Raw genomic sequence first — 56,394 nt, 5'->3', positions numbered from 1 at the left:
TCTTCGGGGGAAACCCCGTTGTCCTCAAAAAATTTAAGCATTTTCAAAAGTGTTATGGAGTGAGAGGTTGACATTTGACTGTACCCCAATGGTGCATATTTGCACCATAAATTCGCATGTTTAAATAAAAATTTCTTGAAACTGACTATCCCCGAGGCAAGACAGAGGCGTAAGCACCATTTCGGCTGCGCTTCAACAATCTGGTGTTCTCTTTACGCTTACCGTTGCCGGTATTGATTTAGGTAACAACATTTCCCAAGGTGATGCTTTAGCTGTAATACTGGTAGGAACAGATTTTGACGAAGTAAACAGCGGACTCACCATTACAAATCCTGTTTCAAATCCGCTCGCCCTACAATTTGCTGGTAATTATGGTCTATTTCAATCAGGTAGTGGGAATTTTGAGGATTTCGATTTTGATGCAAGTACAGGATTTATGAGGATAACAGCAATTGATAAAGAAAACCAAATCGTTTCTGGCGAGTTTGAATACAACGTTACTGAAAGAAATACAGGACAAGTCTTTCAAATAAGGCAAGGTGTTTTTACTGACATCCGGTATGAACTACAGTAATAATTTGCACTTTTAATAAGCTTGGTTAAGCATTTACATTGCAAATTAACTATTTTTAAACCTCGAAACACATTGGCGATATGAAGAACAAAATAATAACAATACTGTTGGTTTGTTTTAGTCTTACTGGATACACTCAGAGCTGCGATGCTGTTTCTGAATGGTTTGATGTTTTTAAAAAAGAATACCCGGAATTGAAGACTGTTAGATACTTGCCAAGAACAGCAATCGAACATTTTGCGGTGAATTTGTATTCTGATGCGCATTACGTGCCTATGAAAGGAAAATCCCTCATTTCTGTTTCCCAAAAATCGAGAACGCAGGATTTTCAAAAAATTCAGACCTGCTTTTACAAAGGTGGCTATGCGAATGACCCCCATAAAAACTGGGTGTTTCAAAACATTGTTTATAATTATCAACTCAATTTTGACAAGGCATTTACCACGAAAATATCGAATGTAAATGCATTGCGAAACGAGTTGAACGCTTCTGTTGCAAAATTAAAAAAAGGAAGTCTTACCCCAAATGAAGTTCAGAAGCTACAAATGCGGTTGAATTCTGATTTTGCATTACTGTTGCCCTCGGAAGTCCAACGAGCAAAAGAACTATTTACTGATGCAGAACTGGAAACAAAGCTTTCAGCAATCATCGCCCTGCCTAACGATAAAGAGGCTCTTAAAAAACTCACCAAATTTCAAAATGACTATCAGCATCTTTTCAACAAGACTTCAACAACTAAAAAACAAGAATTACAGACCCAAATCAATAACAAGGCAGCTGCTATCTTAAAAATTTTGATGCCTGCCGAAGCTGCCAAAATTCAACAATTAGCACCTACGCTTGATGGTATCAACCAACTGAACACACTATTAAGAGAGTTTAAGTTCGACTATCAAGGGTTCGATAACTATAAAGATGTTCAACAAATTTTGCAAGCCTTTAGAACCAAAAAAACTGAAATCGTAAAAGCCAATCTGCCGTCGGTGACTGCTGAAATATCCAATGCCAAAGATAATATGGCACTCGCAAGTCTCCAATTTCTTTATCTTTCAGATGTATTAGAAGAAAGCAACACCTACCGTGAATTGACTGCTAAGTTTAAGGCAAGAGAAGTAGCAATAGCAGAAGAACAAAAGCGTGCTGTAGAACTAGCAAAACGCAAAGATAATGAAGACCGGATCCGTTTTTTAAATGAAAATGGAAATGCCGAAGGCAGTATGGTCTTCAATACAAAGGGGTTGAATTATGCCGAGTTTTTTGATTACGTATATCGTGGACACTTTGAGAACATTGAAATGAAACCAGAAAGCTCTGAATTTTTTATGATTTTTAGTGCCTATTTAAATCTTTTTGGAAGTAAATGTTCAGCACTATTACCACCTGATAAGGTTGAAATAATGACGGAAAGATGCTCGCGAGAACGCGTGACCACTAATGGCTGGGGTGTTGAAACCAGTCGTATCTGTATAGAATGGGAAACCGTGGGCACAGGTATTTTTGCCAGACCAGAGCTATATGCTACCAAGATGAAACTACAAAATGCTCAAAATACCGATGCGCTACGAACGGTCATTGATATGTACACAAACCCCAATGCTATGGGAAATTCGGTTGACCAAATACACCAGGCCAAGGCTTTAAGAAGCGATATGGGCGCTTTTTTTAGATTGAATGTATGTTCAAACCCGTCCATACGCCATTTTGAAAAAAATTTAAGAGCCTTTGCATTGGGTCAAAAACCGTTGCGTTTAAAAGGTATGAGCCCATACGAGGAATTACGAATCAATGGTGGTCCAAGCGGCGAGCAGAATTTCACAAAACTTATAGATGATATTTTAATAAACCAATCCAAAACCTGGGGCTTTAACCAATACGTAAACAGATCAATTACAAACGTGAGGGATTTCAAAGATGCAGATGGCAAAATAATAGCATTAAAAGCCAATTACAAATTTAAAGGATTAATGGGAACGGACACAGGTGCCGTAACCGTAAGATTCAAAAAAGGTCTGCCTGATTGTATTGTTTTTTATGACTTTCCGGATAACTGTAAAAAACCTAAAGCCGCTTTACTATCCGCTTATGCCAATGGCGCATATTCTAAATAAAATAGTCGTATTAACTATTTCATTTATTGATATATAGTAAAATATATTAAAAAAAACAATCTCTTTTTGTTTACCAAGATTGCAAGAAAATAACACAATTTCTCCTATCGATGCAAAACTGGCTAAACATAACATCGATATATCCAATCAAATTGCAGAATAAACAGGCATAAATCAACGCTAATCTTAAGTGCGTGTTTCAAAACAATTGATCAGAGACGCCTATAATCTCAAACGAGTAAAAAAAACCAAAAAGGCAGTAATAAACGTCTAACAATTTCAACTCAGCAAGCTATAACTCACTCTAATTTCCCCACAATCCAACCACTTTAGCCAAGCACTGCCAATGGTTTTAAAATCATTGTCCAACAAAGCTACTTCCATCCACTCACCTTTTATTTTTTGAGGTCGAAGATAAGTGTATTTACCCTGATATTCAGAGGCGTGGTCAAAGGGTGTTGCTTTTAGAGTTTGGCTAGCGTCAATCAGTTCAACACTGTTTACACTTAACAAAAACTCGGGCCAAAAAACCAATTGACCTGCATAACGCGACACCCAAAATGTTTGTCCGGTTTGCGCGTTGACTTCAATTTCTATAAACTCATTGGTTAAGGTCAACGCGCTAAAATACACAAACCCATAATCGGGTTTAAAGTGTTCGGCCATTAACCAAGGTGGCGCGCTTTTTACACTCAGTCCATACAATTCGGGCTTCTTAAAAAAAACCAAACTATCTATAGGCGAATGCTCTTGAACGGATTTACCAAAAGTAACACCACCATAAAAATACAAGGGTGTGTTTTCTTTAATATCTAGTGAAAACATTCCCAATGTCAAAGCTTTTTCAATTGTTATTTCGTTTGTTGTTGTGAGGTTAAATTTTGGTAGAAAAAATCCGGCTTGGCTTACTTCTTTACTACTTGTTTCTGGCAAAACAACTGTTTTTTTAGGAGTTATAATCAGCAAAATCACACTTAAAACAGCTAGTAATAATAAAATGATATTAGCTTTTACTATAGAAATTCCATTGAATTTTATTTTCATAAATATAGACAACAGAGTTCCCACAAAACCTCCAATCAATGCGTAAAATACGGCTATAGCACCAGCCGCCAATCCTTGTCCTACCGTAACGCCATTTACTTTTACCAACCAACCGGCAAGTAAAAATCCTACCATAAAACTCAAAAGATAATAACAAAACAAACCAAAAAAACGTAATACGCTCATCTCAAAATGTTAACGATTTATCATTCAAATTTAAAGCTAAATAATAAGAGAATAACTACCCGTTTGGGTAATATAATCCTAAGGATAAGTGTCTTAGATTTGAATGTTAAATTTCTGAAACACTAACATTATGAAAACAAGCCGACTAAATTTTATATTAACAGCTGCAATTGTTTTATTCTTTGTAAGCATTCCACAAGCAGAAGCACAAATTCTTAATAAGTTAAAGAAAAAAGCCGAAAATGCCGCCACCCGAAAACTGGAGAAAAAAACAGAAGAAGAAACCAACAAAGCGATGGATACCATTTTAGGAAATGGCAAGCAAAATCCTAAAACCGATTCGACAAACTCTGGCAATACTGGAAATGACCAAAATCCATCAAACAACCAAACCCCACAAAACGCCGAAGACCAAGAGGTGGTTGAAATGTATTCAAAAAGCGATTGGGTAGCAGGAGAAAATGTTATTTTGTTTGAAGATTTTTCCAAAGACCCCATAGGCGATTTTCCACAATTGTGGGATGGCAATGCCAGTGCTGAAGTCATAACGCTTTCCAACAACGAAAACCAACGCTGGATGAAACTTTTCAATAAAGGTTTTTTCGAAGCCGATATGCCCGAACTTTGGGGCAAAGACTACACCATAGAATTTGACTTAATTGGCTTTGGAATTTCCGATAACACTTCGCAAGTGGCTCGATTGATGGTTTATCTTACCGATGGCTCGCGACGTTTAAATCCCGGCACCACCAATGCAGTAGCCGAAATTTACGCCCATCAAAAATGGGACAATGGCATAAACTTTAGAAGTATTGAAAATAATTCTGAAAAAGCAAGCAACAGCGTCAAAAACGATTACCGACAAAACATCAAAAAAGGAACTCACATCGCCATATCGGTCAAAGGAAACCGCTATCGCTTTTATATCGATGGCGAAAAAGTAGTCGATTTTCCGCGCGGCGTGCCCAATGGCGAAAAGTTCAAAAAAATAGTGTTTCAAACCTATGGAATGCAAGATGGTAAAGAACATTTTCTTATTTCCAACCTGCGCATCGCAAAAGGATTGCCCGAGCCACGTGCTAAACTTTTTGCCACCGGTAAGTTTGTAACCAACGCCATTCATTTTGATGTAAATTCGGCTACCATAAAACCCGAATCTTATGGCATTCTTCGTGAAATAGCCGAAGCCCTAAAAACCGAACCGGACAAAAACATCCGCATTGTGGGACATACCGATTCCGATGGCACGGAGCAATACAATATAGGACTCTCCAAAGACCGCGCTCTATCGGTAAAAAATGCCTTAGTCAACCAATTTGGTATCGATGCCAATCGTTTGGAAACCGATGGTAAAGGTGAGGCCGAACCGGTTGCTACCAACGATTCAGCCCTTAACAAAGCCAAAAACAGACGCACCGAGTTTATTGTGCAGTAATTTTTATGATGAACAGAAAAGCCGGTTTCTTAGCACTGATTTTGTGTGCCTTACCATTAGCACTTTTTGCGCAAGAAGAAGCATCTTGCGACATTCCCAATGGCGATTTTGAACTTTGGCAAGGCGATACACCCGTTAATTGGGGCAGCACCAACGTTACTCAAAACAATCCGCAAATACCTGCCGATTTTAAAAGTATTTTTAAATCGACCGACAGCCGTAGCGGAACCTATGCCATTCACCTTAAAAATCCTTCTACGGTTGACTATCTAAATAAAAATGCTGAATATGTTAAAGCGATGCAGCAATACCCGCAGTACAAAAAAATGGCCGAGGAAATGATGAAAAAACAATCGATGAGTGCCTCCATTTTTTGGTGTCAGGGCGATTGTAACAATGTGATGGTTGCCAATCCGAAAGCGATTCTCGATAACATACAAATGCCCGTAACAGAAAAGCCCAAAGCAATTTGCGGTTACTACAAAACCAACTTAAAAAACGGCGATAAACTTTGGATCAATTCATTTCTAATAGCAAGCGATGGTACTGGTGGCGGTCCGGTGCCTGATGAAACCAATGCCATCATTACAAAAAACACCAACGAGTGGACAGCTTTTAAAATTCCACTTCACTTACCAGAAGACAAAAAAGCGAGTGCTGCCGGCGTTCAGTTTTATATTGTGGGAAGCGGTTTTCCTAACAAACCACCTTATGGCACTAACGGAATGCAATTGGCAATGACCATTCCCGGCACCGAAAAAAGCGAGGTTTGGCTGGACGATATTTGTTTTTGCGATGCGCCCGAACTGGAAATTTTTAATGCCGAAGCCCTTGACGGAAAAAAAATAAATCCGGCGCTAATGCTAGAAATGGGTGCCCAAACTTTTGTGAACCTCGATAACGACGACCAAGGCGAAACGTTTGACTACGACCCCGAAACCCAAACCTCTAAAACCAATTTAATAAAACCTGATAACGACTTGGTGAAACTGCGCATCAAAGTGCCGTATTCCGGAGAGCCCAATCCGCCGGAAGAAATAGTTTTTGAACAAACCAAAGGTGCTAAAAACGTCTTGCTTTGGAAAGACAACAAAAAAACCGAAGCTTTTGACCCTGCAAAACCCTTGTTTATTCCCACCGATTTTGAAAAAATTGGCAATTTCTGGATTAAGGAAATTTGGGTAGAAGGCATAGAAGCCCATACCGAGCAACGCGGCACCATTTTTAAAATGTACCCGAAAAACGATCCCGAAAATTTTCAGGAAGCTGCTTTGACTATTATTGGTATCGAAAAATTGGAGTGGGAAGGTAGAAACAACAGCATCAATCACGACAATAACCTGGATTATGATGTGAATTTTAGAAATCCATCCGATCCTATTATCGAACCCACAGGGACCATAAAATGCGATTGCGATGTGATTTCCGAAAGCAGCAGTTACTTGCGTCCAACAGGTGTGAGGGTTTTTCCAGGAAAGCGCATAGCTGGCGTTGGCAAAGCAGAAGCTAAAGCCAGAAACAAAGTAAATCTGAATGTTACGCTAAGTGTAAAGCCCATTTATCCCATAAAAGTATATTTTAAAGCTTTTGATGTAGATGACCCTACGCTTGAAACCTCATCTGTAGCCGAGATGGACAATGAAAGCCAAGCCGAAGACAACATCGGGTTTTTGGAAAAAAACGGAGGCAAACTCAAATCAGGTTATTTGGAAGGTCAAGATAAAGACGGTATTTTAAAAGTAGATTTCATTGAAAACACTGAACAAATCACTTTTGAAGTAAGCCTACAACCCGGCGATAATTTTAGAGTGGTGAGTGCTTTTGACAAGGAGTTTTTAAAAACGCTCGAAAACGACGATTCCAAACTGAATGCCAGCCCCAGCGAAGTAAAACGCAACAACGATAAACAACACCTAGTTGACCCGGCGGTATTTGACGCCAATCCTGATGATGCCGAAAAAGCAGAAGTGCGTTTAGCCGAAAACTTTGCCAGTAAAACCCTTACCGTTTGGCGATTTGCGTATGCCGAAGTAGATAAAATGGGACCTATTGGAAAAGATGTGATGTTCAGCAAAATTGTTTCTTATGAGCTTAACAATCCTAAAGTGGGGCAAACCAAGATTTTTATTGAAGATAATATCATCAAAAAACTGGAAGAAGATGGTGTTACCAAACCCACAATGGAAGCAGCATCGGGTCATACAAGCGTGGGCATTAAAGATGCTTTTAAAGAAGGAGCATTTAAAGTGTTGGGACAAACTTTTAAAATATTGGAAAACTCTGCCAACGAAGCCGGATATATTTTTAACGGTGCCGCCGATTATGTGGTGATTGAAGGATTGCTTACCGGAATTGATGGCTACGAAGGCAAAGTATGCGGACTTAAATTTGACGACGAGCAAAAGTGGGGCTTTAAAGCCGGCGTTGCGATGCCGGACCTCAACCCAGATATGTGTGTATTAGAGCGCATTTTTAGACCCACTTATACCATACTCGACTTTGAAACTCTAAAAAAATATAACCCCAGAAAAGAAACCAAGTTTATAAGAAACACCAATGCCGATGATTTTGATGAAATCAAGTCCAATTATTTATTCGACAATATAAATCTGGCCGAAGACCCCGAGTTTTGGTGTTTTTATGTGAACACCTGTTTTGCCGGCGCCACAGCAGAAGACGGTGATCCCGATGATGGCAATATTCCCGGCGCTTGGGAAAATGCCATAACCGGTATAGCCGATGATGAAAAACTGGGTATCAATATTTTTATGGAAGGATTGTTGGAGTTTAACAAACTTGGCTGGACCAACCGCAATAAATATTTATGCACACGTTCTGGTGTGGGCAGTGGTAAAGGCGATGTGATTGCGCACGAATTTGCCCATTTATTTGGTGCCATACACGAAATAGACCAAGCTATAATGAATATTACCGCCAATCATTTTTCAGATTTGACCATTTCGCGCATACGAAAAGGGAAGCATCCTTAGCGGTTATTTTATAGCTTTTTTGGGGTTAAGTTTGTAGTTTAAAATCGAAATGGTTTTATTGGATCGGTGTAGTTTTTTCATTTCGCAAATTTGCAAAATTGACATAGTATGTATTTTTTTTTGTAAAGCATTTGTATATTATAATGATATACAATATTTTTGTTAGTATAAATCATTTAAAAAGAAATGAGCTATGGGAAGCAAAGCGATGAGTTTTAGGTTTGACGAAGACATCATTGAGCTAATCAAAGAAAAAGCCAAAGCCCAAAAAAGAAGCTTAAACAATTATATCGAGATGCTAATGGTTAAGGATGTAGGGTACATTCCTAATGACGAAACCAAAAAAGCACTTAAGGAAGCAAGCGAAGGCATAGGGCTTGAATCTATGGAGGATATAGACGGGTTTTTTGAATCGATTCGCAATGAATTGAATGAAAAATAGGATGTACGAAATCTTGTACACTGGGGCTTTTAAAAAAGACCTTAAACGGATAAGCCGGAGAAACCATCAAAATCTTGATTTGGTCAAAGAGTTTGTTCTACTTTTAAGACAGAAGGGTGTTTTGGGAGTACCTGTTTCGATGAAACCCCACAAACTAAAAGGGAATTATGCTGACAATTGGGAATGCCACATAAAACCGGATTTGCTTGTCATTTGGTTTCAAATAGAGCGTCCAAAGTCTATCCGTTTGGTTAGATTGGGAAGTCATTCGGATCTTTTCAAGTAAAATTTAGGCTTTTTTTGGCATCCGTAAACCCGCGTTAACGATGGAAGCGGCATCCTTTTGGTTGCCCTAAGGCAGCCAAAAGATATAGTGGACAGCGTGTTAAAACGCCCAAAAAACAATTTAAACTATTTTGTTCTTTATTGCTTGAGCAACCACCTCGGCGCGTGAATGAACGTGCATTTTTTCGTAAATATTTTTGATGTGTGCTTTAACGGTATTGACCGAAACAAATAATTCTTCGGCAATTTTACTATTGTTACTGCCGTTACAGAGTTTTTGAAGCACTTGTTTTTCGCGGTCTGATAGTTTGTAAGGATCTTGATTTTGAAAGGAGCCAATTACTTTTCGGGCAATGGAGGGACTCATTGGTGAACCGCCTTCAAAAACGTCTTTGATGCTTTCAAGCAATTTTGATGGGGTGTTGCCTTTAAGCAAATAACCCACAGCACCGTTTTGCAACGATTGAAAAACCAAGTCTGAACTGTCGTTTACGGTGAGCATTAAAATATTGGTTTTTGGAAGCAGTTTATTGAGCTTGGGAAGTGCTTCTACACCGGAAGTTCCGGGTAAATCTATATCTAAAAGAAGCACATCGGGCAGTGGTTTTGGAAAACCATTTAAGGCATCGTCTGCGGTTTTAAAACTGCTTACCACCTTGAATCCCATAGCTTTGTCAATCAATTGTGTGAGTGAAGTTAATATCAACGAGTCGTCTTCAATAATGGAAACATAGATATGTGAATGGGCTTTTTCCATAGTTAAAGATACAGAAACTATTGCATCGATAGATTACCTTTTTGGGTAATCTTTTGCGCTAAAGCTATAAATGTGAAGCGTTCTTTAGTGTAATCGCGACTTCAGTTCCTTTGTTTTTTGCGGATTGTATTTTTAAGTCTGCATTGAGTTGCTTTGCTCTTTCTTTGATATTTTGGAGTCCGTTTTGCCGTTTTAAAGTATTTAACTCAAATCCTTTTCCATCGTCTGAAAGCGAAATGATGGCTTCTTCTTTTTGAGATGCAATTTTGAGATGTATGTTTTTGGGTGCTGCGTGTTTGATGCTGTTGTGCAAGGTTTCTTTAAGAATCAACAACAAATGTCTGCGTTGGTTCATATTTAGTGGAAAGTGGTTTAATTGTTCATCAATGCCTTCACTTTTAAAATGGACTTGCGCATCTTCACAAAATCCCGACGCAAAATCTTCAAAGCGATGCAAGGTTTCAAACAGGGTGTCTTTTCCCGGGTCTAAGGCCCAGATAAAATCGCGCATTCCGGTATTCAGTTCTTGCACGTTTTCTTCAATTTTATTGAGGTAGTTTTTTAGTTGGTCGTTTGTGTCTGCTTCTTGTTTGGCAAGTGCCGTTACGAGACTAATTCGGGTAATTTTATTTCCGGCTTCGTCGTGAAAGTCTTGTGAGCTTCGTTTTCTAAAAGCTTCCCGTTCTTCATTTCTGACACGCTCAATTTCAGCTTTTCGTAAGAGTGCTTGAGTTGCTTTGTTAACGCGGTATTTAATAAAGGCATAGATAGCCGCCAGAAAAAGCAATAAATACGTGAGGTAAGCATACCAACTGCGCCACGGCGGCGGATTTACGTGAACGGTAATGGCTGTGCCGGTTTCATTCCATACGCCACTGTTATTTGCAGCGTTTACACGAAAGGTGTAGGTTCCCGGGTCGAGATTGGTGTAAGTGGTTTGGTTGGTGTTTCCGGCAAAAACCCAGTCTTTATCAAAATCTTCCATTTTGTATTGGTAGCTGTTTTTTTCGGGGCTGATATAACTGAGTGCCGCAAAATGAAAACTTACTACTTTTTGTTTCCACGAAAGTGCGATAGATTCCTTAAAATAAGGTTCTTTATCGAGTACCGGTTTTTTGTTTTTTCCGGCTTGACCCACAACAACCGGCTGATTTAAAATGGACAAGCCGGTAATGCGTACTTCGGGAATATAGGTATTGCCTTTGATGGTTTCGGGGTTAAAAATATTAAAGCCATCGATGCCGCCAAAATACATCAAACCAGAATTGCCTTTGTGATAGCTGTTTTGATTGAATTCATTGCTTTGCAAACCGTGACTAGCGTCATAGATATTGGCAATGCTTTCGGTTTGGGTATCAAATTGTACCAAACCTTGATTGGTGGACATCCAGAGGTTTTGTTGATGGTCTTCAAGAATGCCGTAAATCACTTCATTGGGAAAGCCTTCGGGTCGGCCAAAATTCACAAATAGAGAGTCTGCTACTTGGTTTTGCAACTCCTTTAATTTAGAAAAAAGATTTTTTTGAAGCGGAATGGTTAGTTTACTCAATCCGCCGGTAGTGCCAATCCAGAGTTGGTTGTTGCTGTCTTCTGCCAAGCTTAAAACTAAATCATTTGCTAGACTATTTGTGTTATCAGGATGGTTTTGGAAATAGATAAATGCTTCGTTTTCGCGGTCAAAAAGATTGAGTCCGCCGGTGGGCGTTCCTAGCCAGAGATTTTGAAAACTATCTTCTAAAATAGCAAAAATATAAGGATGGCTTGGACCTTTTCCATCTTTAGAAATCGGATACATTTTCACCCGATTGGTATGTGGGTTATATTGCCAAAGTCCTTCACCTCCGGTACCAACCCATATAAAACCTTGGTGGTCTTCAGTAATAAAATGCACGCGGGCATTGGAAGCGTCTTTATTTTCCGGCGCAATTTTTTTGATATGGAGTTGTGGGTCTATTTGATAAAACCCTCCGGTGCGGGTGCCAATCCAGATGTTTTCTTTGTTGTCTTTGGAGATGTGCAATAAATAATTTGATGTCATTTGGCTTCTTATGGCTGAAATATCAACAAACACATCCTTGTTTTTATCATATAAATTCAGTCCTGAAGTAGAGCCAATCCATAACAGATTGTTTTTTGTTTCGATAATAGAATTGATGTTTTTTACATTGAGCGCGTTGGGTAAGGAGAAGTTTCTAAAATGAATAAAATCCGGTTCTGGAGCTTCAATTTTATCAATACCATTGCGTGTGCCAATCCACACCACACCGTCTTTAGATTGTGTAAGGCTCAAAACGTGATTGTGCACTAGACTCTTTTCGTCTTCTTTATTGTTTTCGTAGTGGAAATGTGAATTGTTTTTTGCATCAATAAACACCAAACCGGAATGCGTGCCAATATAAAATTGATGCTCGTTGACCGGATGAATTTTCCGAAAAGTAACGGAGGAATTTTCAGAAGAAACATTAGAAGAAAGCAACAAAAAACGGTCTGTTTTATTGACCAAATCAATTTCAAGCAAACCGGTATCGCAGCCCACAAAGAGTTTGTTGTTGTGCCATTTGATGTCATAAATATCACCCAAAATGTGTTCCTTTGAAAAAGGACTCTGTGTAAAATAGGAGGCTTTTAAAGTTTGGGTGTTAAACAGCGTGAGTCCTTGATCGGTTCTTAGCCAAAGATTCCCATTTTTGTCTGCGGTAACGATGCCTGTGTAGTTGTCCTGTAAAACGCCTTGTGGCGAAGTGGTGGAAAGAAAAAGCTCTGAAGTTTTTGTTTTTTTATCAAAACGGATAAGGCCTTCGTTGGCACCAATCCAAAGGATACCATTTTCACCTTCTTGAATGGAAAAAATTCGATTGCTGGGAAAGGAGTTTGGTTCATTGGGTTGATAGGAAAAGCGTTCAATAGTACCGGATTTTAGGTCGAGGCTATTGAGACCACCGCCAAAGGTGGCAATCCACAAAAGGCCGTCGGCATCTTCATACAAATCCCAAATATAATTGTTACTAATGCTATTAGGGTTGTTGCGCTCCTGTCTGTACGATTTAAAGCTAGTGCCATCATATTTATTGAGACCATCGTGCGTGCCAAACCACATAAAACCCTTGCTGTCTTGAAGTATAGCAGTAACAGAATTTTGCGACAGCCCATCTTTCACACTCAAATGTGAGAAAACTACATTCGGGCTTTGGGCAATTGCGAAATTGCTTATTATAAATGAAAAGAGAAAGGTGATTAAAATAGTTCTCATTTTCTTAGGATTCCATAGAAAATGTTAAAGTACTATTTTTTTTGTAGCCACTAAAAAACTCCACTTTGTTATTCTTTCCCTAACCATACAATACTATTTTGCAAGATCTTTTTGTAGTCCTCATGGTTATGCGCTCTTTCATCGTGGCCTAAGGTATTGCCCACAATTTTCGCCGTTGAATGCTTCACCACCCAAATCAGTGGAAATTCTTCTCCCGATTTTAAACCTTTACCTACAGCCAAAACCTCGATGTCGGCAGATGGATCTTTTTCCCAGCGGTACAACTCATCTACGATCCGAAATTTGCGTGTAACCCCCTTCATGATGGGGTGATCGGCTTTTAATACCGTTACCTCAAATTCCTGTAAATCTTCATGTGATCGGGAACCACCGCCTACAATTTCTTTGTTGTACACCGGCCAATCTTCCCAATTATACCAATGACTGGCATGGTAAATAAGGGTATGCATTTTGCCTTCCCTTATTCGTGCCAAAAGAAGTGCCCTAGTGTCCACATCTAAGGGTTTGTTATTGCTTAGTAAAAGTATATCGGTTTGCGGTAAAAGTGCACCTAGTTCTTTGGTGTTCTCTGTATACAACACCGTGTTTTTATCGTCTTGATGCAGTACGTTGCCATCCGCAACACCAAAATAGTTTAAGAAGTCGTGCGAGCTTCCTCCTCCCATTACCGTAATTTTTTGAGCATCTTTGTTCTCCGAAATATAAGAACCGGGTGCCGTAACGATAATTACGCCCTGCATTAAGCACCAATGACCCGGAAAGGTGCAGACATAAGGATATATGCCGGGGGTATCGGGCAACTTAAATACAATTGATCCTTTAGCACCCGGCGCTAGCATTGTCGTTGCGCCCAACACGTAACGTGAATTGGGCACATAACCCATTTTTTCGGCATCAGGATTTTTTAAAAACCCATCTACCATGTCACCAAAATCGGCTAAACTATTCGGTTGCAGTACCACAAGGTTATGTGGCATTTGATCTTTATTATGTAAAACAATTTCTATGGTTTGACCGGCAGTGGCGCGCAAAATCTTTTTATCGAATGCCATTTCCTGATCTACCGTATTCAACACAAAAATAGCATCCGTTTTTAGCTTTCCAATCTTCCCGATACCCATATCGATATACTGTTCGCCACCTGTATTAACGCAATGTACCGCGATCACATTCTTTCCCTTTTGAAATAATTCTCCTTTTTCTGCATCTAATTTGATGAATTTGTAAGTACCACTCGCACCGGTTTCAGAAATCAGCAATTGTCCATTTACATACACTTCGTAATCGTCATCATGCGCTATTTTTAATACGGGCTCTGCGATGATTTCATTGAGGTCTATTTCCTGACGCAACCAAATAGCTGATGTAGTCCAAGACGACTTTACGTTATCTCCCAAAACACTGCCAAACATGCCTTCACCCTTTTTCCAAGAGGTATCATTAAACTGAAGTTGCGTCCAATCGTTACCCGGGTTTTCTTCTGTATAGCTCCATGTTGTTCTTTTTTCTTCTGCTGACGGAATAATCATCTGTACCGAAGCGGGATCTACTTCTTCAAAATTCAGCTCTCGGAAATATATTTTAAGCGCTGCATTGAGCCATTTATCTGAAGTAATGGCCTTATTTTGAGCTAATTTATCGATCTCGGCAAATAAATGGGTCGATTCCGGTAGTTCTCCGGCTCTAAGAATGGCGGCCAAAAGTAATTGAGGATCGGAACTTGACAAAAGTCCGGAGGCAGCCAATGCCTCACTACCTTCTCTAGAATTGGGTAATAATGCCAGTGCCGCCCGCTGTACGGCATACGATTTATGGCTTAGGGCATTGGTAACCACTTCCTGATTTTCTGTTAGCGCATTGAGGCCTTGCAGACTCCACAAAGCGTGTAATGCTCCGGCGTTGAGTCCTGTTTTGTCTATCTTATCTCTTGTGGCAAGTTGCACTAAATCGGGTATTAATTCTATTTTTTTCTCTTCTACAATGATGCGTTGCGCTGTGGTTCTCCAAAACAAATTATCACTCTCTAGTGCCGTCAATAATGCCTTGTCATTTTTTCTGTCCAAGGATTTTATCTTTTTATCGCTTTTACCTTTGTAGGTAACAATATAAATTCTTCCGTGCCCATAGTCTCTTAACGTGTTTATATGCGCATTTCCCTCGCCCTTATCGGCATTCCAGATTTGGTTGTCCATTCCTCGTTTATCAGGATTGTGCTGTATTACCGGATTGTACCAATCGGCCACCCATAAATTCCCATCCGGACCTGTTTCTGCAAACACGGGTGCCGTCCAAGCATCGGTACTGGCAAAGATATTTCCACCATCTACTTCTTTATACCCTGCGCCATCTTTTACGATTTTGGCGATGTGTACTAAATGTCCTGTTGGCTCACTTACATACATTTGATTTTGATATGCCTCTGGATAATTTCTTGCAGTATAAAAATTAGCTCCGGATGCGGCTGTATAGCCTCCTCTTACATCTACCTGTTGCAATGGAATGGTATCTACAGGAGAAATTTCATAATGTCCCTGAATAAAATCGGCATTTACCGCCCAGGAAGGTAATTTGTTCAGGTAATCGTAGTGTTTTAACGGAATCCCCACATAACAGCAGTGGTTGTTATTGGCAGTGGAACCGAAAATCTCAAAATGCTCATTAAAACCCATGCCCCAAGTATTGTTGTTAAATTGACCTACCGGTTCAAAATAAGAACCGTCTTTGGAAAATTTAAAAACTCCCATTTTAAAATCGATAGGTTTTCCCTGAAATTGATTTTCAAAACCGGAATAGCCTACTGCACCCCAAATTAAATTGTCTATACCATACCGAAGACTTGAGGGTCCGGCATGAGTATCAAAAGTTCCAAAACCATCAAAAAGCACTGTGCTCTTATCCATTTTATCATCTCCATTGGTATCTTCTAACAACACCATATTTGGTGCTTGTGCTACAATCGCTCCACCTTTTACAAGCGTAATACCCGTAGTTAGACTTTGATCCGTAGCAAAATCCGTAAATTTATCTGCTTTGCCATCGCCATTAGTATCTTCACAAATCGTAATCCGATCTCCGCCTACGTCATTGACTAACCCATGAGGGTAGTCTTTGGACTGTACCACCCATAAACGCCCGCGTTCATCCCAGGTAAAGGCTATAGGGTTAATGATATTGGGCTCCGCAGCAAACAGCTCGGCACTAAAACCCTCAGGCAGTTGAATATGCTTTTGCGAATCCTCAGGACTTAGTGGATTTTGCACTCTTGGATTTTCTCCTGTATAGGTTAACTGGGGCGGTGCTTCCTTTTTGGTAGTGCAGGAAGCCAGTAGCACCATAACACAGCTTAGCGTTGATATATAAACTTGTAATTTTTTCATTCCTTAATCTTTAAATTACCCTATTCGTATCCCGCTTCCGCAAGACTTCTTTTATTTTGATGCTATTTAAATGCGTTGGCGGTATTCCGAATACGGCAAGTTACCACTTACATCAACCGTTCCTGCTTCCCAACCTTGAGGAGGAGACAGAATGGCTAAAAACTCCAGTTCTTCTTCTCCGGCATTATAAGTAGCATGTGCCACATCGGCATCGATATACACAGATTCTCCTTCGTTTAGAAACTGCATTTCATCCTCTATCCATTGTTCTGCCTGTCCTTTTAGCACATACAAAATCTCATTCATTTCAGGATGCACATGAAAGTTATGTCCACCTCCTACAGGTACAACCACTTTTACCATATAGGAATCTGCTTCCTTTAATGTTTCGGGATGGTAGTGCCAGTAATGTACCCGACCACTAGCCTTTTCAAACAGTATATCCCCTTCCTTAACAAATTTCCAATTTTTAGATTTCATAGTTTACAAAGACAATTTAAGCGATGTAAATTCCTTTGTGAGATTGGTAAGCGATTGCTCTACGCCCATTCGCTCTAAGGATGACGCTCCTACAAAACCATGTAGTCCTGTTGTATGCTGCAATACATATTTTACATCTTCCGGGGTATTAATGGGACCTCCATGCGCAAGAAAAAAGGTGTTTGGGTTTGATTTTCTTACGGCATCAACAATCTTCTGTGTCCGTTCTATGGCATCGTGCATGGTAGCCGTTGCACTGGTAACACCTATAGAGCCGCCAACTGTTGTACCCACATGGGCGATGATAGCATCAGCACCGGCATCGGACATTTGTACAGCTTCTTCCGGTTTTCCCACATAAACCACGGAAAACAGATCCATTTTTGTGGCCAAACGCACCATGTCTACTTCTTTTTGAAAGCTCATTCCGGTTTCTTCCAATACCCTTCTAAAATGACCGTCGATTATAGAATGGGTTGGGAAGTTATTTACTCCGGAAAAACCCATATCCTTAACTTTTCCCAAAAAATGCCACATTCTTCTCCGTGGATCGCTTCCATGGACACCGCAAATCACCGGAATTTCTTCCACTACCGGTAAGACTTCAAATTCCCCAATTTCCATGGCTACCGCATTGGCATCGCCATAAGCCATCATTCCTGCTGTAGAGCCGTGACCGGACATTCTAAAACGACCGGAATTGTAGATAATAATCAGATCTGCTCCTCCCTTTTCTATGAATTTGGCACTAATTCCCGTGCCTGCTCCGGCAGCGATAATGGCCCTGTTTTCATTTAAAGTGGCTTGTAATCGATCTCGTACTTCTTGTTTTGTGTAAGGGTTTCCTTTCCCTGTCCATGGATTTGGCATACTATGCTGTTTTAATTAATGATATTATTATGTGTATTGATTTTAACTGAATTAGCCTCTAATGCACTACAGCTAATTTTCAAGTATTTCCAACATCGATTTTACAGCCTCCCTTGCAAAATCGACCGTATTGATATTGGCATTGACCTCCTTTATTTGGATACCGGAATGCACATTTTCCCTGATGGCATTGAATAACTCCCTATCGGTTTCGGGCGCATAAAACACGCCATCTACGGCTCCAATTTTGGAAAGCCCTCCCAAAGGTAATAAAACCGTTACCGGCCCTTCTGAGCGATTGATTCTTTCTGCGATAATTTTCCCCAAAATCCTGTTTTCCTCTTTGTTGGTTCGCATAAGTGTAACGTCCGGCCCCCAACTGTACAAGTGTCTGTTTTTATATTTTTCGGGAACGGTGTCCATGGGGCCAAAATTGACCATATCCAAACATCCCGGAGCAATAACCTGCGGAATGCCCATTGTAGATCCCGCTTTTAAACGATCCGAGCCGGCACTACATATTCCGCCGCACAATTCATCGGCCAGTTCTGTGGTGGTAATGTCCAAAATCGCATCAAAACAACCTTCCATGGTAAGCGATTCCATGGTTATCCCGCCAACACCTACTGAATGGAAGGACAAGACATCATATCCTTTGGATTTTAATTGTTCCGTACAATGATCTACGCACAAGGTGGTGTTGCCAAAGACACTTATGGCAATACTTTTGGCGATACTTTTGGTGTTGTCCAACGTATCTACTTCGGTGCTATTCACCATACCCGTTATGGCTCCTGCCGCTTGCCGTATCATAATCCTGCTGATGCTGTTTAATCCGGCCACATCCACAATTGAAGGCATTAGCGAAATATCTTTGGCCCCGATATGCGAAGAAAGATCTTTAGTTGCTATGGTACTTAGACATAGCTTTGGAATCCCAAGTTTAAGTGCTTTCATGGCAGTCAGCGCCATATAGGTACCGCCACCGCCCCCCATACCAATAATGCCCTGAACTTTGTCTTGAGCCTGAAGTTGTGCAACGATCTTGGCAGCTCCTTTTCCCATAATTTTTATGGCATGGCTTCGGTCTTCCTTTAATCTCAATTCATGAAGTTCCGATCCACCCCTTTGGGCGACCTCCTGCGCTTCATAGTCTACCGGAAAAAGATCCGTAGTTCCCAAAACTCCCATATTAATGGTACTAATATTCGGGTTTAATGCTTTTAATAGCGTATATAGATATTCGAAATCGGCGCCTTTGGTATCAAAACAGCCCAGCATAACAATCGTTTTTTGAAATGGGCTTATAGGTTTTGCTTCTTCTGACATTTTACTCAGTTAACGGTATCTTATTTCCTGTTTTCTATTTTTGAATATGGCACACCAAAGATCTTCATCGCCTTCATAATATTAATCACGCAGTTTTCAATGAGCCGTGGAGCTTGTTTTATGGCTGTTTCCAACGGCATGGGTTGATTTACGATGGAGAATATGGCACTCACTCCCAAATCATAAATCTCATCTATATTTTCACCTACTTTTCCTGTAATTACAATTACCGGTACTTGGTGCCTTTTTGCCATCCTGGCAATACCGGCTATGGTCTTTCCCTGCAAGGTCTGGGCATCTATTTTACCCTCTCCGGTAATAACCAGGTCTGCCCACTGCATCCCCTTTTCTACTTGTAAGGTTTCCAATATAAGATCAATACCGGGCTTTAAAGTACCCTTCATAAAAGCCAATAATGCCGCTCCGGTACCGCCTGCTGCTCCCGATCCGGGAATGTGACGGACTTCTATACCCAATGTTGATTTAAGGACATCGGCATAATGCGTTAAATTCTGATCCAATACAGACAACTGCTTGGGATTTCCTCCTTTTTGTTCGCCATAAACGTAGGATGCCCCGTTTTCTCCTGTTAAGGGGTTAGACACATCGCAGGCAACAACCACTTCACACCTTTTTAGCCTTTGGTCAAAAGCCGTAAGATCTATATGGTGCAGTTCGTTTAAACTTCCGCCACCTTGTCCTATTTCTACTCCTGTTTTATCAAGAAATTTTGCTCCTAGAGCACGTATCATACCCATGCCGCCATCGTTGGTAGCACTCCCACCAATTCCGATAACGAGCTTTGTACACCCCTTGTCTAAGGCATCTCTTATCAATTGCCCGGTACCATAGGTAGTGGTTTGTAGTGGATTTTTTTCAGACTCCTTTAGCAATTCTATCCCGGAAGCTTTGGCCATTTCAATGATGGCCGTCTTTCCGTTGCTAATGATGCCATAATCCGCTTTTATTTTTCGGCAAAGGGGATCTAGCACCTCAACAGCAACACGCTTCCCTTTAGTGTTTGCAAGGATAGCCTCAAGCAAACCCTCACCACCATCCGCAAGTGGGATTTTTTGCAAACCAGCCTCAGGAAGGACACTCCGGATTCCAACAGCGATATGTTCGGCAACTGCTGTAGCAGATAAACACTCTTTAAAGGAATCCGGGGCAATAAGTATGTTCATTTTAGATTTTATTTATTCGATGCCCTTCCCATAATTTTGCGGAATTTGGCATGAATGTACAAAATAAAATGCATTTCAACTTTTGGAATAATACTACACCAACGGTTCCCTACCACAGGTTTTTGAAGTTACTTGAACCCGATGGCCCGAGAGCTAGACATTATGTCCATTGTTCAAAAAAAGGGGTTCGCGTCTGAATTTGAAGTTTTTGAAGAAGAATAGTGCGCTATAGCTAAGTATAATCCGAAACATAAAAGTTTGGACAATTTAAAAACCTTAAAAAAGGATTTCTCCTTTTTTTAATTAAAAACATGAGGTAAACCCTTTTTTAAGACCCTAATTAATAACTACAGTACGTAACCAAATAATGGCATTTGTATTTTTGCTGACTAAACCCCATAGCATGACCTTCAATGCTTACTCCGTGATGATCTTTCGGGTATTTAAATCGTATTTTTGACCTTCTTTTAGCAGAAAAAAGGGCTGATGCACGGCTTGTTTACCTCCGTGTGTTGCAGAATTAGGAGAGGCTGCAACTTCTAATAGCGTATTGTATTCGTAAATAGCCACATACGATTTGCCCAGAACCTCTAAAATATCCTTTTGTACTACGATAGCAGTGGCTTCATCCAAACCGATACCTATGTATTCCGGTGAGATTTTTACAAAATCAATTAAATCAAACTGCCTGTTGCGGCGAAGAAAATGCTGATCGATGACGCTGTACTTTAAAAATCCGAAACCTTGCGTGTGGTCTCCTATAAGAATTTCGGACCCCTTGGTATCTCCACGCCAAAGAAAGGAGCCTTGGATGGTTGCCCCGGCCGAAGTTCCTGCGATGACACCACCACGAGACAATAGGTCATTTATAGCCTGATGTGTTCGGGTGTTTAGATAAGAATCTGCTATTCGCCACTGACGACCTCCAACAATATAAACTCCGGTAGCTTCTAAGAGGGGCTTTACAAAATCTTCACTGTTGGCTTCCTTTAGATCCTTCGTATGTAATAGCACTACATCCGTTATTCCGGTTTCTTGTTTTACCAATGCTATGGGTGCCTCACTCAATGCCAAGGAATCTCCTGCGGCGGCGGTAATAACCACAATTTTAGCTTTTTCCTTACCACCTGCCAATTCGGTAAATTTATCCCAAATGGCGGCTGTTGAACCTCCGCCGCCAATTAAGATAAGGGATCCATTTTCCGGTCCATGCCGGGTATCCCTTTTCGTAACCGTTAAAGGGGTCTGACCAAAACATAGGAAATAGGAAAGAATGAACGGCAGCATCAAAGCATATTTGGTTCTTAGCAGCTTTATGGTCATGATATACATATACTTTTCTTTTATGGTTGCTCTTTCAGATGGCTTGGTCGTAAATCTTCCCATCTATTTATAAATTGTACGGCGGCCTCCACAAAGTTAAGGGTTCCTTTTTCACCTTGTGCAGCACTTGCTTTGGACAGATCGCCCACGCCCCACACTCCAGTAGTGCTCATCTCGGCGGCAGAAGTTCCTTTGCCCGTTTCTTGGGCCTTCAATCCTTCAGCCAATAACACCAGCAGTGCAGTCTGATCACCCTGTAACGATGCCTGTATCATTTTTTGAATGTGTGAGGAATGACGTAGCGTCGCAATCTCAGCATTATCCATAGCAACAAGATTTGGAATCAGAAAGAGTGATGATGCCGTTTCATTTATACCTCCATGCCGATCAAATATTTTATCCCCCTTTTCTGGACTTTCCGTTTTATTAACCGTAGTTTTCCGAAAAGGGCCAATTGCCGCGCCCAATTCTACGGCAATACCAGATGTTTCTTGGTTTATTTTATCCACAAGAAACGTAGATAAAGCCCTGTTCCCCCCATGGGCATTTAAAATCAGGAATCTTTTAAACCCATGGTGCAAAAGTGATTTTACGGCCTCAAAATTAACCGCTACGATCAAATCTGACGGAAGGGTAATGGTACCCGGAAATCCCATATGATAGGGCGATTGTCCGGCCATTAAAACCGGGGCAACCAAAACATTGGCCCTTTGGGCAATTAATTTGGCCCGTTCCACACCATTGAGATAATCCGTTCCTATGGGCAAATGAAGTCCATGCTGCTCCAAGGCACCAATTGGAATAATGACCATATCGGTTTTGGTGAGCAATTCCCTTACTTCGGGTACTGTCATGTGCGGTAAAAAATTTTTAACTTTTTCTTCTTTCCATAAAGGGTTGGTCTGTCCAGCACAATAATTAATTGCCAACAGGAACAATCCTCCAAAAACACTGATTTTAATTTTCATGGTTATTTCTTTTTCCTACTTTATTTGATAATGGGTATATTCTGTCATTTTATAGGAATACTCCCTCTTTAAAATAAATCCTTAATGGCCCGCTCCGCAGCATGGTATCCGCACATTCCGTGAACCCCTCCCCCGGGCGGGGTTGATGATGAGCAAAGATAAAGTCCCTTTTGTGATGTTCTGTAGGGCGAGCTGCGCAGTGCTGGGCGCGTAAACAGCTGACCAATATCAATGACACCTCCATTGATATCGCCGCCTATGTAATTGGGATTGTACACCTGCATCTCCCTAGTGTTCATGGTATGTTTGGCGAGGATCAGATCTTTGAACCCCGGAGCGAAACGTTCTATTTGGTTCTCAATAATCGTCGTTTTATCTTCCTTGGAGCCATTGGGTACGTGGCAATAGGCCCATGCGGTGTGTTTCCCCTTGGGAGCACGGGTAGCATCAAAACGACTTTGTTGCGCAAAAAGCACAAAGGGTTTTTCCACATGGTTGCCTTTTCCAATCTCACGTTCCGAGTGTACAATTTCTTCGAATGTACCTCCTAAATGTATGGTGCCGGCCTTGTTACATACTTCTGCCTTAAAGGGCACAAGACCATCCAACGCCCAATCTATCTTAAAGACGCCCATGCCATAGCGGAAGCGGTTCAACTGCCATTGATATAGAGCCGAAAACGTATGTCCAGCAATTTCTAGGAGCTGTTTAGGGGTAACATCAAAAAGAATTGCTTTGGCAGGGGGCAATTGATCCAGTGATTTTACATAAAAGTTGGTTTCAATCTTTCCGCCGATGGATTCAAAATAAGCGCCCATGGCATTGGCAATGGATTGGGATCCCCCTTTTGGTATAGGCCATCCCCCTAAATGACCAGCTGTTGTTAGTACTAAACCGATACCCGATGTAGCCCAATTGGAAAGGGGTTGCAAGGAATGTGCCGCCATTCCGGCCCACAGGCCCTTGGCTTCCTTGGTTTGAAATTTTTTGGCCAGCCAAGTAGCCGGTTGCATTGCCGAAACACCAAAACGAGCCATATCCATAGGGTTCTTTGGAAATGATAATGGAGCCAAAACATCAGCAGCTATACCATCCCAATAGCCTTTAAGGGGTTGAAAAAGTTGTGTATAATTCTTTGCATCGACACCCAACCCTCTTGCTGTGTTAGCTATTGAACGTTCTAAATGAGCAGCACTACCATCATCAAAAGGATGGGCGCAATCAACTTCCGGCAGAATATATGTCAATCCATGTTCATGCAAAGGAAGCGTAGCTAAATAAGGAGAAGCCAGCGCAGTAGGGTGTATAGCAGAACAGATGTCGTGCTTAAACCCGGGCAAGGTCAATTCGGCAGTGCGCATACCGCCTCCAATAGTATCCTTTCCTTCAACGACCAATACGGATAGACCGTGTTGCTGAAGCCGTATCCCCGCTGCCAACCCATTGGGACCGGCTCCTACTACTATGGCGTCATAAGTTGCATTCTCCATTTCTCTCTACTTATGCCTTATTTGGTTTACAGAATACCGATCCGTCTTTTCGTATTTCCCAAGAGGTAATGGCATTTATATGATATCTAGTATCTTTTCCACGTGCCGCTATGAGCTGTTCATAGGTAGGTTGCCTGTACCCAGTTTCATCATAAACCCTGCTTAGGATGGCCGTAGGCTCACCCTTCCATTGCCATAGGTAAGTGAAGCTTACATGTGCCTTGTCCAACGCAAGGGTGTTCAAATTGGCCTCTTGCCATGACTTTCCAGCATCTGTACTCACCTCGACTTTGGTTACCTTTCCCCGTCCGCTCCATGCCAATCCCCGTATTTCCACCCAACCTTTTTCCAATTGACAGGGATAGGATGGATAGGTAATAATGGATCTGGCATCAATGGTAAAACTGAACTGCCTTATTTTTTTTGGCCCTATGGGTTCCGTGTATTTTGAGGTTTCCTCCCTAGTCATAAAAGGTTGGTCCGAAAATTCCAAACGCCTCAACCATTTTACACTAGTATTCCCCTCCCAACCCGGCAGTAACAAACGGGCAGGATATCCTTGCCCTGGCCTTATGGCCTCACCGTTCTGAGCGTAGACGATCATGGCGTCCTCCCATGCCTTTTCTACCGGAATACTCCTTGTCATAACGGCCGCATCGCCACCTTCGGCCAAAAACCAACTAGCTTTGGGCCTTACTCCTACTTCACGGAGCAAAGTGGACAACATTATGCCCGTCCACTCACTTTGACTGGTGAGCCCGGCTATATCCTGAGCGGTTAAATTTTCCTTATTCCCCCGGTAATTACCCGAACACTCTATAAAACAGGTACGTGTTACAGAGGGAAACCGTTTCAAGTCCTTTAAACTAAAGATCATTGGTTTTTCAACCATACCATGAATCAACAATTCATAGTTGTTGGGATCAATCAGGGGAATTCCCCCATGGTGCCGTTCAAAATGAAGGTCGGATGGAGTAATCGTCCCATATAGGTCTTGAAGGGGTGTCCGGGAAGATGTAAATATGGTAGACCTTTTGGGTTGTTCAAAAGGGGATCTGCTTCCAATAACTGATGGAAGCGGTCCCTGTACCTTTGTAGGGTCAGTTCCCTGTAATATCCGTTCTGTTTCGTTGGCACTTTGGGAAACCATCTTACCGAAAGCTGTCTGTACCATGATGAGCGCCGCAGAGGCTGCCCCTCCCAGCAATAAAGACCTTCTGCTCATAACAACATTGTTCGATTTTGATTCTTCGGGTCGGTTTAGGAGAGCCTTGCTATATCTCATCTACCTGATTTCTTTTCCGTCCTTTCTATCGTCAACAACAAAATAGGTCTTTGCCGGCATAATTACTTTAGGTAAAGTAACCGAATCCATCACTTGATTCTCATCTATGATCTTGTTCTCAGCCAAAAGAAACGCGGTAATACTGTACACTTCATCCGCGGTCAATGACCCGGGGGCATTGAAGGGCATCGACCTATTGATGTAGTCATAAATCGTAGTGGCATAGGGCCAATAATTGCCAATGGTTTTTGCTTCCGTCCAAGGCATGTCATGGCCTACCAAGCGGCCATACGTACCTCCTTCCCCTTCCAACCCGTGACAACTTGCACATTTCTGTACATAGATGGACTTCCCCTCTAAGGCCGTGCCCTGACCCGCTGGAAGTCCTTTTCCGTCTGGTCTTATGTCTATATCAATCCGCTTTATTTCATCGACCTTAGCAGTACGACCAAAACCAAATGAAGCCGGCCATGTAGTTAATACCCTTGCTTCAGGTGGACTTATATTTTTTTCTCTGAGTGAAACAGGTGGGGTATCGTTACAAGCAAAAAGACTAATCCAAATCAGAACAATAATCGAATACATCGATTTGGGCGTCGTTCTTTTAGCCATACGCATATTCATTATTATTCATATTTACCCGCTTCAAGTTCGCCCTTAGAAATAACATAGTCTCTTTTTACCCTTTGCAACACTATATTTAAGGAATCTTGATCTTCATTGACACCGGAAAGTATCACTTGAGCACCGTTGTCCTTTATTTGATACTCCAATACCATGCGTTTGCGCTCATCATACTTTCCCTTGTTTGCCTCAAATTCCCGATCACGACGGGTGGAGGCTGCTCGAGGATCTATAAAATGATTTTCGTCACCAATATGCGACCAAGCTTCCTTACTTATCCAATTATCTGCATAAATACCTGCTTTTGACTGTTGAAATTCGTTTAAATTTGCAAATCTGGCTTCTTTATGGGCTGCGTCGCCGCCCGCACCTGCGGTCACATTCCGTCGATCGGGTCTCGCTTTGTATTTATCTTGAAGGTACAATTTGTTTTCAATCGTATCTGCAAAATAATGAAAAACTCGAGTACCACCCCCTACACCTGCAATTTCAAACGTTCTATTTATATCTCTCATAGGATCCCCTCCTCCATTAGACAAATCGAGCGGTGTAGGTTTATTCACTTTGTAGGTTAACGTGGTCCATTTTTCAAAGGTAACATCTTTCCAACGAATGGGACTCAATGGATCATATGGAATAGTTTCACCGTTGATTTTGAAATCTACTACATCATAGTATCCTCTTAATTCCGTAATTCCTTTAGTGGAAGGTTGCTTATACGGATCGTACAAAAAGTTAACATATTGCAGATAAAAAAACACCCCGATAAAAATAATAATGGTGGCCGATTTTAAGAAAATGCGACTGTACTTTTGCCAATTTTTTGTTAGGGAAGGATAATGATTTACCGGTATCGTATACTTTTCCAAAATAAGAAGCCTGTATATGCGGGGTATATAGAACCACAATACGAAAAGACCGAGAAGCACAAAATAAGAGGCGTAAACATGAACACCACCATCATAAGCAAAATTAACATACGTTATGGTTCCTAAGGTACCAATTAAAAGCGCAGCACCTAAAGCTGCAGTTCCCCTAAAAAAGAGAAGAAACCCGGCTAATATTTCTACCACGCCCGAAAATATCTGATACCAGGGCACAATACCTATAGAAAGCCAAAAAATCTTTTGAGGCGTAAAATCACCAAAATCGGTATTTAAGATTCCTTCGGACGGATAAGGCATCTGTACAGGCAATAGTTTTGTAAAACCAAATCCAATGATACCTATACCTGCCCTATATCTGACGATAACCCGTAACCAATAATAGAGCATATTATACTCTTTAGCAGGTTGCTTGCTTTTCTGATCTAAAACCGTCCAAATAACCCCACCAATGATGGCAAACCCTAGGGTAATGATCCAATTGGCATATCCTAATAGACTATTCCCAAAAATAGAATTTCCAAAGAAATTGAGACCTGAGCCAAACCTCGCAATATCATACAAGTCCCGATAATGCAAATTAAACCAATCTATATGAATAAGATGGGTGTACCAATTGAGGCTATTGGGGATGCAAATACTAATAAAAAAAATGAAGGCCACACGAAATCCAATTTTTTCATAGGATTTCCAATCTTTACGATGCTCTCTTTCAGGTTTTTGACTTTTAGCCCTACCGTTCAAGGAAACTTTTTTTTCTAGAGGTTGTTTAACCTTTTCGATTGTTGTTGTATCGGACATGATTACAGTTTTTTAATTTGAATTGTGGATTAAAGCGCTAACTTTCCGCGTCTGCCTTTCTCGGCTGCTTCCTTAAGGAGGTACTTCTTATCTATCTTTTCAAGTTCTACATACAGTTTCCTGCCATTGTGGTCGCTCCCATTTAAAATAATAGATTTATCATTGGGCCGTTCATAATGCAAATACAATTTATCCCCCAAATGCTGGGGATTTCTATTTTGCAAAATGATCTTATTTTGATCGTTGTCTATTTCGTAACTGTAATAGTGCCTGTCCCCAATACCTTCGAACTCATAATTTCTTTCGGCTTCATTTGCAGCTATATAGGTCACATTGCTGTTTGCTGCTTTTACAGGAATGTTTGATCGCACACTTAAGGTGTTCCATTCTTCAAAAACCACATCTTTCCAACGCTGAGGATGCCTTTGGGAATATTGTAAGGTATCTCCTTCCACGCTAAAGGTTTTAACATTATAAATGCCACTGGCATTCACTAATCCCGGGGTATTTGGAAACTGACCCGTACCATTCTTATATCCTACATAAGTAAGGTACCCAAAAAGAAAAACACAACTAAAAATAAAAGCACTCTTCAGAAAAAATCTTGCATTTCTGCTTTTTGCGGTTGCAAAAACCGGTTTGTAGTAATTCGGAATCGTAGGTCTTTCTACCACCAATAGATTATAAAGGCGTGGTAAATCATAAGCCACTAAAAACAAGGCGATACTTACCAGAAACAAACTGTAGACTAACTCGCCGCCCTCGTAAGCTAAGTTTGAAAAAACAACATTTCCTGTAAATGAAATAATGATAAAAGCCCCAATTGTTGTCGTTCTTTTGAACAAAAGCAAAATACCCGCAAACAATTCAACAAACCCGAGAAATGATTCATAAGAAGGTACAATACCAAGACTCAGCGAAAATAACTTCCAAGTGCTTATGGCTCCGTATGTCGTATTTAAGTGACTTATTGAAGGATACGGCGCTTGTAACGGAAAAAGTTTTATAAATCCGTAAGCTATAACTGCAAGTGCCAGTCTATATCGTAGGATGACTCTCAAGATATAGTGCCAGTAATTGTAATCCCTTTCCTTTTTTTCTAGTAAAGTCCAAACCAATGTTACTACTAATCCAATAATGGCAGCTATGCCCCAGTCTGCAAAAGAGGGAATATCGGAAAAGAAACTTGTCGTGTACCGTGAAAGGTGAAAAATATCACTATAATGTACGGAGCCTGCCACGATGTCTCCTAAATCCTGAAAAAAAATCCAATTTAGGGGAAGGATAAGGATTAAAAAATAAACAAAAAAGAACCTGAAACTGATTTTTTCTATTGATTTCCATTGCCTTAAATCTTGCTTAGGATTTGTCTGAGTCATGGTATACTATTTTTATGATTAATATCCTGGGTTTTGCACTAGTGAGTCATCGGCCAAAATTTGATCGATAGGAATTGGCATAATAAATCTATTGGCGTCTGAAAGGTTAAGCACCTCAGGTGCCCTTCCTGTTCTTACCAAATCGAACCAACGGTGCGGTTCTTGAAGAAACTCTACCCTTCTTTCGTTTTCTATAGCTAACAAAATATCAACTTGGGAAATGGCACTGCTATTGGGCAAACCGGCGCGCGCTCTAACCGCATTTAGATCGGTTAGTGCCTCATTGAGTTTGCCTTGTTGGGCACGAGCTTCTGCCCGAATAAGATATATTTCAGCTATCCGAATAACATAAGAAGGATCAGAGGCCGGAACCCTATAATAAAGATCACCATACCATCTGCCCTGATTATCCTGAGCTATAATAGTGTTTCTATTGCCGCCAATATCAGGATTGTTTAATAGGGCAACAATAGAATCGTTGGGAGCCCACTGTCTTGTACCGCCTCGTGTTTGCGGCTGCCATTGCGCCCTATGATTATTTACTTCCGTAGTACCATTATAAAAAATTTCAAAAACAGATTCTACCGTACCTCTCACATCATCGGCAAAAAAAGCGTTGTAAGGTGCCACGAGCTCATAGTCGTTGTCGTCTATTAAACGGGTAGCAAAATCTTCCGCCAAAGCCCAATTCTCTTGATAGAGATAAAAACGGGATTTTAATCCCCAAACTGTTTTCTGCGTAGCTCTAAAACGATCCGTAGTTTGCGGTAACAACGGCTCTGCCGTCTCTAAATCGCTAAGAACTTGGGCGTAGGTTTCCGCTAGTGTGTTTCGTCCTATGCCACTATTGTCTGTGGGTGAAATTGTTGGTTGGGTTATTATTGGCACGCCACCAAAAGTTCTTGCCAAATCGAAATAAGCCAATGCGCGAATAAAGTAGGCCTCGCCAATAATTCGGTTCCTATCGGCCTGAGAAAAACTTTCATCATTAACTAAGGGAACCTTTTGGATTACATTATTAGCTCGGTTGATGGTTTCATAAATGGAAACCCATGCTGCAGCTATGGTAGAATTTTCCGGATTTACGCGGTGATTGATAAATTCTTGAACTTGAGATTGCGAACCTGTCCACTGAATATTGTCACCAGAAAAATATCCTATGGATTGAAAAGAAATACCGTAATACCCGGCGCTTCCCAAAGCACTGTAAACGCCTCTAATGGCAGTCTCAGAGGATGTATTATCAACAATGGTCGACTCGTCTGAAACAGATTCTCGCGGTTCTACATCCAAAAAATCTTCGCACCCAAATTGGATTACAGCGAAAAGAAAAACAAAAAGTATGTTGGTATTTATATTTTTTAAACGTTTCATTAGTTCTGTATTTGTATGTTTGAATTAAAAACTAGTACCCTTTAAAAGGTAAGATTTGCTCCTATTTGAAAAGTTCTTGGTTGCGGTGGCGTCCCCAAATCGATGCCTTGTGCATTAGGAGCCGCACTGGCACTGGCTTCGGGATCTGCACCGGTATAATTGGTAAACAGAAGAAGGTTGGTTCCTGTAAAGAAGAGCCGCGCCTTTTGAATCCCTAATTTTTCTGAAAGGGTGCTTGGGAGCGTATATCCAAAATCAAGTGACCGAAGACGCAGGAAAGAACCATCTTCTAGAAAGCGACCTGTACCATCCCTATAATTATTAATGTTGATACCATCGGGCCTGGGTACATCGGTAATATCTCCGGGTTGTTGCCATCGGCGTAAATTATCGGCGAAATTAACCCTTCCTTCTGGTCCTCTGGCTCCCACCGAACCACCGAAAAAAGCATTGTGATTATAAATCTCATTGCCATAGGAATAGGCAAAAAACACATTGAGATCAAAACCCTTATACGTAAAGGTATTGGTAATGCCTCCAAAGAAATCCGGCCATATACTTCCATCAATTTTTCGGTCGTCTGTGGTTATTACTCCATCACCGTTAACATCTTCAAAAACCGCATCACCCGTTTGCGGATCTACAAACAACTGCTTATAAACCCAAAAGGAATACAATGGGTTTCCTTCCTCCATCAAGATTAGATTTCTACTTCCAAATCGGAGCGGGTTATCTAATTTTTCAATATTATTTACATTTCTAGCGATGTTAAAATCGGTGGTCCAGGTGAAATTCTTAGTGTCTATATTTACAGATTTTACGGACAATTCAAAACCTTTATTACTGATCTCCGCCGCATTACTCCAGAAAGAATCGAAACCGGTAGAGCCCGCCAATGGTATTTGCAGCAAGGCATCGGTGGTATATTTATCATAAAAGTTTCCCTCGACTACAAGTCTGTTCTTAAAAAGACCTACATCTAAACCAATATTAAACTGTCTCGTTTTCTCCCAACTAAGACTCTCATTACCTAACTGTTGTGGCGCAATTCCGGGATTACCCTGATACGACGCACCGCCTGTCCATAACCCTCGTGAAGCAAAATTTCCAATTCCATTCTGATTGCCGGTGAGCCCAAAACTAGCTTGAAGTTTTAAAAAGTCTATTCCTTTGACATTTTCAAAAAAATCTTCATCACTAATACGCCAAGCGCCTCCTACTGCAGGAAAATAACCCCACCTATTGTCGGAGCCAAATCTTGAAGATCCGTCGGCTCGTAAACTAACATCAATTAAATATTTGTTGTCAAAATTGTAATCAACTCGAGTAAAGAATGATGCAAGAGTGCTCTTTGTCCAGTTTTGAGTTGCCAGCGTACTAGAAGCCGATGAGATTATTTTAAATTCATTATTGGCAAACCCTCGACCCTCAGCAAACGTACGTTCTAATACCTCACTCTGCAGTGTATTTCCGAGTAAAACGCCTAAGGAATGCTTTTTGTTGAACGTTTTACGATACGACAATGTTTGTTCATTGATCCAATTTGTATTTTGCGAGATACTTGATGTTGCCAATCCGCCCTGACTACCCTCAATAAGAAATGTATTCCAGAACTCCGATTCGTCATAAATATTATAATCTACACCAAAGGTACTTCTAAAGGTAAGACCCGGAATAATATCTGCATTTACGTAAAAATTCCCAATATACCTTGTACTCGTAGATTGTACATCGTAATTCTCTATGAGCAAAGTAACATTGTCGAAACCCGTTCTTCCAACCAATACACCCTCTTCATTAAATGGCGAAAGATTGGTGGGCGTGTGTAAGGCTGCTTGAAGCAGTCCGCCACGTGGACCATCTCCGGCTCTGGCTTGGGTACGATGTGTTCGGGTAAAGCTGTTGCTTATACCTACCTGTACCTTATCATTAATTTTCTGATCTAAGTTAAATTTTGCGCTAGCGCGCTGAAAATCAATGATTTTTATGGTAGCTTCTTGAGAGGTATAACTACCGGCCAAATAGTATTTGGTGTCCGCTGTACCACCACTAAGTGAAGCATCATAGTTTTGCGTAAAACCTGTTCGGAAAATTTCACCTAAGCGATCAAACGTTTCTTGTTCTTCAGGCAGTCCTCTACCGCCTTCAGAAAAAGGGCGGTAGGGTCTATTTTCAAAAGTACGGTTAAGACTTGGGTTATCTCTCCCGGTATTTAACCACCAATCATTTACCAATTCGGCATGTTCCGGACCTGTTGTAAGATCCCATAAATTAATATTTTGTGAAAATCCTGAGGATACATTGAGGTTAATGGTGGGTTTCTGATTATAATTTCCTCTTTTTGTGGTAATTAGTATTACACCATTGGCACCTCTAGATCCGTACAAAGCCGTTGCAGAAGCATCTTTAAGCACCTCAATACTTTCTATATCACTGGGACTTATATCTGCAATGGGCGAGGTTGCTTTTCCTCCTGTGTTAATCGTTTGCAAACTATTGGCATTAATAAAGACCCCATCTACAACATAAAGCGGGTCATTACTGGCGTTGATAGAGGTGGCGCCCCGAACCCTTATGTTAGACACCTCGCCGGGAACTCCCGTCGGTGACGAAATCTGAACACCGGACACCTTACCTTGAAGTTGTGCATCCAAACTACCCACAGCAATATTTTTGGTTTCAGTAGGGTCTACTTTGGTAACACTTCCTATTAAATTCTTACGCTCTCTTGAACCATAAGCGATAACCACCACCTCATCTAATACGTTACCCGGTTTAAGACTAATATCAAGAAGGCTTTCTGTAATTTCATAAATTTCCAATTCTAAGGTTTGAGACCCTACAGCACTTATTTGAAGGGTTACCGGCAATTCCTGCTTTGGCGCTAATTGAAATAATCCATCAAAATCCGTAATCGTATAATTTTGGGCACCTTTCTCCCTTACGGTAGCACCTATTACAGGATCGCCCTGAATATCAATTACACTACCCTTTATTTGGTTCTGTTGGGCAAAAATTGAACTGCTTAATGCCGTTAAAAAAAATAATATGCTTGCAATTTTTTTCATTTTGTGTACTATGTTTGGTTTTATTTATTTAGTATATATGTCCTATGGATTAACTAGTAATTATGAAAACAGCTTTTTATTTATACTCCTACGGCAGCTAAACTCCACTATTAGCTCCTAAGAGCCTATCCTAGCAGTAGGTCAGAATTTAGCTTCCGTTGATTGCGCTAAAAAAAAGGTATTTCCAGTGAGTTATGATCCAATTTTTTAATAGAATTAGCGCTGATTAAGCACCAACTGATCTACCAACAAACGTTCCTTTTCTAAGGTTTTGGAATCGGGTTGTAAAAAGCCTTGTGCGGCTAGAAATGTAGCACCATTTTGAACCACCCATTTTAAAAACGCAAGCGTTTCTTTGGAAGCCGCTTCCCGATTCACTTCAATTTGCAGTTCCCCTATGGCAATATTTTTCAAGTTTTTGCTGTCTCCTTGTTGTAATTTTTCAAGCAATTCATCCAAATCGGCATATACGTTCTCATCTTCCGTTAACCGTCCGTTACCATCTAAATCTACAGGAACTACGGCAAATCCCTCTTTAATTTTTCGAGTTTTGGTGTCGAAAATGAGATTTAAGGCGTTAAAAGACAAAGCGTGCGGATCTTTTTTCATGGCTAACAAGACATGAAAATCATTGCCTCCTATAGCCTTTCCTTTTAGACTTTGTGGCTCGTACCCAAACTCTTTTGCGAAAATGGCCGGTATCCCGGTATCCCCCAAACGCGTATATACTTGAAAAGGAACCTTCTCAAATTCACTCTTTTTGGTAGACTCAAAAAAGTCATCAAAAAAGAGCGCCTTGATTTGTTTTTCTCCTAGTCCCTTTTTTCCAACTTCTCTCAGAATGCCCGCATTCGCCTTACTCACCGGAAGTACCGCAACCTTAGCTACGGAGAAATAGTCCTTGTGTTTTTCTTGCGCATCATTTTCGGCAAATCCGATAATTAAATCTGCATCTTTTGCCTTTGCATTGAACGTAATATCGGCTCTTTCAGTTAGGTTGTATTCTTTAATCCATTGTCCTAGTAATGCTTCCGCTATGGGTTCTCCCGAAACCACTATAGACGATGCGTTTCCTTCCTGACCGAAGGCGAAGTTAAGACCCAAAACTACAAGGGCGGTTAGTATAACAGTGTTTTTCTTATAAATGTGTATGCTCATTGTAAGTGTATTTTATAAATTTTAGTTTTCGTTTTTACTCGTAAAAGGAATGTTAGCCGCAACAACAATAACGCATTGGCCACATCGATTCATTTGCATGTTGAAACTTTTTCATCTTAATTAAAATTTGAATTACCGTACATTTTCCGTGCAAATATAAGGGTTATTTTATAAAATTATATATAGTCTATGGATTTTATAGATTAATTGATGTATTATTTTTGATTCTATAATGCTATCCCCCGTATTAAAAGTGATATGTATAATTCCTGTACTAAAAATGATGAATTACAAATTATCGATGCTTTTTTAACACCACAATTACCCTTGTTATCCGGAAAATATAGCACCATACTTCTATGAACGATCCATAACCCGCGGTGTAAACCTTGGGCTTTGCGCGAAATTAGGGGCTGCCCTAAAACCGTTCTAACAATTTGACACATGCCCACAGGCTTGCGCCGCATTCTTGTCTCAACTGATTGCCTGAAATTCAGAAAAACGTTTTCAAAAAAAAATTAGCGTTATCCCTATAGACGATTTGATCCCAAGGAGCAGTCAACAGGAAGTGGCTAGGATTTGCGTTTTATAAAAGATTTATGTAGCAAATAAATAGGGATACCTAATAGTGAAATAATTAATCCCGGCCAGGTATATTCCGGTTTGTAAACGATGAGGAGGAAGCAAAAACTGCTTCCAAGGATCAAATAAAAGGCTGGTAGGATGGGATAACCAAAAGCCTTGTACGATCTTTTAGCTTGGGGTCTTTTATATCGTAATAAGAAAATGCCTAAAATCGTAAGAACATAAAAAAGTACGGCCACAAAGGTAATCATGTTCAACAAATCGCCATATTTTCCGCTTAAACACAACAAGCTCGCCATCACAAATTGTGCCCATAAGGCATACGCCGGTACGGCATGTGGATTTAGCGATGCAGCCTTCTTAAAAAAAAGCCCGTCCTTTGCCATGCTATAATAAACCCTGGCACCAGATAAAATAAGACCATTGTTGCATCCAAAGGTGGAGATCATAATCATGATGGCAATAATGGCGGTGCCGTAACCTCCAAAAATGGCCGCTGCCGCAGCAATGCCCACCCGATCTTTATCTGCTCCCGCAATATCTTGCAAGGGTAGTACTGCAGTAAACATGAGATTTAAGAAAATATAAAGCGTAATCACAATAGCTGTTCCCAAAAACAGGCTAAGTCCAATATTTCGTTTGGGGTTTTTAATCTCTCCTGCTACAAAAGTAATATTGTTCCAAGCCTCATAACTCATAATGGCGCCAACAAGTGCCGCAGCCAATGCCCCTCCAAGGGATAATAAATCGGGATATTCGCTAAATAAGCCATTGGCAGATAGCTTTTGAAAATTCCATGCCCTTTCCCAATTAGATTGCCAAACATCGGCTTTTAGGAAATAAAATCCAGCTGCAATAAGCACCACGATGCTGAGGACTTTCGTAATTGTAAAACTCGTTTGGATTATTTTACCTCCCTTTACCCCTTTTGTGTTTAGCAGAGTTAATAGGAAGATGAGGGAAATAGCCACAATTTGAGCCGGAGAAACAGGGATATTTCCCAAAGAGAACAACACAATATCTTCACTGAGTTCCGGAATAAAATAGGTCATAAATTTAGGGAAAGATACCCCAACAGCGGCAATGGTTCCTGTTTGTATTACTGCAAAAAGGCTCCAGCCATATACAAAGGCCACCAAGGGATTATAGGCTTCTTTGAGATAAACATACTGTCCGCCTGCCTTAGGAAACATGCCACTTAACTCTCCATAACTCGTGGCTGCGATTAAGGTCATTATACCCCCAATAATCCATACGGCAAGAAACCATCCGGCAGAACCGGTATTCCTGAGAATGTCTGCACCAACGATAAATATTCCGGATCCTATCATGCTTCCGGCAACAATCATTGCGGCATCGAACAATCCTATTTCGCGTCGTAACCCTATTTCCCCTTTAGTACGCATACCACATATTTAGGATAGTATTCCTGTGGTTAAAGGAGTTACAGGGCTATTTATCGGTGTTCTATTCTGAAGTTTAGACAAGGTGGCATTGGGCACATGAGGAAGTACCAAATTCGAAAAATTACGTGCTTCTTCCTGCAATGGAAAACCGGAAAATATAAAAGAACGAAATCCCATATCCATATATCGATTTAGCTTCTCTACCACCTGCGCTGCACTTCCTACTAAACCGCCCCCGCATCCGGAGAATACCTTTCCTATGCTGGTCCACAAAATATCTTCTATAAATCCATCCTTATCGGCTGTTTTTCGCAGTTGGTCTTGCCTATGTACCCCTAAGGAGCGAGAGTCTTCCCCCCTACTTCTGATTTCCAATGCCCTGGCTTCATTAAATTTAGACATGATTTGTTTTATATACGCTCTGGCTTCTGATTCCGTTTCCCTAACAAACACATGAATACGCAAGCCAAAATCGATCTTTCTGCCTTTTTTGGCAGCTCTTTCGCTCATATCTTTCATGGTGGTGTACATGCGCTCCTCGGTTTCGGGCCACATTAAAAACACATCGCAATGCGTGGCACAAACCTCCTTAGAACCCTCGGATATCCCACCAAAATAGAGCAACGGACCGCCATTTTGCTGGTAGGGTTTTACCGGATCTGCCGGAAGGTCGAAGGCATAATACTTGCCTTGATATTGTATGCGATCCCGGGTCCAACCTTGTTTTAAAATTTCGATTATTTCGGAACAACGTTGGTACCGCATCTCCGGATTTTCTCGCAAACCGGGCAAATCCGAATTTATAATATTGATGGTAAGTCGGCCATGGAGCAAATGATCTAAATTAGCCAAGGTTCTGGCCAGTGTGGGCGGATGCACTTCCCCGGTGCGTATAGCGGTAAGCAGATTAATGCGCGACGTAAATGGTGCTATCGCAGCGGCAAAAGGAATTACTTCCTGACCCACGGTGTACGCCGTAGGAAAAAGCACATTGCGGAATCCGAGTTCTTCCGCAGCAAGGGTTATCTTCTTGCAATGCTCAAAATTACTGCGTCTGGTGGGGTCCAAAACACCAAGATAATCGGTATCGCCACCAATAACATCCGTGTACCATGCCATCTCTGCAACACGCTCTTCGGTACGTATGGCCACCGGGTTCCATTGTTTCATAAATAGGGTTTTTCTTAGACCGTTTCTAATAGATAACATCAAAAGATACAATAATCCAAGAACATAAAGATGTTAAAAATTTAATTACTGATGATTCCATCACTTAGATAATACCCCGCTAATTACTTAAGCTACGGCGCATACCCACCCTTTTATGCGTATCTGTATACTATTTTTAAACAGATGGTGATCTTTGGAGCACCTCTTATAAGACATTTAACCTATAGTTTTTGTAGATTATAATGTCAAAAAAATCAATCAAACCTAAAGGATGCAAAGGGCTGTGGTATTTCTAAAATTTCCATGGCCCTATCAATAATGGCTTGGGTATCCTGAGTGCTAAAGGACGCATAACTTTCGAAGGCCAAATGCAAGTAGCGATCCGTTGGGATGTTAAATTCTATTAAGGTATAGGTGTTAAGATCTACAAATTTACCTTTGCCCACAATTTTGTGAAAGCTTTCAAACTGTTTGTTCGATTTTCCGGGAAGCAATCCCCGATTAAGTAAAATTATCGGTGCTGAGTGTAATGGCTTCCCATAGACCTTTAGGGAAATAGGGATTGTGATGTAGGTGATTCCGTTTTCGGCCTCAAAATTAGTAATTTCAAGGGCTCTGGTCTGACTGTATTCTTGTACTGCTTGCATAATATTTCGGTTTTTTTTGTTATTATTTTCGATGTAAATGCGTTTAGGTTTAGGTTTCAATTTCTAATTTAGGATATAAAGCGTTTTTCGCCGGCCGTTATTTTTATCGTCAAAATATTTTGAGGTGGTGGCAATGGACAGGTGGAATAGGGTGTGAACGCGCAAGGCGGGTTATAGGCCTTATTAAAATCTAACCAAGTATATCCGTCAGCATCGGGCAGTTGCGCATACAGAAACCTTCCTGTATCATAGGTTTCTTCACTATTGGTGGCATCACCAAAAATAACAAAGAGTTTGTCGCCTGAGGCTATTGCCACTAAGGAATGCGGTTTGCCTCCAATTTCGAAATGCAAGGTACCGGCCGTTTCTTGTTCGCTTACACGATCTGTAATGTCGGTGATGCTAATTAATTTTTGAATAGGCGGCACTAATTTTGCCTTTACTTTCCATTGCTCCTTAAAGGGATATGTGGCAACACCACTAAAATTCTTAGCTAATTCACTGTCATAATCACGCAATCGTATGGCAAACTTTTCGCCTCGCTGAATCACAAACCAGGCTATATTTTTATGTTCTAAGATCACCGCTTTTTCGGCTGGAAAAATAGGAACAACCACCACAGCCTCATTATTTTGGGTAACTACCGATGTAGGATTTACGGTAAATATGATCTTTCCGTTCTCCACGGTATAGGTGCCTACAAAGTCATCACTTTTACCTGCGGGAAGTTGAATGGTATTAGTGCTGTCTGCGCCTATGGTGTTCTCTCCTTCGTTTAACCAATAGAGCCCTGCCAGATTGAGCCATCCGTCCTTGGCCTTTAAACTTTTAAATCTTTCGTTTTGCCAATCCTGAAGTTCGGCGAAGTACCGTGCATCCTCTTGCTGAATGGCCGCTGTGTCTTTGGATATGTCTTTGCAAGAAACAATACCAAATACAAAGATAATTGCACTTAGCTTACTAAATAGATTACCTTTATTTACTTTTCTTTTTTTCATTTTACTTTGTTTTGATAGACACCCCGAACGGATTCGAACCGCTGTATAAGCTTTTGCAGAGCTCAACCTAGCCACTCGGTCACGGGGCGCTTATCGGATCAATACTTTCCTTTCAACTTATAGGTTACTTCCAAACGTTTTAGAGCGGTAATATAGGCCGCGGTTCGCAACGTAACTTGGTATTTAGTGGCATTTTCCCATACTTTACGGAAGGCCGTTCTAATTTTTTCATCGTGCCTGTAATTAATATCTTCTTCCAACCAATGCTGTTCTACTCTATTTTGAGCCCATTCGTAATACGACACAATTACGCCGCCTGCGTTGGCCAAAATATCGGGAACAACCCATACCCCTCTTTTTCTCAGAATGGCATCGGCCTCCGGCAAGGTAGGCCCATTGGCAGCTTCAATAATAATTCGGGCATTTAGGCAATAAGCCACCGTTTCGGTAATTACATTTTCCTTGGCGGCAGGAATTAAAATATCGCATGGAAGGTTCAATAATTCGTCATGACCAATAGCATAAGCCCCTTTAAATCCGGCTAAAGTACGATTGTGCTTTGCCGCGTGAGCAATAGCATCGGAAATGGAAATTCCTTCGGGATTATAATAGGCAGCTGTATGGTCCGAGATGGCCACAATACGGATACCCTCTAGTGCTAAAAGGCGAGCCGCATGCGAACCTACATTGCCAAATCCCTGAATAACGGCTGTAGTCTCGCGGGGTTCTAAACCAAGTTTTTGTAACGTCTCTAGCGTAATTGTCCGTACGCCCCTGCCTGTTGCCGCTTCTCGACCTCGAGATCCTCCCATTTCCAGGGGTTTTCCTGTGATGATGCCCGATGTATTTTCTCCGGTAATTTTATTGAATTCGTCTAAAATCCACGCCATTTCCCTTTGACCTGTGCCCATATCCGGTGCAGGAATATCTTTATGAACACCAAAAACGTCTTTCATAGCTCGGGCATAATTGCGGGAAAGGCGCTCTAACTCGCCTTCACTAAGGGCATTAGGATCGCAATGAATGCCACCTTTGGCACCGCCAAAAGGCAAATCGACCACCGCCGTTTTAAAGGTCATCCAAGCGGCCAATGCAGTGACCTCGTCCTCATTAACATCTAAAGAATACCGAATGCCTCCCTTAGATGGTCCTAATAAGGTAGAATGTACAATGCGGTATGCTTCAAAAACCTTAACTGTACCCGTATCCATAACCACAGGAATATTTACGAATACTTTTTTTACGGGCTTTTCTAAAATGGATCTAATTTCCGGCGATGCATTGATGTGTGCCGCCGCTTCGTTTATACGTTCGGTAACGGAATCAAATAATGTACGGGTTGAACCTGAAATTCCTTTATTTTGTGTAATCATGTGCGATGCAATTGTAATTTATACTGTATTTGTGAAACGATTGGGGCGCTAATACCGCTTTTCCCTTTTCAATATACTGTTACAACAACATCGTTGATTCCTTAAATTTATATGTACCGTAGTCATGGGGTCTAAATTTTGATCAAATGTAAGACATAAATATTAATCTACCAAATCTATAGAGTAAATAGATTGAAATAATTTTCCATTCCGTGCCAACTATCGTTGGATGCGCCTGAAACGGATTTCCTATTTGCGAGTTCAAAAAAAGAAACACTCATATATCTTGCTTATATTTACTGAAGGATGAATTAGGTATCTTTTGGTTGCTTACCTATAAAATCTTTGGCGTTAAGGATTGCAGTGTAAATCCTTTTTTTATTTTTAATAAAAAATTTCTTGAAACTGACTATCCCCGAGGCAAGCCATAGGGGTATTTCGCCAGTTTCATTTTGGCCTTTGGACCAAAAACCGAAATTTTGTATTTTACCTCACCCGGAACTGCAAAAAGGCAGTTCCGACCTCTCCAAAGGAGAGGTAATTAGGAAACCTCGACCCAAGGGTCGCGGAATCTTTAGATTGAAACGGAAAGCCTGACGCTTGTGGTAACGCCCTACTAGGGTATGGTCTCTAGTTATAAAATAGCGTTAACTACCTTTATACATATACTTTATGGAAAATTTGGAATTTTGGCTCAAGGGACCTGTTCCCTATATACCGGCGCTGCTACAACCTGTAGCACATGCCCTTTTACAGGTACAAAAAGAGCTTAAAGTGATTTTGGCTGATGCTAAAGATGCTATTTTATGGGAAAAACCCAAGGGTATGGCATCGGTTGGTTTTCATTTGCAACACCTAAGCGGTGTATTGGACCGGCTATTTACCTATGCCAATGGGCAGATGCTTTTGGAATCGCAATTGAATTATTTAAGCACGGAAGGAGTGCCACAACCACATCTTTCTTTGGTTACATTGCAGGAAAACTTTGACGAACAAGTAACTAAGGCCTTGCAGCAATTACAAAAAACGGATCCGTTAACCCTGACCGAAATACGCCATGTAGGGCGAAAACGACTTGAAACAACAGTTATTGGTCTTCTTTTTCATGCGGCCGAACACACTACCCGCCACTATGGGCAGTTGCTTGTTACTGTGAACCTACTTAAATAGCGCCCTACAAGGCACAATAGAACGGCGTAGCGCAAGGTTCACTAGTACTGTTTAATAGGTCTTGGCATGTTGTTGTTACCCATTTATCCTATTTAATCTATAGATTATATGTTTTTTAAATTTTTTATTTTATTTTTGCTCCGATACTATTAAAAAAATACTTCAATGAGCGCGTCTTCTACAGCCCAAATACCACCTAGCCCAAATAAAGACACCACTAAAAAAAATATTATCCTCTTGCACGGTCTATTTGGCGAACTGAGTAACTGGCATAATGTGGTAAGATCATTTGGAAACACCCACACCATTTATACCCCGAAACTACCGCTTTTTGAAAAAGTGCTTTGTTCATCGCATTTAGATCGGTTCGTTTCCTTTTTAGAGGCATATATTGCCGACCATGGTATTGAACAGCCCGTTTTAGTCGGTAATTCGCTTGGGGGGCATATTGCGCTACGCTATACCTTAAAGCATCCGCAACAGGTGTCTTCGTTGGTGCTCACCGGAAGTTCCGGACTCTATGAGAATACGTTCGGAAACTCCTTTCCTAGGGTAAATGATTACGACTATATCCGGACTAAAATCCATGAGGTTTTTTACAATACACAGGTGATTGATGAAGCTCTGGTACACCGTGTATTCAAAACCTTGAACAACAGACAGAAGGCACTTGCCATAATAAGAATTGCCAGAGATGCAAAGAAACAAAATTTAAAAAATGAACTGCACAAAATAAAAGTGCCCGTACTGCTTATATGGGGTATGCAGGATGTGGTAACACCACTTTCGGTTGCCGAGGAATTTTATCTCTCCTTTTCCAAAGCAAGGCTGCACCTTCTCAACCATTGCGGACATGTACCAATGATGGAACAACCGGAAGCGTTTAACAATATCTTGGGTGATTTTCTTGCAGAGACTCCTCTTAAAGTAGTATAAATCATAACCGTATATTCCTTTTATGCACGCTTACAACTACGCCGCCCTATCTATTCCATTGTTCTTTGTGTTTGTCTACTTGGAAACCATTTTTCTAAAACGGAGCAAAAAAAAGGATGCGTACCGTTTTGAAAGTGCCATATCTAATTTGAGTATTGGTATTACCGAGCGCTACATTCACCTTTTTGTTGGTATTGGATTCTACCAATTTTTTGTTTGGGTCTACAGCCACTTTGCGCTGTTTACCATTGCCACTACATGGTATACTTGGATAGCACTCTTATTGGCTGCCGATTTTACGTGGTATTGGTATCATCGGCTGGGACATCAAATTAATTTATTTTGGGCTGCACATATCGTACACCATCAAAGCGAAGATTTTAACTTTACTGCTGCGGCACGCATTACTACATTCCAAGCCTTTATTCGTTATGGGTTTTGGGGACTTTTACCTTTTATAGGTTTTCATCCGGATATGGTAGTAAGCATTCTACTGATACATGGGGTATATTCCTTCTTTACACATACCGAATCTATAGGAAAACTCCCCTGGCTGGAGCATATTTTCATAACACCCTCATTACATGGGGTACACCACGCCTCTAACGAAAAATATTTGGATAAAAATTATGGCGATGTTTTTGTTTTTTGGGATAAGCTTTTTGGCACTTTCCAGAAAGAAGAAGAAAAACCGGTCTATGGCCTTACCCACCCCTTAAAAAGCTATAGTTTTTTGTGGCAACATTTTCATTACTATCTAGAGCTATTTGAAGCCTTCCGAAGAGGTACCCATTTTAAAGAAAAATGGAATGCCCTTTTCGGAAGTCCAGCCCAAATGGATCAAAACATTAGACCCTTTTTGGAAAAAAAATTCATGCAGCATAAAGATACTAAAAGGTTTAATGAATCTAGTATTTTCCGCAACTACCTCAGTTTTCAACTTGCGACATGCGTTCTTATTTTAACAGGTGCTACCTTTGCATTTGATTTACTTAGCGGTCTTCAAAAATTATTTTTTGGTTCCTTTTTGCTTATTACGCTTATAAATTGCGGTGCCCTATTAGAACAACGCAAATGGATTTACACCTTGGAAATCATCCGAGCACACCTTCTTACCATTTCTTTGACCGTCTATTTTGATGTGCCTTACGTACTGCCTTATATCCTATTGCTGCTGATTATCGTACCCTATGTAACTGGGGCTAAAGAAAGGTATCACAAATTGATGCTGTCTTAGTTTGTAAAAACATCCCGAGCAAATGGTAACCCGTAATGCACGGGTCTGAACGCCTAGGGTGCTCACATAATTTTTGTTTTTAAAATTTATCCTATTAAATCGATAGATTTTATATTTTTTATTATATTTGCCCGCCGTCTCAGGGTACTTATGTGCAATAGGACTGCACTATTTCTAAAATAAATGTATGAGCGCAGTGCAAATTGTAGAAAAAAAATTATCAAAAATTAGCTTTAAGCAAATAGGAATTACCATTTTAACGCTTAAAACAATCTTAATTGCCTACTTTATATACCTCTTTTTTCGGAGTGATGAAAGCCTGTTGGCGTTCGACAGTACCTTTTTAGGCTTCATTGCCATTGGTTTTTTTGCTCAAATGATTGATGGTGCTTTAGGCATGGCCTACGGGGTAAGTTGCACCACCTTTTTACTCAATTTTGGTGTGCCGCCTGCCTTGGCTTCTGCCAGTGTGCATACTGCAGAAATATTTACCACAGGAGCCTCTGGGCTGTCGCACATTAAATTTAAAAATATAGATAAAGATCTCTTTTTTAAATTAGTCATTACAGGGGTCGTTGGTGCTGTACTAGGAGCTTACTTATTGTCGGGTGTACTCGATGGTGGTGTAATAAAACCTTATGTAGCAGGGTATCTCTTACTATTAGGCTTCTATCTTATTTACAAAGGGTTCGCGAAAAAAGTTAAAGAAAAAGAGGCTGTTAAGAAAGCACCTTTATTGGCACTAATCGGCGGCTTTATGGATACTGTCGGGGGCGGTGGTTGGGGACCCATTGTAACTTCGAATTTATTGGCACAGGGGAAAAATCCGAGGCAAACAATAGGCACCGTAAATACAGCAGAATTTTTTGTCACCTTTTTTGCTACGGCCATTTTTATCTTTATTCTGGGGGTACAATATTGGCAAATTATTTTGGGCCTAATCGTCGGCGGGGTGGTCGCCGCTCCTTTTGGAGCCTATGTAGCCTCTAGAATAAACAAAAAAGTATTGCTTTTTGCAGTAGGCGTTTTAATTATTCTGACCTCCTCTTATACCCTGTATAAAGTTTTGTCGTAGCAGGATTAGAAGCATTAATAGGCAGGAGTTGTTTGTTAGTGAATCTTATGGGACTGACATCTGTATAACGTGCCGCTATTAAAAAATAGGAAATACGCATGCTTTCGAGAAAAATAAAATACGCTATAAAGGCCTTGGTTTATATGTACGACCACACTAATGAGGCTCCTATAAAAGCGAAAACCATCGCCAAAAACAAACATATTCCGCATAAATTTTTGGAGGAAATACTTACCGAACTGAAACGCAATAACCTTATAAAAAGCAGTAGAGGCCGTTATGGCGGTTATTATTTTGCCAAAAAACCGGAAACCATTACGGTATCTGACGTGATGCAACTAATGGACAGGCCGGTAGCACTTACCCAATGCGGCACCCAAGACGCCGTAACCCGATGTGAGGAATGCAGCAAGGATGAAAACTGTTCCCTTAAAAAATTATTCTTAGAACTTAGTGCCGTTATGGAGCATGTTCTGAACACACCTATTACCAAGTTGTGATATTGTTTTTAGAACACCCCCATCGCAAACGAATTACTCAGAAACAAAACGGAATTTCGTAGGTATCAAAAATTAACCCTAATTTTAGATACCAAAACCTCAAGAGATGCCATCCTTGCCACTGCCCTTTCGTTTAGGTGAAGACCAACTTACCTCCGGTATTGCGCTTTCTATCGCCAAAGGCGAAACGCAAATAACGCTTACGGCCACGGCGCGCCAAAAAGTACGGACTAGTGCAGCCACCGTGGCCAAAATCGTGGCACAAGGTAATGTGGTATACGGTATCAATACCGGCTTTGGCCCGCTTTGCACTACCACCATTTCTAAAGAAGCCACTAAAATTTTACAAAAAAACATACTAAAAAGCCATAGTGTAGGCGTAGGCGAACCCATATCAACGGAAATTGCAAAACTTATGTTGGTGCTAAAAGCACATTCGTTGGCCAAAGGTTTTTCCGGAATTACGGAAGCTACTTTATACAGAATGTTGTGGCACATAGAAAACAACGCTATTCCGCTTGTGCCATCGCAAGGGTCAGTTGGGGCTTCGGGTGATTTGGCGCCCTTGGCGCATTTGTCCCTGCCCTTAATCGGCTTGGGAAAAGTCCACTATCAGGGTAATACAATGACCACACTGGAATTATTCCAGAAAACAGGTCTAAAACCATTGGAATTGGGTCCCAAAGAAGGGTTGGCTCTTATCAACGGCACCCAATTTATTGCCGCCCATGCCGTGAAAGTAGTGGAACAATTGCACAATTGCCTGTCGCAGGCCGACGTTATCGGAGCCATGATGGTCGAAGGGCTTCAAGGTTCGGTAAAACCCTTTTACAATGAGTTGCATGCGCTGCGCCCCTATAAAGGCAATATACACGTTGCCAAACGAATAAAACGTCTTTTGAAGGGTTCCGAAATCATGGAAGACCATTCAAACTGCGAGCGGGTGCAAGACCCCTACTCGCTCCGCTGCATGCCGCAGGTGCACGGGGCATCGCGCAATGCCTGGCTGCATCTAAAAGAATTGGTAGCTATAGAACTCAATTCGGTTACGGACAATCCCGTAATTATTAATGAAGAATTGACGATCAGTGGCGGCAACTTTCACGGGCAACCCTTGGCTATGGTCCTAGATTATGCCTGTTTGGCCGCATCCGAAATTGGCAACATCTCGGATCGAAGAATTTATTTGGCTTTAGAAGGCAACAGTCCGGGCGTACCCAAATTGCTTATGGCAGAAACCGGGATTAATTCCGGTTATATGATCTTGCAATATACGACGGCTGCCTTGGCCAGTGAAAACAAAGGACTTTGCTTTCCTTCTAGTGCAGACAGCATCCCCACTTCATTGGGGCAGGAAGACCATGTAAGCATGGGATCTATAAGTGGTAGAAAAGCCCTTCAGGTTCTTGGCAATGTAGAGAAAATTTTGGCCATAGAACTCTTAACCGCTGCCCAGGCCTTTGAGTTTAGAAAGCCTTTAAAATCCGGTATTTTTCTGGAGGAAATTCATAAGGAAATCCGAAAAAAAGTGGCTTTTGCTGCCGAAGATCGCGTTTTTGCAGATGATATTGCCATAGGCATAACCATGATCCAAGACCACACCCTACTCAAGACTATAACAAAGGTTGGTGCAAGAGAAGGAATATCCTTGCAAACCAAATATTCGGATGAATTTGAAAATTATTAATGGGTTGGATACCTGTGTAAGAAGCCAACCGTACATTAAGGCACAGTACATTTATAATAATAAACTTAACTTACTGTCCTGTTTTTTAAAAAATTATATTACTAAGAGAACTATTTTAAGACCCGTTGTGCATTTTGATTATTTAGTCCTTTTTTTATACTAAAAACTTCATTATTTGCCTCGATCCTTCAGGAAGTACTAACGATTTTTTCGAACTACCCTTTAGGCAGAGCAAAAAGTAAAGAAATCAAGTTAAAATGAACAACGGGTTTTTATGGTTTATTTCTGTCTTACCTTACGTGTCCCGGTATGATCTACACCCTGTTGACGTTCTAATGCAATCATTTTTTTGGGTCGAAAATTGAGAATCAATGCCCTTCTTTGATCCGAAGTTGTGTTCCCTTGGCTAAAATGCAGCGTAAAACCGTCGTGGAAGGTACAACCGCCTGCGGCCAATGGGATAGGAATAGCCCCCTCTGAAGGAGCATCGCAATAAAGAGCACCACCGTTGGGCAGGCTTTTATGGGGCTTTACAAGATCGTCCGTTTTAGGGACAAACCACATACAGCCATTTTCTTGGTACACCCTGTCCAAGGCAATCCAGCAACTTACGGCTCTTTTATCGGGTAGTTTTATCCAATACGCCGCATCTTGATGCCACGGAGTGGGTGTGTTGGTAAAGGGTGCTTTGTTGATGAGCATGTCAAAATCGAGCTCCATATCATCGCCCAAGAGGTCCTTGGCATAGGCCAAGGCCAAAATAAAGGCCTTGTTGTACAGTAACTCTGGTTCTATGATGCTTGGGCGCATGATCTGTGTAATCCGTTCCACTGAATCACTTTCTCTCCCTGCCCCCGCCAGATCACTGCGCAAACCCAAGGTGCGCTTTTTGTCGTTCAAAAGTGCGTCATAAACCAACCGGAGCGATTGCACGTCTTCCATAGAAATTAGCCGATCTAAATGGGTAAACCCCTCTTTTAAAAACATATTTTTCATTTTAATGATCATAGAATATTGCATTTCAAAAAAATAATAACTACGTCTATGCCAACCATGACTTGTAGTATTGTCCATCATCTAAATCCAAGGCTGCTTGGGTAAGCTGCAAGGGTTTAAAGGTATCGATCATTACCGCTAATTCTTCGGTTCCTTTTTTTCCGATACTGGCCTCGTAGGTACCCGGGTGGGGGCCGTGGGGAATCCCTGCCGGATGCAATGAAATATACCCTTGTTCTATATTTTTACGGCTCATAAAATCCCCATCCACATAATACAATACCTCATCCGAATCTATATTGCTGTGGTTGTAGGGTGCCGGAATGGCCTGCGGGTGGTAATCGTAAAGGCGAGGGCAAAAGGAACACACGACAAAGGCACTGGTCTCAAAAGTCTGATGTACTGGCGGCGGTTGATGAACCCGGCCCGTAATGGGCTCAAAATCATGAATAGAAAAGGCATAGGGATAATTGTACCCATCCCAACCTACCACATCAAAAGGGTGCGAAGCATAGACCAAATGGTGTAGTTGCCCCTGTTTTTTAACTTTTATAGTAAAGTCTCCCATGGCGTCATGGGTCTGCAAATTTTGAGGTAATTTAAAATCGCGCTCGCAAAACGGCGAATGCTCTAGGTGCTGCCCAAACCAATTGCGGTATCTTTTGGGGGTATATATAGGGTGATACGACTCTGCAATGAGTAGCCTGTTTTCGGAGCCTTCAAAAGTGATTTGATAGATAACACCGCGCGGAATTACGATATAATCGCCATACTCGAAGGCAATTTCCCCAAAAATAGTTTTTAAAACACCCTTTCCTTTGTGGACAAATACTAGTTCGTCGGCATCGGCATTTTTATAGAAATAATCGGTCATCGATTTTTGAGGCGCCGCCAAGGCAATATGCACATCGGCATTAAAAAGCACCACCTTTCGACTTTCTAAAAAATCATCTTCCGGCGGCAGATTTAGTCCCTTCAACAGTCTCGATTTTATGTTATGTGTCACCGCAGCTTCCGGGATCAGGGACAGTGTCTCCCCAATTTCCTTCACCATGGTGGGTCTATGCAAGTGATACAGTAAGGACGACATGCCATCGAACCCTATTGTGCCAAATAACTGTTCGTAGTGTAAGGTGCCATCGGATTTTTTAAAAACAGTATGACGCTTGTGCGGTACCTGTCCTAATTTGAGATATAAAGGCATAGGAATCGTTTTTTAAGTGTCATAAAAATACGACAATTGGAAGGGTATATAAAATTGAAATAAAAATTATTCAAACGGACCGCCCTTATGACCTATCCCGCCGGAATTGAGGATGCACGCCAAAGGGTTGCCTTAGGCGAACTTCGGGCTGGTGGCGCCCCATTTATTTGAACCCTTTAAATACATCGCATTACAGTCTTTTAATTAAAAACCAAAATTTTTAATTACGCACAGGTAATGTAATGGTTATCTCAAAATTCCATCGCTACGATATGACGAACTATGTCTCTTTAAAAAAAGGAACACCCCTTTTATTTTTTTTGAAGTTTTACTCGATAATCGAGATTTAAATGCTCCGACGCTTGCGTCGAAATCAAACTTGAATTTCCTTTCAATGCCTCGTGGGCTTGCCACGAGGTAGTTTACCATTTCGCCTTATTCAAAAAACAGACTGAATCTCTCAAAGGTGGAAAAAGGAACTATTTTTGCATACTCCTTGAGTTAAGTTCTATGCTTCCTTCTCGTGATTAGAGCTACGAAAAAGAGGTACGGAGATTTTCTTGAACCAGAGTTTAGGCCCAATAAAAAAGCCTTCCATAAATTGGAAAGCCTTTCATTGGTTAAAACAAGGTAAAAAAACCATATTTCAACACTTTTGCCCTAACTTTTAATCAGGGCACAACACAACGCTGCAAATATAATAAAGCTTTTTCAATTTGAGTCGGTAGTTGATTGAATACCTGTTTTTCTATCCAAAGTTTTTGATAAAAAAGGGATTGTACCTTAAAAAAGTGCGTTTGGGTAAACGACCGGTTTCCCAGTATTTTTAAAAAAAGGCATTTGAGCATGAACCTCTTTCAAATATAATGTAAGCGCTTCTGCCAATTGCATTGCCTTTTCGGGATATTCTTCAATCACATTTGTAGATTCTCCGATGTCATTTTTTAAATGGTAGAGTTCCATATCTTGTTCTTCATGGAAATAAATTAATTTCCAATCGCCACGTCTAATGACAGATCCTGCTCCAATTCCGGGCCCTTTGGGACCCCATTCATTGGGATAATGCCACACGAGCGAACGCTCCATAACGGACGTCTGTTCCCCTTTTAAGACCGAAACAAAACTTTTGCCGTCTATTTCTTGGACAGCTTCTAGCCGTTGTACCCCTGCCATTTGCAAGATAGTTGGAAAAAAGTCTTCAATAATAACCTGATGATCCGAAACAGCCCCCTTTTCAACCTTTCCGGGCCATTTTACCATCATAGGCACTCTTATTCCTCCTTCATATAAGGCGCCTTTACCACTCGCTAATGGCTTGTTATGTTCGTGTTTCCGCCCACCTCTAGCTACAGCACTGAGACCTCCATTATCCGACATAAAAAGCACAATTGTATTTTCTGAAATTGCCTTAGTCTCTATATAATTCAAGATATCCCCCAAACTCTTGTCCATCCCTTCAATCATAGATGCGTATTTGGCCTCAATAGAATCCATCCCTTTTATCAAATACTTTTGATAAAAACGTTCATCTGCCATAATGGGTGTGTGCACGGTATAATGAGCCATATTAAGAAAAAAAGGTTGTTCCGACTCCATAGCCTTATCCATGGCCAAAAGTGCTTCTTGGGTAAGGGCTTCTGTTAGATTAATATTTTTACCAAAATAAGGATCCAACCCGGGTACGGCCCAAACTTTATTTTCATCGAATTTGTTTTGTCGTGCCCCAAAATTGTCTTCGCCCCAATAACTCCCCGGGGCTCCGGCCGCGTGTCCGGCAATATTTATATCAAAGCCCAAGTGTAACGGATCTTCTCCTAAAGTGCCTATGGCACCCCAATGTGCCTTACCCACATGTATGGTATAATACCCAGCATTTGCCAGCATTTGCGCCAAAGAAGTAGCGTGTACCGCCAAGGAATCGGTTGCTGCAGGACTCATACCGTTTACATTCCATAGCGGAAATTGTAAACTGGGATGGTTTACCTCCATGGGCTGCATGGTATCCTTAAACAAAGTCCAATTTGTAACCTTATGCCTGGCAGCATTCATTCCCGTCATTAAACTAATTCGCGAAGGTGAGCAAACCGGGGTAGCATACGCTTGGGTAAATTTCATGCCACTCATCGCTAATCGTTCCATATTGGGTGTATGATACAGTTGATTCTGCGACGTTTTTTCTTCCCAAAACGGAACAGATGTATCTTGCCAGCCAAGATCATCTACCAAAAAGAGGATGATATTAGGGGTGTCCTTTGTCGATGGTGCGTGGCATCCAACAATCCCTAAAATCAGAAATAAAATTACAATTCTTATCATATTATTTATGCCATTTTACACTCTACTTAGAATTATTTAATTTATTTAGCATAAAACCCTATTTATCAAATAATTACAAAAAATCGCAAAGATTTTATCTGGGGCAAACGAAGCTTTAGGTGGCACTATTCTTTAAAATTCGCTGCTTAGCGTCATTAAGGTAATTTCTTCCTATGGTATACTGAACGCCATCTATTTCAATACAGTTGCCCTGCACTACCTGTACCTTATCTATGGCAATGGTATAGGATCGATGAATTCTAACGAATTGTTCTTCGGGCAATTCTTCGGTAAAACTACTCAAGGTTTTGTGTACAATATATTTGGCAGATACGGTCTTTATACGCACATAATCCTTTAAACTTTCGAGCACCAGAATTTCGTGCAGATATATTTTTTGCAACTTCTTTTTATCAACTTTTACAAAAATACTGGGTTTGTCCTCTATTACATGATTTTCTTCATGTATCCCCAGCTTCTTTAATTGTATAATTCTATTGATTGCCTTTAAAAATCGTGGAAAAGGAATGGGTTTCACCAAATAGTCTATCGCTTCTAGTTCAAACCCTTTTACGGCGTACTCTTCATGAGCCGTAGTAATGACAACCATGGGCTTCACAGTAAGGCTTTCCATAAATTCGAAGCCGCCTAAAATAGGCAAATTGATGTCTAAAAAAATAAGATCTATTTCATTTTGCCTTAAAAAAGAGGCTGCCTCTACCGCATTGGGAAAAGTACGCACCAACTGTAGTTCATGTACTTGATCTACATAGTTTTGTATGACTTTTATCGCAAGTGGTTCGTCATCAACAATAATTACGCGGATCGTCATTGCACCTTTAATTTTAATATTACGTGGAACATTCCATGCTCTTCAAAAATAGAAAGCTTATAGTCATTGGGAGCATAGCCCAACTGCAAACGCTTTTTAACATTATACAACCCAATACCCCCGACTGTAGCTTCTTGTTCGGTTTTCGGATAATCGCTAGGTAAGGTATTTGAAATCTTAAAGTACAAAAAACCATCAGCTATAGCAATATTTATCCTGATTATTTTGTTCCCCAAATTTTTGTTGGCACCGTGTTTAAAGGCATTTTCAACTAATGGGATGAGCAACATTGGTGCTATTTCACTGTCCGAAATATCGCCCGTAATCTCCATGCTAATATCTAATCGATCATCAAATCGTATTTTTTCTAATTCGATATAATTCTGAATACAATGTATTTCACTTCCCAAATCCTGTTTTGGTTTGCTGGTCGTGTACAGCAAATAACGCATCAATTCGGAAAGCTTTAAAATAACTTCCGGTGCTTTATTCGATTTTTCCAAGGTTAGCGAATAGATATTATTTAACGTATTAAAGAAGAAATGTGGCGACACTTGCGATCTCAGAAATTTTAACTCACTTTGTAGCTGTCTTTTTTCCAAATCGTAAAGCCTTTTATTCTCCTGCAACCGATCTATCGTTATTTTTATGGCCGTAACAAAAGACATTACATACAGCTCTCCCAACATCATTTGAACCGCATAATTAAGGGTAATGTGATCTATAATTTCGGGGCCCTCCGGCCAAATATCCGGACTAATCAAATAATACGTTAAATTGAATCGCAACAACAGCGCCACAACAAGACATAAAAATACAGCCACTGCGTAGTGCAAGTACCGTTTGGCATACACCCATTTGGGCATTAAATAATAAATATTAAGGTAGGCCAGCGCTATATGGATGGAAAAACTTAAGATATTGGTTTTGAAAGAATAGCTGTAATCATCAAAGTAGCTGCCCCATCGGAGCGTATTAAAAAGAAAGTATACTGCCCAAAACAAAATATGGTGCTTGTAGGTAATGCCATATTTGGGTAGATTATCTTCCTTTAAAAATGGATTCTTATTAATTGTTGCTGCATTTCCGGTTTCCATAAATCCTGCGCTTCTTGGCGTCTGACTGTTAAAAAAAGTTGTTCGTCTAAAATTAAATGATGAGATACTTTAATTCCTTATTTTGTTTAGGTTAAATATACTTTAATTTGTCAAATCTCGATGATCTATGCAACTAATTTGGCAACTAACGAATTGGTAAGATTTTAAAAAAATTGCTTCAAATGACAAATACAGCGGTCATGTTTTGCTTAAATCAACTTTGCCTCTTTAGTGTAACGCTTTTCTGTGTGCTGTCTTTTCAAAAAACGACATCTCAAAAGGCCCCTAAAAAATACATTGCATACAAAACCCTAGATTCTATAAAAATAGATGGAAAAGCCTCCGAGTTATCTTGGCAAAAAGCAGCGTATACCGATCTATTCATTGATATTGAAGGGGTCAAAAAACCAGTATTTGACACCCGAATTAAAATGGTATGGGACACTCAAAATCTCTATTTTTTGGCGGACTTAAAAGAGTCCGATGTCTGGGGCACATTAAAACAACGGGATACTGTCATTTTTTATAATAATGATTTTGAAATTTTTATTGATCCGGATGGGGATACACATAATTATTATGAAATTGAGATCAATAGTTTAAATACTATTTGGGATCTTTTTTTAACCAAACCCTACAGAAATAATGGTAAAGTACTTAACCACTGGAATGCAAACGGATTAAAATCAGCAATTTATGTAGATGGCACCCTAAACAATGCTACGGACAAAGATACGGGTTGGACTTTAGAAGTGGCCATTCCGTGGAATGCCATCACCGAGGCTGCACACAACCATGATATATCTGAAAATGATTTTTGGAGAATCAATTTTTCGCGAGTCAATTGGCAATTCGATTTAAAAAATGGCACTTATGAAAGAAAAAAAGAATTGCAATCTAATACTTATTTGCCAGAATACAACTGGGTTTGGTCGCCTCAAGGTGTTATTAATATGCACGAACCTGAACATTGGGGCTATGTTTATTTTTCTAACCATACAGTGGGTAATCCCGTCATGTTTGAAATTCCCAAAGACGAACATATTAAATGGTATTTGTATGAAATCTATAGAAGTTATTTGAAAAGTGGAATTCCAAAACCCAATTTAAAAATTAAAAAAACAGAAATTATGGGGGCTCTAATTATCCCAAAGTTAGAAGTCTCAAAATTTGGTTGGGTTCTTTCTGTTAAAAGTCCTTTTACGAATACGATTTTAACAATAAAAGAAGATGGTAAGTTCGAAACCCACAAAAGCCCCAAGTAAACCTTAACAAAAGAACCAATAATTCATAAAATAAGTAAATTAATGAAACCTAAATACACCGCAAAATTCATTTTCATTTTATGGTCCATAACTGCTATAGTTGCTTGTGACAGCTCGCATTCTCGCAATAAAATGGAGTCTACGGAGGTAGCACTGAGTGAAGAAAGTAGCCCAACTTTTTTAGCTTGGGTTACCGCTGATAAAACCAGATCTGATGATTCCTTTGCTAAAGAATTCCGATCTTATAACGAAAATGGCATTGACGCCATTCTAATTAACACGTATGCAGATCCCAATGTATTAGCCCGCCTAGTACCCATTGCAAAAAAAGCCAACTTAGAGGTACATGCATGGATGTTTACTATAAATCGTCCCGGCGACGCTATTGCAGAACAACATCCAGAATGGTATGCCGTAAGCCGGGACGGAAAATCGTGTTTTGATGAACCGCCTTATGTAGATTACTACAAATGGCTATGTCCTAGTAGAGAAGGTGCTAAAGCTCATATTCTCTCTTTAGTAGAAGGTTTAGCTAAGGTAGAGGGCATTACTAGTGTGCATTTAGACTACATACGCTACTCCGATATATTTTTACCAATTAGCCTGTTGCCCAAATACAATTTAGTTCAAAATGAGGAACTTGCAAGGTATGATTTTTGTTATTGTGACGTGTGCACGTCAGAATTTGAAAAACTACACCACAAAAACCCTGTAGACTTTACCCATCCAGGCATAGATATGGAATGGAAAAATTTTAGGCTAAATAAAGTTAAATCTATTGTAGACGACGCCTACGTAATTGCACACAAGTATGACAAAAAGTTGACGGCCGCCGTATTTCCCTATCCCGAAATGGCAGATCATATGGTGCGCCAAAGATGGGATAAATGGGATGTGGATGCCGTATTTCCAATGATATACAATCAATTTTATGATGAGGAAATTGATTGGATTGGCTACGCCACAAAACAAGGCATAACGGACCTACATCCAAAAAAGACGAAACTTTTCGCCGGTATTTATTTACCCTCTATGTCCGCCACAGACCTAGAGGAAGCCATACATCTAGCGATGCAAAACGGAGCCGCCGGTATTTCTTTTTTTGATGGCCCGGCGTTTACCTCGGAACAAATTTCCATTATTAAATCATTTAAGAAACTTCCTAAAAAGTAACTGCTTTTTTACCTTTCAAACACTATTATTTGTCATCTTAT

Annotated in this window: 43 protein-coding genes and 1 tRNA gene; 14 read left to right on the top strand and 30 right to left on the bottom strand. The window is 40.6% G+C overall.

What is annotated here, in order from left to right; genetic code table 11:
- Positions 1-74: BfmA/BtgA family mobilization protein (locus U1E44_RS16830; protein WP_416242041.1), on the bottom strand; the 74-nt coding region annotated here is incomplete at its 3' end.
- A gap of 362 nt (positions 75-436) precedes the next feature.
- Between U1E44_RS16830 and U1E44_RS02060 the strand changes: the two genes are divergently transcribed.
- Entirely contained in the window at positions 437-574 is a 138-nt protein-coding gene (locus U1E44_RS02060; RefSeq protein WP_322929283.1) for a hypothetical protein, read from the top strand.
- Positions 575-654: 80 nt separating this feature from the next.
- Complete coding sequence (locus U1E44_RS02055) at positions 655-2,682, top strand: hypothetical protein (RefSeq protein WP_322929282.1); 2,028 nt, start codon at positions 655-657, stop codon at positions 2,680-2,682.
- Positions 2,683-2,961: 279 nt separating this feature from the next.
- On the opposite strand, the gene U1E44_RS02050 is transcribed toward U1E44_RS02055, so the two are convergent.
- On the bottom strand, positions 2,962-3,726 hold the full coding sequence (locus U1E44_RS02050) for a hypothetical protein (RefSeq protein WP_322929281.1): 765 nt from the start codon (positions 3,724-3,726) through the stop codon (positions 2,962-2,964).
- Between the two features lie 316 nt (positions 3,727-4,042).
- Here U1E44_RS02050 and U1E44_RS02045 point away from each other — a divergent pair, with 316 nt between their 5' ends.
- From U1E44_RS02045 to U1E44_RS16745, 4 genes are all read left to right on the top strand, one after another.
- On the top strand, positions 4,043-5,347 hold the full coding sequence (locus tag U1E44_RS02045) for an OmpA family protein (protein WP_322929280.1): 1,305 nt from the start codon (positions 4,043-4,045) through the stop codon (positions 5,345-5,347).
- Between the two features lie 5 nt (positions 5,348-5,352).
- Positions 5,353-8,337, top strand: a complete 2,985-nt coding sequence (locus U1E44_RS02040) for a hypothetical protein (protein ID WP_322929279.1) — start codon at positions 5,353-5,355, stop codon at positions 8,335-8,337.
- A gap of 193 nt (positions 8,338-8,530) precedes the next feature.
- Positions 8,531-8,779, top strand: coding sequence for a hypothetical protein (locus tag U1E44_RS02035; RefSeq protein WP_322929278.1), 249 nt, complete (start codon positions 8,531-8,533; stop codon positions 8,777-8,779).
- The gene (locus U1E44_RS16745; protein ID WP_323673825.1) at positions 8,769-9,065 is read left to right on the top strand and encodes a type II toxin-antitoxin system YafQ family toxin; all 297 of its coding nucleotides are present in this window, start codon (positions 8,769-8,771) and stop codon (positions 9,063-9,065) included. Before U1E44_RS02035 ends, U1E44_RS16745 begins: the two co-directional genes overlap by 11 nt.
- A 120-nt stretch (positions 9,066-9,185) precedes the next feature.
- On the opposite strand, the gene U1E44_RS02030 is transcribed toward U1E44_RS16745, so the two are convergent.
- The 23 genes from U1E44_RS02030 to U1E44_RS01920 form a co-directional block, all read right to left on the bottom strand.
- Positions 9,186-9,821, bottom strand: coding sequence for a response regulator transcription factor (locus tag U1E44_RS02030; protein ID WP_322929277.1), 636 nt, complete (start codon positions 9,819-9,821; stop codon positions 9,186-9,188).
- A 64-nt stretch (positions 9,822-9,885) separates the two neighbouring features.
- On the bottom strand, positions 9,886-13,071 hold the full coding sequence (locus U1E44_RS02025) for a ligand-binding sensor domain-containing protein (RefSeq protein ID WP_322929276.1): 3,186 nt from the start codon (positions 13,069-13,071) through the stop codon (positions 9,886-9,888).
- A 68-nt stretch (positions 13,072-13,139) separates the two neighbouring features.
- Positions 13,140-16,469, bottom strand: a complete 3,330-nt coding sequence (locus U1E44_RS02020; RefSeq protein ID WP_322929274.1) for a PVC-type heme-binding CxxCH protein — start codon at positions 16,467-16,469, stop codon at positions 13,140-13,142.
- 66 nt (positions 16,470-16,535) lie between these two features.
- The gene (locus tag U1E44_RS02015) at positions 16,536-16,949 is read right to left on the bottom strand and encodes a cupin domain-containing protein (protein ID WP_322929272.1); all 414 of its coding nucleotides are present in this window, start codon (positions 16,947-16,949) and stop codon (positions 16,536-16,538) included.
- Between the two features lie 3 nt (positions 16,950-16,952).
- Positions 16,953-17,819: a phosphoenolpyruvate hydrolase family protein gene (locus U1E44_RS02010; RefSeq protein WP_322929271.1), complete on the bottom strand. Its 867-nt coding sequence runs from the start codon at positions 17,817-17,819 to the stop codon at positions 16,953-16,955.
- Positions 17,820-17,891: 72 nt separating this feature from the next.
- Positions 17,892-19,148, bottom strand: a complete 1,257-nt coding sequence (locus U1E44_RS02005) for a Tm-1-like ATP-binding domain-containing protein (RefSeq protein ID WP_322929270.1) — start codon at positions 19,146-19,148, stop codon at positions 17,892-17,894.
- A gap of 20 nt (positions 19,149-19,168) precedes the next feature.
- Positions 19,169-20,332 (bottom strand): glycerate kinase, encoded by a 1,164-nt coding sequence (locus U1E44_RS02000; RefSeq protein ID WP_322929268.1) that lies wholly within the window; start codon positions 20,330-20,332, stop codon positions 19,169-19,171.
- A 417-nt stretch (positions 20,333-20,749) separates the two neighbouring features.
- Positions 20,750-21,718: a cyanophycinase gene (locus U1E44_RS01995; RefSeq protein ID WP_322929267.1), complete on the bottom strand. Its 969-nt coding sequence runs from the start codon at positions 21,716-21,718 to the stop codon at positions 20,750-20,752.
- Positions 21,676-22,623: a creatininase family protein gene (locus tag U1E44_RS01990; RefSeq protein ID WP_322929265.1), complete on the bottom strand. Its 948-nt coding sequence runs from the start codon at positions 22,621-22,623 to the stop codon at positions 21,676-21,678. Before U1E44_RS01990 ends, U1E44_RS01995 begins: the two co-directional genes overlap by 43 nt.
- Positions 22,624-22,691: 68 nt before the next feature.
- On the bottom strand, positions 22,692-24,113 hold the full coding sequence (locus tag U1E44_RS01985; protein WP_322929263.1) for a phytoene desaturase family protein: 1,422 nt from the start codon (positions 24,111-24,113) through the stop codon (positions 22,692-22,694).
- A gap of 10 nt (positions 24,114-24,123) precedes the next feature.
- Positions 24,124-25,398 (bottom strand): sulfite dehydrogenase, encoded by a 1,275-nt coding sequence (soxC, locus tag U1E44_RS01980; RefSeq protein WP_322929262.1) that lies wholly within the window; start codon positions 25,396-25,398, stop codon positions 24,124-24,126.
- Entirely contained in the window at positions 25,399-26,010 is a 612-nt protein-coding gene (locus tag U1E44_RS01975) for a c-type cytochrome (protein WP_322929260.1), read from the bottom strand. It abuts the gene before it with no gap.
- 14 nt (positions 26,011-26,024) lie between these two features.
- Positions 26,025-27,707: a hypothetical protein gene (locus tag U1E44_RS01970; RefSeq protein ID WP_322929258.1), complete on the bottom strand. Its 1,683-nt coding sequence runs from the start codon at positions 27,705-27,707 to the stop codon at positions 26,025-26,027.
- A gap of 29 nt (positions 27,708-27,736) precedes the next feature.
- Positions 27,737-29,086, bottom strand: a complete 1,350-nt coding sequence (locus U1E44_RS01965; RefSeq protein ID WP_322929257.1) for a hypothetical protein — start codon at positions 29,084-29,086, stop codon at positions 27,737-27,739.
- A gap of 18 nt (positions 29,087-29,104) precedes the next feature.
- On the bottom strand, positions 29,105-30,460 hold the full coding sequence (locus U1E44_RS01960) for a RagB/SusD family nutrient uptake outer membrane protein (protein WP_322929256.1): 1,356 nt from the start codon (positions 30,458-30,460) through the stop codon (positions 29,105-29,107).
- A 41-nt stretch (positions 30,461-30,501) separates the two neighbouring features.
- Entirely contained in the window at positions 30,502-33,528 is a 3,027-nt protein-coding gene (locus tag U1E44_RS01955; protein WP_322929255.1) for a SusC/RagA family TonB-linked outer membrane protein, read from the bottom strand.
- A gap of 216 nt (positions 33,529-33,744) precedes the next feature.
- Positions 33,745-34,686 carry a hypothetical protein gene (locus U1E44_RS01950; RefSeq protein ID WP_322929254.1) on the bottom strand — a complete coding sequence of 314 codons (942 nt, stop codon included), beginning with the start codon at positions 34,684-34,686 and terminating at the stop codon, positions 33,745-33,747.
- A 572-nt stretch (positions 34,687-35,258) separates the two neighbouring features.
- Positions 35,259-36,677 carry an APC family permease gene (locus U1E44_RS01945; protein WP_322929252.1) on the bottom strand — a complete coding sequence of 473 codons (1,419 nt, stop codon included), beginning with the start codon at positions 36,675-36,677 and terminating at the stop codon, positions 35,259-35,261.
- Positions 36,678-36,686: 9 nt separating this feature from the next.
- A complete protein-coding gene (locus U1E44_RS01940; RefSeq protein ID WP_322929251.1) occupies positions 36,687-37,847 on the bottom strand; it encodes an LLM class flavin-dependent oxidoreductase in 1,161 nt (386 codons plus the stop codon).
- Positions 37,848-38,101: 254 nt separating this feature from the next.
- Positions 38,102-38,494 carry a hypothetical protein gene (locus U1E44_RS01935; RefSeq protein ID WP_322929250.1) on the bottom strand — a complete coding sequence of 131 codons (393 nt, stop codon included), beginning with the start codon at positions 38,492-38,494 and terminating at the stop codon, positions 38,102-38,104.
- Between the two features lie 68 nt (positions 38,495-38,562).
- Positions 38,563-39,492: a DUF1684 domain-containing protein gene (locus U1E44_RS01930; protein ID WP_322929249.1), complete on the bottom strand. Its 930-nt coding sequence runs from the start codon at positions 39,490-39,492 to the stop codon at positions 38,563-38,565.
- An 18-nt stretch (positions 39,493-39,510) separates the two neighbouring features.
- Positions 39,511-39,581 (bottom strand) — tRNA-Cys (locus tag U1E44_RS01925).
- Between the two features lie 9 nt (positions 39,582-39,590).
- Positions 39,591-40,865, bottom strand: coding sequence for a Glu/Leu/Phe/Val family dehydrogenase (locus U1E44_RS01920; RefSeq protein WP_322929248.1), 1,275 nt, complete (start codon positions 40,863-40,865; stop codon positions 39,591-39,593).
- 672 nt (positions 40,866-41,537) lie between these two features.
- Here U1E44_RS01920 and U1E44_RS01915 point away from each other — a divergent pair.
- The 6 genes from U1E44_RS01915 to hutH all read left to right on the top strand — a co-directional run bounded on the left by U1E44_RS01915 (position 41,538) and on the right by hutH (position 47,470).
- The gene (locus U1E44_RS01915) at positions 41,538-42,035 is read left to right on the top strand and encodes a DinB family protein (RefSeq protein WP_322929246.1); all 498 of its coding nucleotides are present in this window, start codon (positions 41,538-41,540) and stop codon (positions 42,033-42,035) included.
- A 165-nt stretch (positions 42,036-42,200) separates the two neighbouring features.
- Positions 42,201-42,971 carry an alpha/beta fold hydrolase gene (locus U1E44_RS01910; RefSeq protein WP_322929245.1) on the top strand — a complete coding sequence of 257 codons (771 nt, stop codon included), beginning with the start codon at positions 42,201-42,203 and terminating at the stop codon, positions 42,969-42,971.
- Positions 42,972-42,993: 22 nt separating this feature from the next.
- On the top strand, positions 42,994-44,208 hold the full coding sequence (locus U1E44_RS01905; RefSeq protein WP_322929244.1) for a sterol desaturase family protein: 1,215 nt from the start codon (positions 42,994-42,996) through the stop codon (positions 44,206-44,208).
- A gap of 187 nt (positions 44,209-44,395) precedes the next feature.
- Complete coding sequence (locus U1E44_RS01900) at positions 44,396-45,283, top strand: sulfite exporter TauE/SafE family protein (RefSeq protein WP_322929243.1); 888 nt, start codon at positions 44,396-44,398, stop codon at positions 45,281-45,283.
- 98 nt (positions 45,284-45,381) lie between these two features.
- Complete coding sequence (locus U1E44_RS01895) at positions 45,382-45,783, top strand: RrF2 family transcriptional regulator (RefSeq protein WP_322929242.1); 402 nt, start codon at positions 45,382-45,384, stop codon at positions 45,781-45,783.
- A gap of 106 nt (positions 45,784-45,889) precedes the next feature.
- Entirely contained in the window at positions 45,890-47,470 is a 1,581-nt protein-coding gene (hutH, locus tag U1E44_RS01890; RefSeq protein ID WP_322929240.1) for a histidine ammonia-lyase, read from the top strand.
- 279 nt (positions 47,471-47,749) lie between these two features.
- Here hutH and U1E44_RS01885 read toward each other — a convergent pair whose 3' ends face one another.
- The 5 genes from U1E44_RS01885 to U1E44_RS01865 form a co-directional block, all read right to left on the bottom strand.
- Positions 47,750-48,457 (bottom strand): phytanoyl-CoA dioxygenase family protein, encoded by a 708-nt coding sequence (locus tag U1E44_RS01885; protein WP_322929238.1) that lies wholly within the window; start codon positions 48,455-48,457, stop codon positions 47,750-47,752.
- Positions 48,458-48,512: 55 nt separating this feature from the next.
- A complete protein-coding gene (locus U1E44_RS01880) occupies positions 48,513-49,670 on the bottom strand; it encodes a homogentisate 1,2-dioxygenase (RefSeq protein ID WP_322929237.1) in 1,158 nt (385 codons plus the stop codon).
- A gap of 783 nt (positions 49,671-50,453) precedes the next feature.
- Positions 50,454-51,986 (bottom strand): sulfatase, encoded by a 1,533-nt coding sequence (locus U1E44_RS01875; RefSeq protein WP_322929236.1) that lies wholly within the window; start codon positions 51,984-51,986, stop codon positions 50,454-50,456.
- A gap of 115 nt (positions 51,987-52,101) precedes the next feature.
- Positions 52,102-52,818 (bottom strand): LytR/AlgR family response regulator transcription factor, encoded by a 717-nt coding sequence (locus U1E44_RS01870; protein WP_322929234.1) that lies wholly within the window; start codon positions 52,816-52,818, stop codon positions 52,102-52,104.
- Positions 52,815-53,915: a sensor histidine kinase gene (locus U1E44_RS01865; RefSeq protein WP_322929233.1), complete on the bottom strand. Its 1,101-nt coding sequence runs from the start codon at positions 53,913-53,915 to the stop codon at positions 52,815-52,817. Before U1E44_RS01865 ends, U1E44_RS01870 begins: the two co-directional genes overlap by 4 nt.
- Positions 53,916-54,097: 182 nt before the next feature.
- Here U1E44_RS01865 and U1E44_RS01860 point away from each other — a divergent pair, with 182 nt between their 5' ends.
- Positions 54,098-55,180: a carbohydrate-binding family 9-like protein gene (locus U1E44_RS01860; RefSeq protein ID WP_322929232.1), complete on the top strand. Its 1,083-nt coding sequence runs from the start codon at positions 54,098-54,100 to the stop codon at positions 55,178-55,180.
- A 42-nt stretch (positions 55,181-55,222) separates the two neighbouring features.
- Entirely contained in the window at positions 55,223-56,353 is a 1,131-nt protein-coding gene (locus tag U1E44_RS01855) for a family 10 glycosylhydrolase (protein WP_322929231.1), read from the top strand.
- The last annotated feature ends 41 nt before the right edge of the window (positions 56,354-56,394 follow it).

The sequence above is a fragment of the Aurantibrevibacter litoralis genome, assembly GCF_034651555.1.
GTDB lineage: Bacteria > Bacteroidota > Bacteroidia > Flavobacteriales > Flavobacteriaceae > Aurantibrevibacter > Aurantibrevibacter litoralis.
This window is presented reverse-complemented; position numbering and strand designations above follow the sequence as displayed.

Coding starts and splice junctions, on each gene's coding strand:
- U1E44_RS02060 (WP_322929283.1), top strand. CDS start 437: ATGAGGATAACAGCAATTGATAAAGAAAACCAAATCGTTTCTGGCGAG.
- U1E44_RS02055 (WP_322929282.1), top strand. CDS start 655: ATGAAGAACAAAATAATAACAATACTGTTGGTTTGTTTTAGTCTTACT.
- U1E44_RS02050 (WP_322929281.1), bottom strand. CDS start 3,726: ATGAAAATAAAATTCAATGGAATTTCTATAGTAAAAGCTAATATCATT.
- U1E44_RS02045 (WP_322929280.1), top strand. CDS start 4,043: ATGAAAACAAGCCGACTAAATTTTATATTAACAGCTGCAATTGTTTTA.
- U1E44_RS02040 (WP_322929279.1), top strand. CDS start 5,353: ATGATGAACAGAAAAGCCGGTTTCTTAGCACTGATTTTGTGTGCCTTA.
- U1E44_RS02035 (WP_322929278.1), top strand. CDS start 8,531: ATGGGAAGCAAAGCGATGAGTTTTAGGTTTGACGAAGACATCATTGAG.
- U1E44_RS16745 (WP_323673825.1), top strand. CDS start 8,769: ATGAAAAATAGGATGTACGAAATCTTGTACACTGGGGCTTTTAAAAAA.
- U1E44_RS02030 (WP_322929277.1), bottom strand. CDS start 9,821: ATGGAAAAAGCCCATTCACATATCTATGTTTCCATTATTGAAGACGAC.
- U1E44_RS02025 (WP_322929276.1), bottom strand. CDS start 13,071: ATGAGAACTATTTTAATCACCTTTCTCTTTTCATTTATAATAAGCAAT.
- U1E44_RS02020 (WP_322929274.1), bottom strand. CDS start 16,469: ATGAAAAAATTACAAGTTTATATATCAACGCTAAGCTGTGTTATGGTG.
- U1E44_RS02015 (WP_322929272.1), bottom strand. CDS start 16,949: ATGAAATCTAAAAATTGGAAATTTGTTAAGGAAGGGGATATACTGTTT.
- U1E44_RS02010 (WP_322929271.1), bottom strand. CDS start 17,819: ATGCCAAATCCATGGACAGGGAAAGGAAACCCTTACACAAAACAAGAA.
- U1E44_RS02005 (WP_322929270.1), bottom strand. CDS start 19,148: ATGTCAGAAGAAGCAAAACCTATAAGCCCATTTCAAAAAACGATTGTT.
- U1E44_RS02000 (WP_322929268.1), bottom strand. CDS start 20,332: ATGAACATACTTATTGCCCCGGATTCCTTTAAAGAGTGTTTATCTGCT.
- U1E44_RS01995 (WP_322929267.1), bottom strand. CDS start 21,718: ATGGGAAGATTTACGACCAAGCCATCTGAAAGAGCAACCATAAAAGAA.
- U1E44_RS01990 (WP_322929265.1), bottom strand. CDS start 22,623: ATGAAAATTAAAATCAGTGTTTTTGGAGGATTGTTCCTGTTGGCAATT.
- U1E44_RS01985 (WP_322929263.1), bottom strand. CDS start 24,113: ATGGAGAATGCAACTTATGACGCCATAGTAGTAGGAGCCGGTCCCAAT.
- soxC (WP_322929262.1), bottom strand. CDS start 25,398: ATGAGATATAGCAAGGCTCTCCTAAACCGACCCGAAGAATCAAAATCG.
- U1E44_RS01975 (WP_322929260.1), bottom strand. CDS start 26,010: ATGGCTAAAAGAACGACGCCCAAATCGATGTATTCGATTATTGTTCTG.
- U1E44_RS01970 (WP_322929258.1), bottom strand. CDS start 27,707: ATGTCCGATACAACAACAATCGAAAAGGTTAAACAACCTCTAGAAAAA.
- U1E44_RS01965 (WP_322929257.1), bottom strand. CDS start 29,086: ATGACTCAGACAAATCCTAAGCAAGATTTAAGGCAATGGAAATCAATA.
- U1E44_RS01960 (WP_322929256.1), bottom strand. CDS start 30,460: ATGAAACGTTTAAAAAATATAAATACCAACATACTTTTTGTTTTTCTT.
- U1E44_RS01955 (WP_322929255.1), bottom strand. CDS start 33,528: ATGAAAAAAATTGCAAGCATATTATTTTTTTTAACGGCATTAAGCAGT.
- U1E44_RS01950 (WP_322929254.1), bottom strand. CDS start 34,686: ATGAGCATACACATTTATAAGAAAAACACTGTTATACTAACCGCCCTT.
- U1E44_RS01945 (WP_322929252.1), bottom strand. CDS start 36,677: ATGCGTACTAAAGGGGAAATAGGGTTACGACGCGAAATAGGATTGTTC.
- U1E44_RS01940 (WP_322929251.1), bottom strand. CDS start 37,847: ATGAAACAATGGAACCCGGTGGCCATACGTACCGAAGAGCGTGTTGCA.
- U1E44_RS01935 (WP_322929250.1), bottom strand. CDS start 38,494: ATGCAAGCAGTACAAGAATACAGTCAGACCAGAGCCCTTGAAATTACT.
- U1E44_RS01930 (WP_322929249.1), bottom strand. CDS start 39,492: ATGAAAAAAAGAAAAGTAAATAAAGGTAATCTATTTAGTAAGCTAAGT.
- U1E44_RS01920 (WP_322929248.1), bottom strand. CDS start 40,865: ATGATTACACAAAATAAAGGAATTTCAGGTTCAACCCGTACATTATTT.
- U1E44_RS01915 (WP_322929246.1), top strand. CDS start 41,538: ATGGAAAATTTGGAATTTTGGCTCAAGGGACCTGTTCCCTATATACCG.
- U1E44_RS01910 (WP_322929245.1), top strand. CDS start 42,201: ATGAGCGCGTCTTCTACAGCCCAAATACCACCTAGCCCAAATAAAGAC.
- U1E44_RS01905 (WP_322929244.1), top strand. CDS start 42,994: ATGCACGCTTACAACTACGCCGCCCTATCTATTCCATTGTTCTTTGTG.
- U1E44_RS01900 (WP_322929243.1), top strand. CDS start 44,396: ATGAGCGCAGTGCAAATTGTAGAAAAAAAATTATCAAAAATTAGCTTT.
- U1E44_RS01895 (WP_322929242.1), top strand. CDS start 45,382: ATGCTTTCGAGAAAAATAAAATACGCTATAAAGGCCTTGGTTTATATG.
- hutH (WP_322929240.1), top strand. CDS start 45,890: ATGCCATCCTTGCCACTGCCCTTTCGTTTAGGTGAAGACCAACTTACC.
- U1E44_RS01885 (WP_322929238.1), bottom strand. CDS start 48,457: ATGTTTTTAAAAGAGGGGTTTACCCATTTAGATCGGCTAATTTCTATG.
- U1E44_RS01880 (WP_322929237.1), bottom strand. CDS start 49,670: ATGCCTTTATATCTCAAATTAGGACAGGTACCGCACAAGCGTCATACT.
- U1E44_RS01875 (WP_322929236.1), bottom strand. CDS start 51,986: ATGATAAGAATTGTAATTTTATTTCTGATTTTAGGGATTGTTGGATGC.
- U1E44_RS01870 (WP_322929234.1), bottom strand. CDS start 52,818: ATGACGATCCGCGTAATTATTGTTGATGACGAACCACTTGCGATAAAA.
- U1E44_RS01865 (WP_322929233.1), bottom strand. CDS start 53,915: ATGGAAACCGGAAATGCAGCAACAATTAATAAGAATCCATTTTTAAAG.
- U1E44_RS01860 (WP_322929232.1), top strand. CDS start 54,098: ATGACAAATACAGCGGTCATGTTTTGCTTAAATCAACTTTGCCTCTTT.
- U1E44_RS01855 (WP_322929231.1), top strand. CDS start 55,223: ATGAAACCTAAATACACCGCAAAATTCATTTTCATTTTATGGTCCATA.